The sequence below is a fragment of the Streptomyces galbus genome, assembly GCF_005280195.1.
Lineage (GTDB): Bacteria > Actinomycetota > Actinomycetes > Streptomycetales > Streptomycetaceae > Streptomyces > Streptomyces galbus.
In genome coordinates this window covers 55940-113610 of record NZ_SZPR01000017.1, presented here as the reverse complement: position 1 = coordinate 113610, position 57671 = coordinate 55940, and the positions used below count along the sequence as shown (strand labels likewise).

Below are 57671 nucleotides of genomic sequence, written 5' to 3'. Positions count from 1 at the left end.
AGTCGCCGCTCCAACGGCACCAACGCCCGTACGACACCGGCGAGTACGACCCCGAGGATTAGCAACCAGGGCACCCGCCAGGCCCACCAGGCGCCCGAGCCGAACGCGGGCCGGGGCACCAGGCCGGGGAGGTAGAAGGCGGCCGCGACGATCAGCACCGGCAGCATGTGCCAGAGGTAGAGGGTCATGCTGAGGCCCCCCAGCCGGCCCACGCCCCGCCACACCCGCTCGCGCTCCAGCCACCGGCGCACCACCGGGGCCGCCAGCAGCGCCAGCCCCACCTGACCGACCGACCAGGCCAGCATCGCGGCCGACGGCGGGTCGGTGTTGCTCGGGTCCTGACCGGTGACCAGGATCAGGCTGACGGGGAAGGGCCCGGGCCCGACGAGCGCCGCGAAGGCGGCCCCGCCGCCGATCGCGAGGGCACCCCCGGCCCACGGCCTCCCGCCGAGGAGCCCGTCGCGCCAGCAGAAGCCGAGCTGGTAGACCACGCCCCAGACGAGGACGTAGTCGAGCGACCCGAGCAGATCCCCCGCACGCAACGAGCCCGAGCCCGACCCCAGGCCCACCCCCGTGTCCAAGCCCCAGGCTGTGCTCAGCGACACCCCCACCGCGACCACTCCCATCCCCACCGGCACCCACACCCCCCACCGCCGGTGCGCCGCGTACAACACCGGAGTCAGCGCGCTCACCAGCAGGTAGACCGGCAGGAACCAGAACTGCATCGCCATCGCCCAGCCCACCAGCGCGAGCGTGCCCCGGTCGACCCCGGCGAGCGCGGCGACCCCCAGCCCCGTCAGCACCAGCCCGCAGTAGACGCCGACCGGCAGCAGCAGCCGTACCGCACGCCGCCCCACCCACCCGGCGGCACTCCCGCCGAGCGTCAGCGTCCGCGCCCACGAACCGGCCGCCGCGTGCCCTCCGGCCAGGAAGAAGAGGGGCATGATCTGGAAACCGAGGGTCAGCCACTGCGTCCACGGCACGGTGGTCAGCAACTCCGGCGCACCGATCGTCCCGTCGGGGTGCCGTTCCAGCCCGGTGATCACCCAGTGGCCCACGACGACGAGCACGATCGCCCAGGCCCGCAGGAAGTCGACGTACCGGTCCCTCTCCATGCAGGGGAGCATCCCGTAGCCCCAACGGCTCTACGCGGCAATGCACTTGTTCGCAACCGAGCCGTGCCCGCGACGAGACAGCGGGCACGCCGGCCTGCCCGCCCGTGCCCGTGGGCGGGACGCGAGCGTCAGCGGCCGTACCGACGGTCCCGGTCGGCATACGACCGCAGCGCCCGCAGCAGGTCTATCTGCCGGAACGCCGGCCACAGCACGTCGACGAAGTGGACCTCGGCGTAGGCGGACTGCCACAGCAGGAAGCCGGACAGCCGCTGCTCGCCCGACGTGCGGATGATGAAGTCGGTGTCGTGACCGGCGGGCGAGTACAGGTTGTCGGTGATGTGCTCGAGGTCGAAGTCCGCGGCCAGGTCGCGCGGATCGCCGCCCGCGCTGATGTGCCGGTCGAAGGCGGACCGTACGGCGTCCACGATCTCGCGGCGCCCGCCGTAGCCGACGGCCACGTCCACGGTGAGCCCGCCGCGCCCGGTGGTCCGCGAGGCGGCTTCCTTCAGCACGCGCGCGGTGTCGCCCGGCAGCAGGTCCAGGGCGCCGATGACGGAGACCTCCCACGCCTCCTCGGCGGCGCAGACGCGCTGCACGGTCTCCTCGATTATCTCGAGCAGCGGGCCGAGTTCGTCGGCGGGCCGGTGGAGGTTGTCGTCGGAGAGCATCCACAGCGTGACGTGCTGGATGTCGGCGGCGGCGCACCACTGCAGGAAGTCGGTGACCTTGGCACCGCCGACCCGGTAGCCCTCGCGCACGTCGTCGTGCCCGGCACCGCGCGCCCAACGGCGGTTGCCGTCCAGCATGATGGCCACGTGCCGGGGCCGTGGCCGCCCCTCCAGCTTGCGCGTCAGCCGCCGCACATAGATCGCTTCCAAGGCCGAGCGCACGGCTTTCAAGACCACGCCAACATCCCTTCGCGCAACCGCTTTTGTGGCGGCCCACCTTAGCGCCACTTGAGAAACGCTCGAATGGGAACGGACGCGCAGGCCCATATGACCACGTTCCGGGCGAATGGCCCCCGGTTCACCCGTATGGCAGGTTCCGGTCAAGCCTTGTCCAAATGGCGGACGCGCCGGGCACCGCGTGGTCGGGTCTCCGACGACGGCCGCACCACTGCCCGTCGAAGCAGCAATGTCCGTTCCGGGAGGACCAGGTGTCAGCACCGAACCGTACCCGCAAGAGACGATGGCTCACGATCTGCGCCATCACCGCATCCGCCGCCTGCGTGGCGCTCCCCGCGGGAGCCGCGCCCACCGGCCACCCCGACCCCTTCGGGCCGCGCACCCTCGACCGACTGGCCGCCGCACGCGAACAGTCCATCGGCACCGCGACCCCCGGCCTGGCCGCCGAGGACGACGACGGCAACGAGGCGGACGAGATCGCCGAGGGAGCGGACCAGTACGCCGAGGCCCGCACCTCGCCCGGCATCGTCGCACCGGGCGCGTACGGCGCCGCCTGGCGCGACCTGGCCGCCCTGCCCCGCACCAAGGGCAGTTGGCGGCACGTCACCGGCCTGCCGTACGACTCCGACGACCCGCGCTACCGCGACATCGACTCCAACTCCAGCGGCGGCGCGGGCCGGGTGACCGGCCGCATGGCCGCGATGGCCGCCGACGACGACGGTTACGTGTACGCGGGCAGCGCGGGCGGCGGCGTCTGGCGCTCCCGCACCGGCGGCGGCCACTGGCAGCCGCTCAGCGACCGGCTCCCCTCCCAGTCCACCGGCGCGCTCGAGCTGGACGGAGCCGGCCGGCTGTGGCTGGGCACCGGCGAGGCGACCACCAACGCGGACGCCTACCTCGGCAGCGGCGTCTACGTCCTGTCGCACCCGCACCACGGCACCTTCACCACGCGCGACCGCGTCGGCGGCAAGGAGCTGGAGTCCACCACGATCCACCACCTCCGCTTCGGCGGCGGCCGGGTGTGGGCGGCCACCAGCGCCGGCGTGTGGAGCCACTCGACCACCAAGCTCTCCGGCCCGTGGACCCTGGAGTTCGCGCCCAACCCCGACTACCTGCCGGGCGGCCCGAAGGCGGGCGACGAGTCCGCCGCGTACAAGAACCTCACCAACGACATCGCGATCGACCCGAAGGACCCGCGCAGGGTCGTGCTCGCGGTCGGCTGGCGCAGCGGTGACGACTACAACGGCTTCTACACCAAGGTGCGCGGCACCTGGACCCGGATCACCAGCGGCATGGGCGACCTGCCCACGGACGCGGCGGGCGTCGGCAACGTCACCTTCGCCCGCTCAGCCGACGGCTCGCGCTACTACGCGATCGACCAGTCGCCGGAACAGCTCGACACCAACCCGGACAGCGCCCTGGAGGGCATCTTCGTCTCGGCGTCCGGCTCCCCGACGGGCCCGTGGACGAAGATCGCGGACCACAAGGCCCTGGCGGCCGGCGGCTCAGCACTCACGGAACCGGGTTACATGCCGGGCATCCAGGCCTGGTACAACCAGTTCCTCACCGTCGACCCGAGCGACCCGAAGCACGTGTACGCGGGCCTCGAGGAAGTCTTCGAGACGAAGGACGGCGGCAGCACCTGGTCCGCCGTGGGCCCGTACTGGAACTTCCCCTTCTCCTGCTGGAGCATCGACCCTGGCCGCCAGACGGGCGCCTGCCACCAGACCACCCACCCCGACCAGCACGGCGTGGCGATCGGCCGCTACCACGGCCGCAGTTGGCTGTACGTGGGCAACGACGGCGGCGCCTACCGCCGCCCCGTGAACGGCACCCAGGACGCCGCGGGCCACGCCACCGACTGGACGTCCCTGAACGACGGCACGATCGACACCCTCCAGTACTACTCGGTCGGCATCGGCAAGGACCGCGAGAACGGCGGCCTCGCGATCACCGGCGGCCTCCAGGACAACGGCCAGTCCATCCTGCGCGGCAACGACCGGGTCATGGGCTCGAACTTCGGCGGCGACGGCGCCGACACCCTCACGGACCCGCAGAACGGCTGCAACATAGCCCAGGAGTACGTCTACCTGGCGGTCCAGGTGACCCAGAACTGCGCGCAGAACGACGGTAGCTGGACCACCGACCCCACGAAGGCGACGTCCTACAACGTGGCCCCACCGGACAACGCCACCAGCGAGGCCCGCTTCGTGGCGCCCCTGGCCGCGGACACGGCCGACAGCGCGACGTGGATCGCGGGCGGCCGCCACATCTGGGTCCAGAGCCACGGCTACGCCATCCGCAGCGGCACGGAGTGGAAGAACGTCCACGACCTGGGCGCGGGCCGCGCAGCGACAGCCGTGGCGGCCTCCAACGGCCGTGTCTATGCGGCCTGGTGCGGCCCCTGCAACAACCAGGGCTTCGCCCGGGGCATCGCCGTGGGCAACGAGGACGGCACGGGCTGGCACGACCTCACCCTCCCCACCGACGCGACGATCCCCAACCGCTACCTCAGCGGCTTCGCCGTGGACCCGAGGAACGCCGACCACGTGATCCTGGCGGTCAACGGCTTCTCCCGCCACTGGACGGAGGGCCCGGGAGCAGGGGTGGGCCACGTCTTCGAGTCGAAGGACGGCGGCACAACATGGAAGGACATCTCCGCCGACCTCCCCGACGTCCCCACGAACGCGGCCCTGCTGACCCCGAACGGCGGCCTGGCGGTGGCCACGGACCTGGGAGTGGTCTACCGAGCCCCGCACCACACGAGCTGGCACCGCGTAGGCACGCTCCCGGCCACGGCAGTACTCCAACTGAAACTGAGCCCGAACGGCAGAACCCTGTACGCGGCGACGCACGGCCGGGGGATCTGGTCGGTGGGGGTGGGGGAACTGGGCTGACGCGAGGCGAAGCCTGAGCGAGGGGGGCACCATCGCTCGGCAACGGCCGGCCTTCAGCGGGGGTGCAGATCCCGGCTGAGGGCCGGCCGGCCGAGGCGGGACCGCCCGCACGACGTCACAAGTAAGTCACGTTCTCCACCGTTCCCTCACATGTGGCGCGCGAGCCTAGATAGTTTCCCCCTTCAAGTACTTCAACAGGGGGGGCCTGTGAGCTACTACCAGCCACAACCACCGTTCCAGCCACCACCCGTTCCGCCAACGCCCCGCCCGGCACCCAAGTGGGCCCGCAAACGGTTCGTACTGCCGGCGGTGGGCGTCGCGTTCCTCATCGGAGTGGGCGCCGGCGCAGCCGACAACCAGAAGCCGACCGAGACGAAGACGGTCGCCGACGACAAGGCACAACCGAGGCCGACAGCCACGGCAACGGTCACCGCAACGGCCACGGTGACAGAGACGGCCGAGCCGGCACCGGCACCGACGGTGACGAAGACGGTCAAGGTCAAGGTGACCGTCACGGCCCACGCCCCGACCAGGAGCTCAACGAGCGGCGGCGGCAGTTCATCGACGGGCGGCTCGTCGTCCACCGGCGGCGGCTCCAGCTCGTCGGACGACGGGAACTCCGCAGGCAACGGGGCAACGGCCAAGTGCAACGACGGCACGTACTCCTACGCAGCCCACCACCAGGGAGCCTGCTCGCACCATGGCGGGGTGGCGATCTTCTACCGCTAACCAACCACTGCATGCGGAACGCGCACGACAGCGCTGTCCCGGCATCGGCAGGGGCGGGGCAGACACGAACCGGCCCCGCCCCCACGGTCGCCTCAGGGCAGCCCACCGTGGGCGCATCGACGGCAGCTCCGGCGCGCAGGTCTCCGGCCTGCTGCGAAGAGATCGACGCGTGTGAGGGACTGCCAGCACACTGCAGGGGTGGACCTGTCAGAAGAAGGCGAAGCGCTCAGCTCGGAGTGGGCCGAGTTGGGCAACAACGTGTGTGGCATCCTGCACGGCTGCCGAAACCTCTCACTCGTCGCTGAGCACTTCGTCCGAGCCGGCTGGAGGTCGAGGTCGTCCTCCTGGGACGGCTATGAGGTAGGCACGGACTGGTGCGAAGTAGAACTCGACAGCCTCGACGGTGTCGACGTCCTGCTGAACGGAGTGATCGCCCCTCACCGTCTCGACAACCTCGCCGATCTCCTCCACCGTTTCGGACTGACGTACACACTGGAGCTCAACGACGAACACGGCACCCTGATCCGCGAACTCCACACCTGACTCACACGCGCCCGCACACGGCTCCGGAGGGCCCTTGAGTCTGGGACAATGTGGCTGGTCACGGCCGCGCAGATGCTCATTCGGCCGGGGCCCGACCACAGATAGTCCATGAGGGGGTGACTACCGTCATAGGAGTTCGCGAGCCCTCGGCGGCTACGGTTTTGGTCTGGGGGACAGCCGGACAGAAGCGCTGGTGTACGTCCTCGTCCGGCGTCGTTGGGGCCCCGTGGCTGAACCATGGGACGGTGGCTGCCGTCTCTGGCAAAGTGATCGTCACTGCTAGACGATTCTCGTGAGGAACCTTGTGAGCACGCTCGGTAGCTTCATCTGGTCGATCGCCGACCAGCTTCGGGGCCCCTACCGCCCCAACCAGTACGGGACAGTGATTCTTCCGTTCACGATCCTGAGACGGCTCGACTGCGTACTTGAGCCGGACCGCGCGGTGGTACGGGAGCTGGCTGCGCGGTACGAGAACCCGAAGCGGCTCAAGATCGAGGTAAAGAAGGCCACGGGGCGGACGTTCTACAACACCTCCAACTACGCGTTCGCGAACTTGCTGGCGGATGCCGACGGGCTGGCGGACAACCTCGCCGAGTACATCGACCGGTTCTCCCCCGACGTGGACGTCTTCGAGTACTTCGACTTCAAGAAGGAGATTTTGGCGCTGGAGAAGGCCGGGCTCCTTCGCGAGATCGTCAAGTCCTTCGGTGCCGTAGACCTGCATCCCGAGGTGGTGTCCAACGCGGACATGGGGGATGCGTTCGAATACATCATCCGCAAGTTTAACGAGGCCGCGAACGAGACCTCCGGAGATCACTACACGCCGCGCGACGCGATTCGGTTGCTGGTCGACCTGCTCTTCGCGGAGAAGGACGTCGACCTCACCGAGGACGGCATCATCCGATCGCTGTACGACCCCACTGCCGGCACCGGCGGCATGCTCTCCCTGGCGGAGGAACACCTGCGCGCCGAGAACCCCGAAGCGAAGCTGACCCTATACGGCCAAGAGTACAACCCGCAGTCGTACGCCATCTGCAAGTCCGACCTACTCGCCAAGGGCCACGACGCGACCAACATTGCCTTTGGCAACACGCTCACCGACGACGCTTTTAAGGGCCGCCAGTTCGACTATTGCATGTCCAACCCGCCCTACGGGGTGGATTGGAAGCAGTACGCCAAGGCGGTCAAGGCGGAGCGCGACTCCGCCGGCCCCTACGGCCGATTCGCGCCGGGACTCCCCGCGACCTCGGACGGCCAGATGCTCTTCCTGCTCCACTTGGCCCACAAGATGCGCGCACCCGAGGACGGCGGCGGCCGCGTTGGCATCATCATGAACGGTTCGCCGCTCTTCAACGGCGCTGCCGAATCCGGTCCCTCCAACATCCGCAGGTGGCTGCTGGAGAACGACCTGGTCGAGACGATTGTCGCGCTGCCAACCAACATGTTCTTCAACACCGGCATTGCCACCTACATCTGGATTCTCGACAACACTAAGCACCCCGACCGCCAGGGTAAGGTCCAGCTCATCGACGGCACGTCGTTCTGGACCAAGATGCGCAAGAACCTCGGATCCAAAGGACGCGAGATCAGTGACCGTGACCGCGCCGAGATCGTGCGGCTGTACGCCGACTACCGGGACGCCGATCCTGATTTCTCCAAGGTGCTGCGCAACGACGAGTTCGGCTACTGGACCATCACCGTCGAGCGTCCCCTCCTCGACGAGGACGGGAACCCTGTCATCGACCGCAAGGGCAACCCGAAGCCCGACTCGAAAAAGCGCGACACCGAAAACGTACCCTTCACCTACGGCGGCTCAACCGCCGGTGCGGCAGGGGAGCGCGAAGTCATCCAGACGTACTTCGACGCGGAGGTGAAGCTGCACGTGCCTGACGCCTGGATCGACTGGGCTAAGACCAAGACCGGCTATGAGATCCCCTTCACCCGACACTTCTACAAGTACGTTCCGCCCCGTCCGCTTGCCGAGATCGATGCCGATTTGGAGAAGCAGGTCGCCAAGATCCTCGATCTGCTGCGGGAGGTTGAAGGGTGAGACGGGCATATGTGAAAGCCGCTTCTCCTTGGCTCGGCACGATTCCGGAGGACTGGGTTGAGTCCCGCTTTCGCTACGAGGTAGCCATCAGCAGCGGCCAGGTTGATCCCCGAGTGGAACCGTGGTCAACCATGGTGCTGGTTGCTCCGAATCATATCGAATCGGGTACTGGTCGACTCCTGGGGCGCGAAACCGCAGCCAGCCAAGGTGCTGACAGTGGAAAGTATGTGGTCACTGCCGGCCAGGTCCTCTATTCCAAGATCCGCCCAGCTCTGAACAAGGTGGCAATTGCGGTTGAGGACTGCCTTTGTAGTGCGGACATGTACGCAATCTCGCTGCCAGACAGGATCGACACGCGGTTCGCTCGCTACTTCATGTCTGCGAAGCCGTTTCATGATTTCGCCACCGCGATGTCGATGCGTGTGAAGATGCCAAAGGTTAATCGGGAAGAGCTGGCTGACGGACCTTGGTTGCTGCCTCAGTTGACCGAGCAGCGCGCCATCGCCGCCTACCTAGACCGCGAGACGGCCCACATCGACACGCTTATCGAAGAGCAGCAGCGGCTGATCGAGTTGCTCCGCGAGCGGCGATGGTCGGTCGTAGAGCGAAGCGTGGCGCTCCTTGACTGGAACACGCCGTTGAGGGCAGTTGCAGTCTTGATTCAAACGGGGCCGTTCGGCAGCCAGTTGAAGTCCGATGAGTATGAGGATGGCGGTACGCCGGTCATCAATCCGTCCCACATTGTCGCAGGTGAAGTCGTACCTGACCCCCGGGTCGCGGTCGGTGCTGTCAAGACTGCACAGCTTGCGCGCCATGCTTTTGAGGAAGGTGATTTGGTCGCCGCCCGGCGGGGAGAGCTTGGACGTTGTGCGGTCATTAAGGCTTCTGCGGTGGGCTTCCTATGCGGGACGGGATCAGCGCTTATCCGGTTCAATCAGGCATTCATCGAGCCAGCGTTCGGGGCCATCGTGTTCAGCAGTCGGCGCAATCGAGATGCACTCGCGCTCGCCTCTGTTGGATCGACGATGGACAACTTGAACTCCGACATCATCGGCTCCCTACGTGTTCCGGTCCCAGCGCTTGAGGAGCAGCGTGGGCTCGTGGCCGAGATCAGCGAAGCGACAGCGAAGATCGACACGCTCATCGCCGAGGCCGAGCGGTTCATCGAGCTGTCCAGGGAACGGCGGTCGGCGTTGATTACGGCGGCGGTGACGGGCCAGATCGACGTACGAGAGGCGGCGTGATGGCCGACCACAACGAGGTGGTCTTCGAGACAGAGATTTGCGAGTACCTGCGGGATCACGGCTGGCTGTACTCGAAGAACGACCGTGATGGTGGCGAGTACGACAGGGAGCGGGCGCTCTTCCCTGCAGACCTGTTCGCGTGGCTGGAGGAGACGCAAAGGCCGGCGTACGAGAAGGCATTGAAGGCGGCGGGCTCGCAAGGGAAGTTCCTCGACGTGCTGACCACGGCGCTCGACCGGCCACTCGAGCATGGCGGTGGGACGCTGAACATCCTGCGCAACGGGGTGCAGTACATCGGTGGTGGCCGATTGAAGATGGCACAGTTCCGTCCGGAGACGTCGCTCAACGAGACCACGACGGCGCACTACGAGGCGATGCGGGTGCGGGTGGTGCGTCAGGTGTACTTCTCGACCGCCGACCAGCGCCAAATTGACCTGGTGTTCTTTGTCAACGGGCTCCCGGTGGCCACGGTGGAGCTGAAGACTGACTTCACCGAGTCGCTGGACGAAGCGATCAACCAGTACAAGCAGGATCGCAAGCCGTTGACGAATGGCCGCCCCGAGCCGTTGCTCTCGTCCGGGCGCCGGGCTCTGGTGCACTTCGCTGTCTCGAACAACCTGGCGGCGATGACCACAAGGCTGGAGGGGGAGAAGACCCACTTCTTGCCGTTCAACATGGGCTTCGACAGCGGTGCCGGCAACCCGCCCGGGGCGGACGGACGGTCGGCGACGGCGTACCTGTGGGAACGGGTCTGGGAGAAGCACGCCTGGCTGCACATCATCGGGCGGCTGATGATCGTGCAGACCAAGGAAGAGTGGGACGTCACCACCGGCACCTCGGTGCGGCGTACGAGCCTGCTCTTCCCGCGGTTCCACCAGTGGGAGGCCGTCAAGAGCATCGTGGAAGCGGTGAAGGAGGAGGGTGTCGGGCAGCGGTACCTGATCGAGCACTCGGCCGGGTCGGGGAAGACAAACACCATCGCCTGGACGGCCCACCGGTTGGCCCGGCTGCATGTCGATGATCGGAAGGTCTTCGACTCGGTCATCGTGGTCGTGGACCGTACTGTGCTCGACTCCCAACTGCAGGATGCGATTCGGCAGATCGACGGCACCGGCAAGATCGTCGCGACGATCAGCCCCGAAGACGTCCGCAAGGCCGGTGCAAAGTCGAAGTCGGGTTTGTTGGCACAGGCGTTGAAGAACGGTGAGCTGATCATCGCGGTGACGGTGCAGACTTTCCCGCATGCGCTGGACGAGATACGCACCGACGCTGGCCTGAAGGGCAAGCGGTTCGCCGTCATCGCCGACGAGGCGCACTCCTCTCAGTCAGGCCAGATCTCCTCGAAGCTGAAGCAGGTGCTGACAGCTGAGGAGATCAGGGAGATCGAGGAGGGCGGCGAGGTCGATGTGGAGGCGGTACTGGCCTCGGAGATGACCGAGCGGGCCGAGTCGGAGAACATCTCCTACTTCGCCTTCACCGCGACGCCGAAGAACAAGACCCTTGAGCTGTTCGGTCGCAAGGGGCCCGACGGCAAGCCGCGCGAGTTCCACCTGTACTCGATGAAGCAGGCGATCGAGGAGGGCTACATCCTCGACGTACTCAAGGGCTATCAGTCCTACGACACCGCGTTGAAGATCGCTGGCAAGGCCGAAAGTGGTGACGGAGGAGAGGTCGAGGAGGGAGCCGCGCGCAAGGGTCTGATGCGGTGGGTGCAGCTCCACCCGACGAACATCAGCCAGAAGGTGCAGATCATCGTCGAGCACTTCCACGCCAACGTCGCCTACCTCCTCGAAGGCAAGGCGAAGGCGATGGTCGTGACGGACTCGCGGAAGTCCGCGGTGAAGTACAAGCTGGCCATCGACGCCTACATCGCCAAGCGCCGCGTCGAGGACGCCTCATACAACTACCGCACTTTGGTCGCCTTCTCCGCCGGGGTGATGATGGCCGAGGACGAGACCTGGCACAGCGACTGGGGCCCGCAGCCGTCGAAGGACGACGAGTTCACCGAGGCCAACATGAACCCCGGCTCCGGGGCTGATCTGGCGGCTGCGTTCAAGGGCGATACGTACAAAATCATGCTGGTCGCCAGCAAGTTCCAGACTGGCTTCGATCAGCCCCTGCTCTCGGCGATGTACGTCGACAAGAAGCTGTCAGGGGTCGCCGCGGTGCAGACTCTCTCGCGGCTCAATCGCACTCACCGCACTGCCGGTGGGGAGCAGAAGCGCAAGACGTTCGTCATCGACTTCGCCAACAAGCCCGACGACATCAGGGCGGCCTTCGAGCCGTACTTCAAGAACGCGACTCTCGAGACCGAGACAGATCCGTACGTCGTCGTCCACCTGGCCAACAAGCTTGCTCAGGCCGGAATCTATACCGAGGACGATGTCCGTAAGGTCGCCGAGCTGTGGGTGACCCGGAAGGGCAACAACGCGCTTTCGGCGGCGATCAGCCCGGCGCAGCACGACTTCCGGCGCCGTTACGCGGGAGCCATCGAGGATGAGGACAAGGTCACGCTCCAGGCGCTCGACCTGTTCCGTAAGGATGTCTCCACCTACATACGTCTCTATGACTTCATGTCTCAGATCGTCGACTACGGCGATCCCTACATGGAGATGCTCTCGATCTACCTGCGCCTGCTGGAAAAGGTGATTGCCGAGTCCTCTTGGGCGGCCAACGTGAACCTCTCCGACGTGATGCTGGTCGGGGTCAAGCATAACAAGGCGATCCCGGTCGACATCTCACTCGTGGGCGACGGGCAACTGAAGGGCATCAGCGCCGCCGGCACAGGCACGAAGAAGGATCCGAAATACGTCGCGCTCCAGGTCGTCATAGACAAGATGAACGACCTCTTCGGCGCCGAATCGTTCACCGCATCGCAGATCAGGGAGTTCGTGCAGGGTCTCGTCGAGCGGTTGCTCGCCGACCCCAACCTGGTCAAGCAAACCAAGGCGAACTCCAAGAAGCAGTTCCTGGAGTCGCCAGATTTCCAAGCGGCCGTCACGGAGGCAGTCGCAGACAACCAGGACGCCCACAACACGATGGCCGACTACTTCTTCACCGACGGGCCGGCTATCAACGCGATCATCATCGCCCTCGCGGATGCCTTTTACGAAGCAGCAGTCGATCAGCAGGTGGATTCTTAGATTCCGCGACACCCGCTTTAGGAGTTCGATCGCCCCTCGGCACTGTCGGGGAGGCGCCTGGTCACGACAGCCGTGCAGGATCACCTGGGAGCGCTGATGTTCAGGGCCGTTGATGTCACCTGTGGATGTCAGAACGGTGCAACCGCACGCGCTCGCTGGCACGATGATCCTGTGGTTGACCTGGAGCGCATCGAAGCAGAGCGTGGCGTACTTCCGATCTCTTGATGAGAGGGCCACCCTGCGGCACCACTTTCGCCACGCTGACGAGGAGGGCGGCTTGTGGTACTTCGAGGCCGTACCCGACCGCGGTGAGTTGATCGCCATCAAGCAGGCCGAACTGACTCCGGCCGGCCGGCTTCACCGGTACAGCTGGGAGCACCTGGTAGACGAGCACGGGTTCCTGACGGACCAGGCGCTCGACCTTGAAGAGGACCCGCTGGAGCCATCCCTGTCGAAGACTTCCAGCGGGTGTGGACTCAGTGACACCGTTGGACACCCACTTTAGGAGAGAGGCTGGGTGATCCTGGACCTGAGCTGCGGCTTCGTCGGCCGAGGAAGCGGGCGGCGACTCGACCGCGGAGCACCGGCGTTGACCGTGGATGACCCCTGCATCTGGCATGGTTGTGGCACGAACCTCAGCCGACGATAGTCAACCACGACGGCGGTTGCGTCGACCGACTGGGCGCGCGTGTGCCTCGCTGCACCCCCACCGGCCTCAGCCACGTTGCCGCGTCGTCGGTCAGTCCTTCCGCGGTGAGTGAGCAGCACACGGTTCTGGGGCCTTGATCTCGTAACACAATCTCAGCTCGCTGACGACAAGGTCATGGCAGGATGGCGCACAGAGAAACGGCACCGTGCACAGAGCAGCTGGGGGGATCAGTGCGTGAGGTTGTCTACTTGTCCGAGGGAAAGCTGAACGAGTTCCTCCCAGAGCCTCGCCGCGCCCTCCCAACCGTCAAGCTGCACGCTGGAGTATCCCTCGCCGGGATCAATGTCGAGACGCCCGCCCCGGACAACGCTCGCAACCTACGGCGCCACCTGGAGCGCGTGGAGAAGGAGCTGGATCGTCACACAGCCTGGTATACGGAACCGGATCTCACCCCAGGTCGTTGGGTCCAGTTCGAGGCACCGCTGAACTGGGTCACCCTTCGGGGCCGACACCAAGACCTCGTACTGTTCGTGGACCCGGCCCCAGACTCGGCGTCACCTCGTCAGCCTGACACCAGCCGTCGGTTGCTTCTGCACGGCTCCGCCCGACACCTGCTTGGTCGCCCGCCGATCCAGGTCGATGGGCCAGCGTTGACTGGCCTCGAAGGCAGCGGCCACAGTGCTGGCACGATCTTCGTCACCAACGCCGGCCAAGTCGTCAGTGCGCTGGCTCACGCTCACGACCCACTCGAATCGGGTACCGGGGCAGCCGAGGAAATTTCACCAATGTCCCCGATGTCTGTGCAGCGCAGCGGTATCCGTGACCTGCTTGCGGCCGTGGACGCCGAGACCAGCGAAGCCAGTACCCATGCCTTGATGTTCGGCTACGCCCGAGTCAGCACGCTACTGCCGGAGACCGCCACCGAGATGGGCTGCCTGGTGGCGAGCCCCCTCATCGTGGAATACGGGAATTAGTTCAGCTCGACGCGCGGTATGAGCGTAGGCCGCGTGTCACAGAACCATCCTGAAGGGAGGCCGCCGTGGATGACCAAACTGACGAACTTCAAGGCCTACCGGTGCAAGTCCGACAGGTACGTCGGGCCCTGACTAACGAGTTCGCCGGCCTTCTGGACCTGACCGACGTATCCACCGCCCCCCAGAAACATCAAGAGACGGTTTTCCTCACTCGCGCGTTGGCCGCGAAGGCAGTGCAACTGGTCGCGGGATGCACGACAGCCGAGGCGGCAAATGCCGTCACGGATGGGGTCGACGATAACGGTATTGACGCCGTACTAGTAGCATCTGAAACGGCTGAAATCTGGTTGATCCAGGCACGTTGGAGTGACGTCGGAAGAGCCCGCTTTGACAGTGCGGGAATTTTGCGGCTACTCAACGGCCTAAGGCGGCTTGTCAATCTTCGGTATGATCGCTTCAATGCGAGATTTGACCCACTGGTCGATCAACTCGATGTGGCACTCAAGGCGCCAAACTGTAAAATTCATCTGGTTCTCGCCGCCATAGGCGACACCGAAATTTCCTCCGAGGGCCGAGATCTCTTGGACGAGGCGGCGTCGGACTTCAATCAAGGACAAGAGGTTCTTGATTTCCGGTTCCTTGGCGCCGCTGACTTTCATTCTGCTGTACGGCGTGGCGTGCTTCCTGAGCCAGTATCGGTTACCGCCACGCTGTCCGAGGGTTGGCACATGAACCCCACCCCTTACCAGACCTATCTGGGTACGGTGGGCGCTGACGAACTTGCTAGTTGGTACGAGGAGAACGGCCGCCGGCTCTTCGATCAAAACGTTCGCTATCCACTGGGTTTGACCAATGCCAACCGTGCCATCATCGACAGTCTGCTGAACAACCCTCACGAGTTCTGGTACTTTAACAATGGCGTCACGGTATTGTGCGACTCGATAAGAGTGGGCTACTTCGCCAGACGCGCGGTAGGTCAGCCTGTACGGCTGGAGCTGGTCAATGCCCGAGTCGTCAACGGCGCACAGTCGGTCGCCTCTGTCCATTACGCGTACGGGTTGAATCCCGATGCGGTAATGGAGGCGCGCGTCTCGCTCCGAGTCATCTGTTTGGACGGTGCTCCGGATGATCTGGCGCATCGGATTACCCAAGCCACCAATACGCAGAACCATGTCGAGCCAAGAGACTTCGCCGCGCTCGACCCTCAGCAGGGGATCATCCGCCAGGATTTCGCTCTGTCCCTCCGCAAAACATACGTCCTCAAACGCGGCGAGCTGGAGCCTGCACCCGCCGCAGGATGCACCGTGGCCGAGGCGGCATTTGCTCTCGCCTGCGCCTATCCCGACGCTGCCGTAGTCGCCCGCGTCTGCAAAGACAATAATGTCTTGTGGAGTCAAGGCCCCCGCGGGATCTATACTCAACTCTTTGGCAGCCCTCCGACTGCACTACAGATCTGGCGGTCAGTCGGGCTTATGCGCGGGGTCCGCGATGCGCTGGCGACCTTAGCTGCCCGGCTTGAAGGCCACGACCAGGTGGTCGCCGATCAAGCTGATTTGCTCATCACGCACATCGCCTTCCAACTGACCGGCAACGATGGCATCGATGAATCCGGCGACGAGTGGGATGCCAGGCAGCAAGCAACTCTCAAGCGGACCGAAGGCCTTCTATTTTCGCTTATTGATCAGCTGAACGCCCAGTACGGCCAATATGCCCTACTCACTCGCATCTTCCGCGATGAGGAGAGTTGCCGTCGATTGGCATCGAGTGTGCTGGAGTCCTTGCAGCATGGCGCGGACCGAGGGCTTCCGCATTCAGGACAGCCAACTCGTCGACGACGCCCAAACGCCGTTCCTTTGCTGGTTCAACATGGCCGCATCGAAGACGGGACGCCGCTGGTCTACCGCCCGAACAGTGCCCCGGAACGTGAAGCACTTAACGAGTGGCTCAGCGAGTCCCCAGAGCGGTACCTGGCTTCCTGGGTTAACGACCACCGCAAGCCCTTGGTCTGGGCTGTGGACGAGCAGCGCTACTCACCGAGCGGCTTGGTGTTCCGGATCTGGGAGGAGGCTCACTGGGACGAGCACCCAGTTGCAGTAGCTGGTACGAGAAGCTGGTACGTGCCGGGCGAGGGCACACTAGCCGACCTTGCAAGCGAACTGTTGACTGGCGAAGACATAGCGAGTGATGGTCCTGGTGCGAAGTGACGCCCGCGTCCTAAACGAGCGCTACGAGCTTCGCCAGCGAATCGGCGGCGGTGCGATGGGAGAAGTGTGGTTGGCACACGACTCTGAAGCGCGTCGCGCTGTCGCCGTCAAGTTGATCCACCGCGAGCTACTCGATCCGCGGGCTCCAGAGGACGTGATCCGGCGCTTCGAACGCGAGGCTGAGTTGCTAGCGCGACTGCGACACCATGGCATCCCGACATTGCACGACGCCCGCCTGGACCCCGAGGCGGGCGAGCCCTATCTCGTGATGGAGCTTGTTCTCGGGCAGGATCTGACAGAAATCGTCGAGGAAAGAGGTCGCCTGCCCGAAGACGAGGTCGTATCCATCGCTGTTCAGATATGTCACATTCTTGAGTATACGCACGCAATTCCCGTTATCCATCGCGACCTTAAGCCGGCAAACATCATGTTGACCGACTACCGGCGAGTGATGATTCTTGACTTTGGCGTGGCCAGGATATTCAGGACAGACTATGCACGATTGACCCAGCACAACAGGGTGCTGGGGACGGTTGCATATATGCCTCCCGAACAGTGTGAAGGACGCGATGTCAATCCGCGCAGTGACCTGTACTCCCTTTCATGCTTGCTGTACGAACTTCTAACAGGTGTTCCGCCGTTCATTGGCGACGCTGCCAGGGTCATGTACCACCACCAGTACCACGCACCGATACCGGTCAGTGTGCTCTGCCCCGGGGTCAACCCGGGGCTGGAGTCTGTGATCATGGCTGGACTAGAGAAACGGGCAAGCGACCGGCCGGCGACAGCCCGTGAGTTTCGAGAGCGGATCAGCTCACAGCCTCTGGAGCCTGAAGAGTCTGTTGTCACGTCCTCGCACATGGCTGTCCGGGTCCCGGCGTTACACAGTCCAAGCCGCGCTATGGCCGAAATCCTCCCGGTAGAGGTGCGAGTTACGCAAGCCCAAGCGCTCTTCGACGAGGGCTTGATTGCCCAGTCCATGCCGATGTTCGCTAGCCTTGCGCAAGAGTTGGAAGAACTCGGCTCGGAGTATGTTGACGAGGCCGCGAAGTGCCGCTTCAGACATGCGCGCTGTCAGGCGCACCTTGGACTTCAGGAAGAGGCACTGAAGGGTCTGCGAACGCTCGCGGAACAGTTGAGCGCGCGGAGCTCACCTGACGACCGTCTTCTGCTCGAAGTCCGCTTTCAGGTTGGGCAGTTACTCCTTGACATAGGAGATCAACACGGCATCAGCGAGCTCGCGGACGTCTACAGGGTCTTGACCGCGGTGAGTCGCCCGGAGGACGCACAGATGATCGTGGATGTTCGTAGGGCATTGACTCGAGCATCGCTCGGCTAACCCTTCTTCAGCAGCAGGCCGAGTCTCCGCTCGTGGCTCGCTCCCACCGAGCCGCAGTTTCAAGAGCGCGGTACGGGCGCCGGCCGGGCTGGAGCGGGGCGGAGACAGGAGCGCAGGCCCGGCCGGGGGCCGGGCCGCGCGCGGTGAGCGGAGCGAGCCGCCTTGATGAGGTAGGGAAACCTGTAACAGCTGATCAAGGTGAGGCGTCTGGATCGGATGGTCCTCGCGCCTTGGGGTCCTGGGCTCCTCTGCCTCGTGGTGTAGAACCTGGTCATGGGGAGTGAGCGGCAGGATCGAATGAAGGCGCTCGGGACGCGTCTTCGCGGGCTTCGTACCGAGGCTGGTCTGACTGGTGCCACGCTGGCGCAGCTGGCGGGAGTTGGCCAGCCGACCGTGTCGAAGGTGGAGACGGGCCGGATGGTCCCCAGTGTTGACGTCTTGGGTCGTCTGTCCCGCGCAGCTGATGACAGTCCCGCAGATCCTCGATGAGTTGGGCGGGCGGCGTACGTTCTACCGCTGGCGCGAGCTTGGGATGGGGCCCACAGCCTTCAAGCTGCCGAATGGAGAATTGCGCGTTTGGCGGAGCGACTTCACCACGTGGTTGCGGCAGTTGGAGGCGGCGGCATGAAGTCACTCGACGTTAAGGTGTGGGGCGTCCGCAAGAGGAACACTAAGAAGTCGTCCTATGACGTCCGGTGGACTGTTGCCGGAAACGTCTTCTCCGAACAGTTCCGCACCAAGGGCCTTGCGGATCACTACCGGTCGAAACTTCTCCAGGCCGCGCATGCTGGCGAAGAGTTCGACAGGGGACGGGCCTGCCAGATTCGATGGTCGAGAAGGCGGCCTCCATGACCTGGTACGCCTTCGCCCTCAAGTACTTGGCCATGAAGTGGCCGCATGCGGCGCCGAACACGCGTAACGGGATCAATGAGTCCCTGACCGCCGTGACGATGGCCCTTCTCGATGAACGTCCGGGACAGCCGCCCGAGGACCTGATCAGGAGGGCGCTGCGCAACTGGGCTTTTGTCCTTCCCGGACCGGACGAGCGCGACTTGCCGCCCGACGTCGCCAACGCCTTGCACTGGGTGGCCAAAGCATCGCGTCCGCTCTCGGACCTCGGGGACGCTGCGATCGGCAGGGCGGTCCTGGACTCCCTCAGGCTGAAGCTTGATGGGACGGCGGCCGCTGCGGAAACCGTCCGGCGCAAGCGGCGGACGCTCGTCAACGCGCTGCACTATGCAGTCGACCTCGGGGAGTTTGAAGAGAATCCGATCGCGAGTATTCGTTGGAAGAAGCCGAAGGTGGTCGGGGAGGTTGACCCTCGGGTGGTCGCCAATCCGGCGCAGGCCCGTTCTCTGCTGACGGCGGTCTCCTACGTCGGTGGGTACGGCCGGGCGCGTGGCCGCCGGCTCGTCGGCCTGTTCGCCTGCATGTATTACGGCGCCTTGCGTCCGGCTGAGGCAGTCGGCCTCACGAATGCGGACCTGAAGCTGCCCGAGACTGGCTGGGGAACACTGCTGCTGAACCGAACGCGCCCCAGCGTCGGGAAGCAGTGGACCGATTCCGGCGAGACCCACGACGACCGAGGCCTCAAGAACCGCCCGGCGGAAGAGGTTCGGCTCGTCCCGGTTCCACCCCAGCTCGTCACCCTCCTACGGGAGCACCTCGACACGTTCGGCACTGCGGAGGACGGGCGACTGTTCACCAATGAGCGTGGGGGAGTGGTCGGTTCCTCGACGTATTACCGCGTGTGGCAGGAGGCCCGTGCGCTGGCGCTTCCGCCGGCTGCGGTCGCCTCACCGCTCGCTGCTCGCCCGTATGACCTTCGGCACTCGGCGCTGTCGACCTGGCTCAACTCCGGGGTGGATCCGACGGAGGTCGCCGAACGGGCGGGAAATAGCGTTGAGGTCCTGCTGAGCCGTTACGCCAAGTGCATCGATGGGCGGCAAGAGATCGCCAACCGCAAGATTGAAGATCTGCTGCGCGAGTACGAATGATCTCGCGCGTAGGCCGTTAGCCCTCCAGCCCGCTTGGGCCGGAGGGCTTCGCCGTGTCTCGGCCGTGTGCTGTCGGCCGTTAGTTGCTGGCTGCACCTGACGGGGCGTATTTCGTCCCGCTGGCGGACGGTCGCCCCAGGAATTGCGTCCGGTTCGCGCTCTACGCCAAGACTGCCGGGCTGGCGACCCTCACGGTATGGGCGTCTTACAGGAAAAACCGCGGCGATTAGGCGGCGGGCAAACTCGCTGCCCCCATTGCGGGCTGTTACAGGACCGAGTGGCGACGCTCGAACAGGACTGGGTGCTACTGGAGCCGGACATGCACCCGCTGGCTCACACAGTCCCGGCGGAGCACCGGTGGATCGAGCTGTCCGATGGCCGCGTGACGGTCTACGGGGTGTGTCCGCCGGATCAGTTCCAGCGGTGTCGGATCGAGCACCGCCTAGCCTGCCCGGCGCAGCCGCTGCCCGATCTGTGGCCGTGGCTGACGAGCCTGCGCGGGGAGAACGCGCGGCAGGCTGAGCGACGAGATGACCCTAAGCCCCCTTCACCTCCGGAGGAGTGGCCGGACGCCGGCTGAGCCCTACCTCGGAAATCGCGGGGCTGACTTGGGAAGATGCCTCAAGAACCTGTCCACGAATAGTCCACAGCCCCCGGCATATGGCCGCTCTGGGTGACATACGCCTGCACATACGCGAAGACCCCGGCCTCAGCGTTTCCGCTGGTGACGGGGTCTTTGGGCACCTGAATCAAGGTGCCCCCGGCAGGATTCGAACCTGCGCACACGGCTCCGGAGGCCGTTGCTCTATCCCCTGAGCTACGGGGGCGTGTCGGTGTGGAGCTTGTTGCTCGCGGCGACGGGTAGAACACTACCAGCTCCGCCGGGGTGGTCATGAACCACTTTTCGTGGAGGCGGGTGCGTCTGCGGGCCCTCGGCCTGCCGCTCTTGGCTCCCGGCTCGGAGAACGGCGCCCGCCCCCACGGCCCACGCCCCCGCGCACCCCCTCCCATCCCCCTCACGAGGCAGAAGTCAGGAAAACCCGGACGCGGTGGCCGGTGTCGACCTACTCTCGAGTTGTGCCAGGCGCGTCGGGGCGGGTTCTCGTTGTGGACGACAACAAGGTCATCCGCCAGCTGATCAGGGTCAATCTCGAGCTCGAGGGGCTCGAGGTCGTGACCGCGGCCGATGGTGCCGAATGTCTGGAAGTCGTTCATCAGGTCCGGCCCGACCTCGTCACCCTCGACGTCGTGATGCCCCGGCTCGACGGGCTCAGCACCGCCGCCCGGCTCCGTGCCGACCCCCTCACCCGCGACCTTCCCCTCGCCATCGTCAGCGCCTGCACCCAGTACGAGCTCGACGCCGGCCTCGAAGTCGGCGTCGACGCCTTCCTCGCCAAGCCCTTCGAGCCCGCCGAGCTCGTCTCCCTCGTCCGCCGGTTGTTGGAGCGCACGCCCGTCGAGGGCAGTAGCGCCGTCCGGCCCGGTGATGTCACCCGCGGCAGCGCCGCCGGTGACGATCCCAGTACCGCCTCTGCATCCAGCACCACCCCCAGCCAGGCCGGCAGCTAGGTCCGCCCGTCCCCGCTCCGAGCCGATCGCCAGCCAGCCAGGTCGCCCGGCTCCGCCCCATCACCCCGTCCCACATCCCGGGACCTCCCTCAAACCGGCTCGCCTTGCCACCCCCCTCCTCCCCTACCCTTGTCCCGTGACCCCCGTCGAGCTCTCCCGCACCGTGCTGCACGCCGTCCGGCGTGCCGTCGACGCCGGGGACCTCGCCGTGGATCTGCACGGGCTCCCCGACCTCCCGCGGCGCGTCTCCGTCGCTCCCCCCAGGCCCGGCGGTCACGGCGACTACGCCACCAACGTCGCCCTCCAGCTCGCCCGGCCCGCCGGGCAGCCCCCGCTGCGCGTCGCCGAAGTGCTCCGGCCCCACCTCGTCCACGCCGCCGGCATCCGTGACGTCGAGATCACCGGCCCCGGCTTCCTCAACATCCGACTCGACCGCGGCACCGGCTCCGGCCTCGTGCAGCGCGTGCTGGAGGAAGGGCCGCGATACGGGTACTCCGACCTCCTCGCCGGGCGCGTCTTCGTCGTCCGCGTCTCCTACGACGTACGCGCCGAAGTCCTCGCCGACTGTCTCTCCCGCATCGTCGCCTCGCAGGGCGGCCGGGTCGAAGTCCAGCACGAGGAGTTCCGTACGGCTCCAACGGCGCCCACGTCGGCGCGACCGCTGCCCGTCAGCGACGGGAGCCTGGTCCTCCGTCCCCTCCCCGCCCCGGAGGACCCCACCCCCCTCGGCCCCGACGCCGCTCGCTGGGCCCTGTTGCACCCCGCCCCCCATGACCGGCCCCGCATCAGCGCCGACCACCTCGTGCAGCGCGAGAGCAACCCCCTCTTCCGGGTGCGGTACGCCCACGCCCGCACCCGCGCCGTCCACCGCAACGCCGCCGACCTCGGCTTCACACCCCAGCCCCCCGCCGACGCGGACCTCGGCCTCGCACCCAAGCCGACGGCCGCTGACCTCGACCTCGCACCCCAGCCCCCCGCCAGCGCCGCCGACCTCGGCTCCCCACCCCACCCCACCCCCGCCCCCGACCTCGACACTCCGCCAGGCCCGGCCGAGGCCGCCCTCCTCCGCCTCCTCGCCGACCACCCCCGCCTCCTCTCCTCCGTGGTCCCCGCGGATGCGACCCGTCCCGACCCCGGCACCCCCTCCCGCCTCACCCGGCACCTCGTCACCCTCGCCGACGCCGTGATCCCCTTCCTGCCCACCGTGCTGCCCCGCGGTGCGGAGAAACCCTCGGCCGCCCACCGTGCCCGGCTCGCGCTCGCCGACGCCGCCGGGACGGTGCTGGCCGGCGGCCTGTCCCTGCTCGGCATCGACGCCCCCGACCACCTCTGAGCCATGCGAACGGGAACAGCCACCCCGGCCGGTCACCGACGCCACCAGGACCAGCCCGGCCGACCCGGCCGACACAGTCCCCCGGCCGACGCGACCGACCCGGTCACCCAAGCCGACGCGACCACCCCGGTCACCCGGACCGACGCGACCGACCAGGTCACCCAATCCAGCGCCACCGACCCGGTCACCCCGGCCCCCAAGACCACCCCGGCCACCCCGGTCACCCCCGCCGAAACGACCGACGACCCGGCCCCCACCCCCGCCGCCACCCGCCAGAGCACACAGAGAGCCCCACAGCCGTCATGAGCCGTTCCGCACACCCCGCCGGGCCCCGTCACGCCGACGTCCTCCCCGAGGGGCACTACGCCGCGCCGCCCGCCGACCTCAATGCCCTCGACCCCAAGGTGTGGTCGCAGACCGTCCGCCGGGACGACGACGGTGTCCTCACCGTCGGCGGGATTCCCGCCACCCGGCTCGCGGAGGAGTTCGGCACGCCGGCGTACGTCCTCGACGAGGACGACTTCCGGGCCCGCGCCCGCGCCTGGCGCACCGCCTTCGGGTCCGGTGCCGACGTCTTCTACGCCGGCAAGGCGTTCCTGTCCCGGGCCGTCGTGCGGTGGCTGGACGAGGAGGGGCTGAACCTCGACGTCTGCTCCGGCGGCGAGCTGGCCACCGCGCTGTCCGCCGGGATGCCCGCCGAGCGGATCGCCTTCCACGGCAACAACAAGTCGCCCGAGGAGATCCGCCGGGCCGTCGCCGCCGGTGTCGGGCGGATCGTCCTCGACTCCTTCCAGGAGATCGTGCGGGTCGCCCACATCGCGCAGGAGCTGGGCACCCGGCAGCGGGTGCAGATCCGGGTCACCGTCGGCGTCGAGGCGCACACGCACGAGTTCATCGCCACCGCGCACGAGGACCAGAAGTTCGGCATCCCGCTGGCCGGCGGGCAGGCCGCCGAGGCCGTCCGGCGGGCCCTGAAGCTCGACGGGCTGGAGCTGATCGGGCTGCACTCGCACATCGGGTCGCAGATCTTCGACATGTCCGGCTTCGAGGTCGCCGCGCACCGCGTGGTCGGGCTGCTGAAGGACATCCGCGACGAACACGGCGTCGAGCTGCCGGAGATCGACCTGGGCGGCGGGCTCGGCATCGCCTACACCAGCGACGACGACCCGCGCGAGCCGCACGAGATCGCCAAGGCGCTCACCGAGATCGTCGGCCGCGAGTGCGAGGCCGCCCGGCTGACCACCCCGCGGATCTCCGTCGAGCCGGGGCGGGCCATCGTCGGGCCGACCGCCTTCACGCTGTACGAGGTCGGCACGGTCAAGCCGCTCCAGGGGCTGCGCACCTACGTCTCCGTCGACGGCGGCATGTCCGACAACATCCGCACCGCGCTCTACGACGCCGAGTACACCGTCGCCCTGGTGTCGCGGACCAGTGACGCCGAGCCGATGCTCAGCCGGGTCGTCGGCAAGCACTGCGAGAGCGGCGACATCGTCGTGCGGGACGCGTTCCTGCCCGCGGACCTGGCACCGGGTGACCTCATCGCCGTACCGGCGACGGGGGCGTACTGCCGGTCCATGGCGAGCAACTACAACCACGTGCTGCGGCCGCCCGTCGTCGCCGTGCGCGACGGCGAGGCCCGCGTCATCGTCCGCCGGGAGACCGAGGAGGACCTGCTGCGTCTCGACGTCGGCTGACCCCGAGCGCCCCGGAACGGAGGGGCGCGGGAACCGCGGGGCGCGGCTGGAAGATCTCCTGTGCGCCGCCCTGCGAAAATGAAATAGATGTCTCACGATCCGGACCAGGGGCAGGAACTCCGGTCCGGTGAGTGAGACTGGACCCACCGTAGACGGTAAGAGGAAACGAGGTCGGATGATGCGTACGCGTCCGCTGAAGGTGGCGCTGCTGGGCTGTGGAGTGGTCGGCTCAGAGGTGGCGCGCATCATGACGACGCACGCCGACGACCTCGCCGCGCGCATCGGGGCCCCCGTGGAGCTGGCCGGCGTCGCCGTCCGGCGGCCCGACCGGGTGCGTGCGGGCATCGACCCCGCCCTGGTCACCACCGACGCGACCGCGCTCGTCAAACGCGGCGACATCGACGTGGTCGTCGAGGTCATCGGCGGCATCGAGCCGGCCCGCTCCCTGATCACCGCCGCCTTCGCGCACGGCGCCTCCGTCGTGTCCGCCAACAAGGCGCTGCTCGCCCAGGACGGCGCCGCCCTGCACGCCGCCGCCGAGGAGCACGGCCGGGACCTCTACTACGAGGCCGCCGTCGCCGGCGCCATCCCGCTGATCCGCCCGCTGCGCGAGTCCCTCGCCGGCGACAAGATCAACCGGGTGATGGGCATCGTCAACGGCACGACCAACTTCATCCTCGACAAGATGGACTCCACCGGCGCCGGCTACCAGGAGGCGCTCGACGAGGCCACCGCGCTCGGGTACGCCGAGGCCGACCCGACCGCCGACGTCGAGGGCTTCGACGCCGCGGCCAAGGCCGCCATCCTCGCCGGGATCGCCTTCCACACGCGCGTGCGCCTCGACGACGTGCACCGCGAGGGCATGACCGAGGTCACCGCCGCCGACTTCGCCTCCGCCAAGGCGATGGGCTGCACCATCAAGCTGCTCGCGATCTGCGAGCGGGCCGAGGACGGCGCCTCCGTCACCGCACGGGTGCACCCCGCGATGATCCCGCTGACCCACCCGCTCGCCTCCGTGCGCGGCGCCTACAACGCGGTGTTCGTCGAGTCGGACGCCGCCGGTCAGCTCATGTTCTACGGCCCCGGCGCCGGCGGTGCGCCGACCGCCTCGGCCGTGCTCGGCGACCTGGTCGCCGTCTGCCGCAACCGGCTCGACGGGTCCACCGGGCCCGGCGAGTCGGCGTACGCCGCGCTGCCCGTCTCGCCGATGGGCGAGGTCGTCACGCGGTACCACATCAGCCTCGACGTGGCGGACAAGCCGGGCGTCCTCGCCCAGGTCGCGACCGTCTTCGCCGAGCACGGAGTGTCCATCGACACGGTGCGGCAGCAAGGTCGGCCGGACTCCGACGGCGAGGCCTCCCTCGTCGTCGTCACCCACCGGGCCTCCGACGCCGCCCTCGGTGGGACCGTCGAGGCGCTGCGCAAGCTCGACACCGTGCGGGGCGTCGCCAGCATCATGCGGGTTGAAGGAGAGTAACCAGCAATGACCCACCAGTGGCGCGGAATCATCGAGGAGTACCGGGACCGGCTGCCGGTATCGGACACCACGCCGGTCGTGACGCTCCGCGAGGGCGGTACGCCGCTCGTGCCCGCGCAGGTGCTCTCCGAGCGCACCGGCTGCGAGGTGCACCTCAAGGTCGAGGGCGCGAACCCGACCGGGTCCTTCAAGGACCGGGGCATGACCATGGCCATCTCGCGGGCCAAGGAGGAGGGCGCGAAGGCGGTGATCTGCGCGTCCACCGGCAACACCTCCGCGAGCGCCGCCGCCTACGCCGTACGCGCGGGCATGGTGTCCGCCGTGCTGGTGCCGCAGGGCAAGATCGCGCTCGGCAAGATGGGCCAGGCCCTCGTGCACGGCGCCAAGATCCTCCAGGTCGACGGCAACTTCGACGACTGCCTGACGCTCGCCCGCTCGCTGAGCGACAACTACCCCGTGGCGCTGGTCAATTCGGTCAACCCGGTGCGCATCGAGGGGCAGAAGACCGCCGCGTTCGAGATCGTGGACATGCTCGGGGACGCCCCCGACATCCACGTCCTGCCGGTCGGCAACGCGGGCAACATCACCGCGTACTGGAAGGGCTACCAGGAGTACGCCGCCGACGGCGTCGCCGCCCGCAAGCCCCGGATGTGGGGCTTCCAGGCGTCCGGCAGCGCCCCGATCGTGCGCGGCGAGGTCGTGAAGGACCCGTCGACCATCGCCACCGCGATCCGCATCGGCAACCCGGCGTCGTGGAAGTTCGCGCTCGCCGCGCGCGACGAGTCCGGCGGCCTCATCGACGAGGTGACGGACCGTGAGATCCTGCGCGCCTACCGGCTGTTGGCCGCGCAGGAGGGCGTTTTCGTCGAGCCCGCCTCGGCGGCCTCGGTGGCCGGTCTGCTCAAGGCGGCCGAGCAGGGCAAGGTCGACCCGGGCCAGCGGATCGTGTGCACCGTCACCGGCAACGGCCTGAAGGACCCCGACTGGGCCGTCGCCGGCGCGCCGCAGCCGGTCACCGTCCCGGTCGACGCGGCCACCGCGGCGGAGCGCCTCGGACTCGCGTAGCACCCGCGCAGGTCCCGCCCGCCCGGGCCACACCCGGGCGGGCGGCACCGGACGCGTCAACCGCGCCCGACGGGGAACGTTCCCCTGCACAGGGGCACGGGGGGCTTGCGACACGCATCGTGCGCCTCCTGTGCGCCCTATGTCGCCGCAGAACCTTCCTTCGATAGGCTGTAGCGAACCCGCCCGCCGCATATGCCCCGCTCGCATGTGCCGCAGCGCAGCTGTTCCCGGACAGCGCCGCTCCGGCGGCCCAGGGTCTTCGTACGTCATCGAATGTCCAGCGAAGTCATTCGACTGTCATTCGACAGTTCCGCAGCTCAAGGAGAGTCAACGAGCGATGGCCGGTCCAGCGTTCCGCGCCGCCGCCGTCCGGGTGCGCGTCCCCGCCACCAGCGCCAACCTCGGCCCGGGCTTCGACGCCCTCGGCCTCGCGCTGGGGCTGTACGACGACGTGGTCGTCCGGGTGGCCGACTCCGGGCTGCACATCGACATCGCGGGGGAGGGCAGCGCCACGCTGCCGCGCGACGAGAGCCACCTGCTCGTCCGCTCCCTGCGCACCGCCTTCGAGATCCTGGGCGGCCAGCCGCGCGGCCTGGAGATCGTCTGCGCCAACCGCATCCCGCACGGCCGCGGCCTCGGCTCGTCCTCCGCCGCCATCTGCGCGGGCATCGTCGCCGCGCGCGCGGTGACGATAGGCGGCGAGTCCCGGCTCGACGACACGGCGCTGCTCGAACTCGCCACCGAGATCGAGGGCCACCCCGACAACGTCGCGGCGTGTCTCCTGGGCGGCTTCGCCCTGTCCTGGATGGAGGCCGGCGCCGCGCGGGCGATCAGGATGGAGCCCTCCGATTCCATCGTTCCGGTGGTTTTCGTGCCCGGGAAGCCGGTCCTGACCGAGACCGCGCGCGGACTGCTCCCGCGCACCGTCCCGCATGTGGACGCCGCCACCAACGCGGGCCGTGCCGCCCTGCTCGTCGAGGCCCTGACCCGGCGCCCCGAGCTGCTGCTGCCCGCCACCGAGGACCGTCTGCACCAGGAGTACCGCGCACCGGCCATGCCGGAGAGCGCGGCGCTGGTGGAGCGGCTGCGCGCCGACGGGGTCCCCGCGGTGATCTCCGGCGCCGGACCCACCGTGATGGCGCTGGCCGACGCGGACTCGGCCGACAAGGTCGAGGCGCTGGCCGGTGCGGACTGGGCCGCCAACCGGCTGAGTCTGGATCTGCACGGGGCGAGCGTGCTGCCGCTCGCGCCCTCCGGCGACATGTGACGCACGGTTGCCGGATTTCGAGAGGGGGAATGTTTGTTGGATCCGGTAGTGTTAATCTCAAGTCTGCACCCGACCTCACCATGGCGAGGTGCCTCGTGTCCCCGTCCGGGACAGACATTCTTCCGGGAGCTCCCCAAGCCGCGCTGCGTTCCGTACGTCGTACCTGGGCAGTACGCCGTACACCGGCGCTGAGCGGCCTTCAGGTGGGGCTACCCCCGCTGGGGGAGTTCCGGAATCGGTGCGACCACGCCACGTGACCCCGGCACCGGGTGCCACGGCTCGAGGAAGCGCCATCACCAGATATCTCTTCCGCCGCTTTGGCGGACCACCGCCCCGGCTCCGTCCGCACAGCAAGGACCGGAACCGGACAGCACAACCGGTCGCCGAGCCAGACAGGCCGACGTCCGCTCCAGGGAAGGACCCTTCGTGAGCGACACCACCGATCTGATGGGCGCACGTGTCGAGGAGACCGCTGCCGCGCCCGCCACGGACGCCTCCGCGCCTGCCGCCGGTGCCGGCTCCCGGCGGCGCCGCGGTACCGGCCTCGAGGGCATGGTGCTGGCCGAGCTCCAGCAGGTCGCATCCGGCCTCGGCATCAGGGGCACCGCGCGGATGCGCAAGAGCCAGCTGATCGAGGTCATCAAGGAGGCGCAGGCCCAGTCGGGCGCCGCCGCGCCCAAGGCCGACGCCGCCGGTGAGACCAAGCCCAAGCGCCGCGCCACCTCCCGCACCCGTACGGGCGACGAGGCCGACAAGAAGGCGGACGCGAAGGCCGAGCAGGCCCCCGCCGACCAGGCCGCGGCCCAGCAGCAGATCGAGATCCCCGGCCAGCCCGCCGGGGGCAACGAGGCCCCGGCCGAGCGCCGGCGCCGCCGCGCCACCGCCGAGGCGGGCGCCCCGGGCGGCGCGCCCGAGACCGTCGCCGCCGAGGCCAAGAGCGAGCCGAAGGCGGAGACGCCCGCCCAGCCGCAGTCCCCGCAGGGTCAGCAGGGCCAGTCGCAGCAGGCGCAGGGCGACGCCGGTGACGGCGAGGGCCGCCGCCGCGACCGCCGTGAACGCGGCCGTGACCGTGACCGCCGTGGCAAGGGCGACGACCAGCAGAACCAGGGCGGCGGTGGCCAGCAGCGCCAGCAGCAGGGACAGGGCGGCCAGCAGCAGGGCGGCGGCCGCCAGGACAGCCGGCAGGACAACCGCCAGGACGACGGCTACGACGACGAGGCGGGCGGCCGGCGCGGCCGGCGCGGGCGCTACCGCGACCGCCGGGGCCGCCGGGGCCGTGACGACATCGCCCCGGAGCCGCAGATCACCGAGGACGACGTCCTGATCCCGGTCGCGGGCATCCTGGACATCCTCGACAACTACGCGTTCATCCGGACCTCCGGCTACCTGCCCGGCCCGAACGACGTGTACGTCTCCCTCGCCCAGGTCCGCAAGAACGGCCTGCGCAAGGGCGACCACATCACCGGCGCGGTCCGCCAGCCCAAGGAGGGCGAGCGCCGGGAGAAGTTCAACGCGCTGGTCCGCCTGGACTCCGTCAACGGCATGGCGCCCGAACACGGCCGCGGCCGCCCGGAGTTCAACAAGCTCACCCCGCTGTATCCGCAGGACCGCCTCCGCCTGGAGACGGACCCGGGCGTGCTGACGACCCGGATCATCGACCTCGTGTCGCCGATCGGCAAGGGCCAGCGCGGTCTGATCGTGGCCCCGCCGAAGACCGGCAAGACCATGATCATGCAGGCGATCGCCAACGCGATCACGCACAACAACCCCGAGTGCCACCTGATGGTCGTCCTGGTCGACGAGCGTCCGGAAGAGGTCACCGACATGCAGCGGTCGGTCAAGGGCGAGGTCATCTCCTCGACCTTCGACCGCCCGGCCGAGGACCACACCACGGTCGCCGAGCTGGCCATCGAGCGCGCCAAGCGCCTGGTGGAGCTGGGCCACGACGTGGTCGTGCTGCTCGACTCGATCACCCGCCTGGGCCGCGCCTACAACCTGGCCGCCCCGGCCTCCGGCCGCATCCTGTCCGGTGGTGTCGACTCCACGGCCCTGTACCCGCCGAAGCGCTTCTTCGGTGCGGCCCGCAACATCGAGGACGGCGGCTCGCTGACCATCCTCGCCACCGCGCTGGTGGACACCGGGTCCCGCATGGACGAGGTGATCTTCGAGGAGTTCAAGGGCACCGGCAACGCGGAGCTCAAGCTCGACCGGAAGCTCGCCGACAAGCGCATCTTCCCGGCGGTGGACGTCGACGCGTCCGGTACCCGCAAGGAAGAGATCCTGCTCGCCCCCGACGAGCTCGCCATCGTCTGGAAGCTGCGCCGGGTGCTGCACGCCCTCGACCAGCAGCAGGCGGTCGAGCTGCTCCTCGACAAGATGAAGCAGACCAAGTCGAACGCCGAGTTCCTGATGCAGATCCAGAAGACGACGCCCACCCCGGGCAACGGCGACTAGTCCCCGCCGACGTCGTACGGGCCGTCCCCCTTTCGAGGGGGGCGGCCCTTCTGCATGTGCACGACCACGGTACGATCGCGCTCTTCGGTCGCACGTTCGATCGCTGAACCCAGAACATCACATCCCGAGGGGGGACTTGTGGGCACACCCACGTCCGGGGGGCGGCGTCACAGACGCCGTACGCGGATCGCCCTGCCCGTGGTCGCGGTCGGCTTCGCCGCCGCCGTCGCCGGGGCCCTGCTGACGTCGTCCGCGCAGGCGGCGCAGCCGCTGCCGAAGCCGACGGTCGGCGCACCGCCCCAGGCCGAGCTGCAGAAGCGGCTGGCGATCGCCGTCGCCGGTGACGACGTCGCCGGGCGGACGACGAAGCAGACCCAGAGCGCCGGCAGCCGTACGGCCACCGTGGACCCCAAGATCATCGGCGGCACCACCACGACCGTGACCTCGGCGCCCTGGATGGCCCAGCTCTGGTACGGCGACGACCGCGGCACCGCCACCACGAGCGACGACATCGGCTTCTTCTGCGGCGGGGCCGTCGTGTCGCCGACGAAGATCCTCACCGCGGCCCACTGCGTCAAGGGCTACGACTGGCGGGCCCACGGCCTCGTCATCACCGGCACCGCGCAACTGCCGGACGTCGACGCCGACGGCCGGATCACCGACGCCCACGGCGGCACCCTCAGCGGTGCCTGGCGCCAGTGGAACCACCCCTCGTACAACCCGGTGACCGTCAACAACGACATCGCCGTGCTCACGCTGCCGAACCCGGTGCGGGCCACGCCCATCCGGATGACGACCGCGGGCGACACCACGTCCTACAAGGCCGGCACCAGCGCCCGGCTCTACGGCTGGGGCCGCACATCCTCGGCCACGCAGGACATCTCCGAGACGCTGAAGACGGCCACGCTGCCCATCCAGGCCGACTCCACCTGCGCCTCGTACTACGGCGCCGACTTCATCAAGACCCACATGGTGTGCGCGGGCAAGCCCGCCACGGGCAGCGACACGGGGACCACCTCCGCCTGCAACGGCGACTCCGGCGGCCCGCTCGTGGTCGGCGGACGCATCGTCGGCGTCGTCTCCTGGGGCGTGAAGGACTGCGTGGAGGCCGGCGCGTACAGCGTCTTCTCGAAGGTCACCAGCTACGTCGGCGCGGTCTACCCGCGCCTGGACGACACCAACGTCAGCGGTGACTCCTACGCCGACCTCTTCGCCCGCAACGCCTCCACGAAGACCCTCTACGAGATCCCCTCCAAGGGCACCGCGCTCCTGCCGCGCCGCTCCTGGGGGAGCTGGAGCGGCTACAACGTCCTCCTGCAGACCGACCTCGACCGCGACGGCTACCAGGACCTGATCGTGCGCCGCGCCTCGGACGGGGACGTCTACTGGAAGCACTACGTGCCCGCCAGCGGCACCTGGGCGAACAAGCTGGTCGGCGACAACTGGAAGACCCGCCTCGGCATCGTCGCCCCCGGTGACGTCACCGGCGACTACCTGCCCGACCTGCTGTCCGTCGACTCCGCGGGTGCCCTGTGGATCTACCCGGGCAAGGGCAACGGCAGCTTCGGGACCCGGGTGAAGGCCGGGACCGGCTGGAACCGGTACAACGTCGTGCGCGGCCACGGCGACTTCAACGGGGACGGCCGGGCCGACCTGATCGCCCGCGACCGGTCGACGGGCGCCGTCTACCTCTTCCGGGGCCGGGGCGTGCTCGGCTCCAGCGCCTTCGCGTCCGGACTGAAGGTCGCGACCTGGAGCAACACGACGTACAACGCCCTCGCGACGATCGGCGACGTGAACGCGGACGGCAAGGCCGACCTGCTGGCCCGCACGCCCGGCGGCACGCTGTACCTGTACCGGGGCACCGGCGCCAACACGAGTGCGAGCTTCGCCACAAGGATCTCCCTCGGCACCAGCTTCAAGCAGTACGACCTCCTCGGCTGACCCCGCAGGTGAGCCGGGCGCGCCCCGCCCCACCGGTCACCCGCCGTGCCCGTCCTGTCACCAGGGCGGGCACGGTCCGTTGTGCAACCCTTTCCCCGGTTTCCCCGTCTGACGGACGGGGTGACGATGGAGCGGTACGGGCCCGTACGACGGACGGCACCAGGCCTGATCCCGACCGCAGGGGGTATCCGACCGCGCACCGAAGAACCGAGGAGCACATGTCCGCCGAGAGCACGCCGGAGCCCGGCATACCGGGTGGAACCGGCCCCACCGGTCCCCGCAACCGCGGCCAGGGCCGCCGCCGCAAGGCCCGCGCCCGACGCCGGGGGCTGATGATCGCGGCGTGGACCGCCGCGGGCGTCGTCGTCCTCGGCGGCACGGGCCTCGGCTACGTGTACTTCAAGCTCAACGGCAACCTCAAGAGCGTCGACATCGACCAGGCCCTCGGCACCGACCGGCCCATCAAGGCCGACAACGGCAGCGAGAACATCCTGGTCCTCGGCTCCGACACCCGCTCCGGCAGCAACAAGAAGCTCGGCGGCGGCGCGGACGACGGCAGCGCCCGCTCCGACACGGCGATGATCGTCCACGTGTACAAGGGCCACAAGAGGGCGAGCGTGGTGTCCGTCCCGCGCGACACGCTGATCAACCGTCCCGCCTGCACCGACCCCAAGGGCGTCACCCACGACGCCGCCCGCGACGTCATGTTCAACTCGGCGTACTCCACGGGCGGCGCCGCCTGCGCGGTGAAGACCGTCGAGTCCCTCACCGGCGTGCGCATGGACCACTACCTCGAGGTCGACTTCTCCGGCTTCCAGAAGCTCGTCGACCAGCTCGGCGGGGTCCGGATCACCACCACCAAGAACATCGACGACCCCGACAGCCACCTGCGCCTGAAGGCCGGCACCCACACCCTCGACGGCCGGCAGGCCCTCGGCCTGGTCCGCACCCGGCACGGCGTGGGCGACGGCTCCGACCTCGGCCGCATCCAGCTCCAGCAGGCGTTCGTGAAGGCGCTGATCGACCAGGTCGAGCACGTCGGCCTGCTCGGCAACCCGAAGAAGCTGCTGGACCTCGCCGACACCGCGACGAAGACCGTGACGACCGACTCCCACCTCGGCTCGGTCAACTCCCTGATGTCCTTCGCGGACGGCCTGAAGGGCATCGGCGCGTCCGGCATGACCATGGTCACCATGCCGGTCCAGTACGACCCCGCGAACCCCAACCGCGTCCTGATCGAGCAATCCAAGGCCCGCCTGGTCTGGAACGCGCTCAAGACGGACACGGCGATCCCGAAGGCGGCGACGACGGGGACGGCGACGGGTGAGGCGGCGGGTGTGGTGGCGGCCTCGTAGCCGTCCGCGGGCGCGTCGTGGCCGTTCGCGCAGTTCCCCGCGCCCCTGGGGCAAGCTGCGGCTGACCCACCTCGAGGGGCGCGGGGAACTGCGCGACGAGCCACAGCGCACCCGCACCCGCCCGCGGCGACAGGGCGCCACCCCCGTGGGCGGCACCCGGGAATAGAACACCCGCACCCCCGGTTTGGGAGGATGGCGCCAGTCCTGGCAGACTGGTACGTCGGTTCCGGTTCACGCCCCCGCACCCCGCGGCGGCGACCCGGCGCCCTCCCGATACCTAGGAGACACCTTGAAGCGCGACATCCACCCCGAGTACGTCGAGACGCAGGTCAGCTGCACCTGTGGCGCGTCGTTCACGACCCGCAGCACCATCGAGTCCGGCACCATCCGGGCCGAGGTCTGCTCCGAGTGCCACCCGTTCTACACGGGCAAGCAGAAGATCCTCGACACCGGTGGCCGTGTGGCCCGCTTCGAGGCCCGCTTCGGCAAGGCTGCCGCCGGCTCCAAGAAGTAGCGAGCCCCTCTTCGCCGGTCCACGGTCGCGCCCCCGCCCGGGGCGTGCCCGGGACCGGCGTTTTTGGTCGCCCGCACTTCCCCCACGTACGCAACAGGAGCCCAAGATGTTCGAGGCCGTCGAGGAACTGGTCACCGAGCACGCCGACCTGGAGAAGAAGCTCGCCGACCCGTCGGTCCACTCCGACCAGGCCAACGCGCGCAAGCTGAACAAGCGCTACGCCGAGCTCACCCCGATCGTCGCCACGTACCGCTCCTGGAAGCAGACCGGCGACGACATCGACACCGCGCGCGAACTGGGCGCCGACGACCCCGACTTCGCCGCCGAGGTCAAGGACCTGGAACAGCAGCGCGAGGAGCTGACGGAGAAGCTGCGTCTGCTGCTGGTCCCGCGCGACCCCAGCGACGACAAGGACGTCATCCTGGAGATCAAGGCGGGCGCCGGCGGTGACGAGTCCGCGCTGTTCGCCGGTGACCTGCTGCGCATGTACCTGCGCTACGCCGAGCGCGTCGGCTGGAAGACCGAGATCATCGACGCCACCGAGTCCGAGCTGGGCGGCTACAAGGACGTCCAGGTCGCCGTGAAGACCCGCGGCACGACCGAGCCCGGCCAGGGCGTGTGGGCCCGGCTGAAGTACGAGGGCGGGGTGCACCGCGTGCAGCGCGTGCCCGCCACCGAGTCGCAGGGCCGCATCCACACCTCCGCCGCCGGCGTGCTCGTCACGCCCGAGGCGGAGGAGGTCGACGTCGAGATCAACCCCAACGACCTGCGCATCGACGTCTACCGCTCGTCCGGCCCCGGCGGGCAGTCGGTGAACACCACCGACTCCGCCGTGCGCATCACGCACCTGCCGACCGGCGTCGTCGCCTCCTGCCAGAACGAGAAGAGCCAGCTCCAGAACAAGGAGCAGGCCCTGCGCATCCTGCGCTCCAGGCTGCTCGCCATGGCGCAGGAGGAGGCGGAGCGGGAGGCCGCCGACGCCCGCCGCAGCCAGGTCCGCACCGTCGACCGCTCCGAGAAGATCCGCACCTACAACTTCCCGGAGAACCGCATCTCGGACCACCGGGTCGGCTTCAAGGCGTACAACCTGGACCAGGTCCTGGACGGCGACCTCGACGCGGTGATCCAGGCGTGCGTCGACGCGGACTCGGCGGCGAAGCTGGCGGCCGCGTAGCCGCGCACCGGCGCAAACGACGTACCGAGGACGACACGGAGGACGCGCGTGCAGCAACCTTTTGGGGGGCGACCCCCGAGCCCCCGGAGCCTGCTGCTCGCTGAGGTGGCCCAGGCCACCCAGCGGCTGGCCGACGCCGGCGTGCCCTCGCCGCGCACCGACGCCGAGGAGCTCGCCGCGTTCGTGCACGGCGTCAAGCGCGGCGAGCTGCACCTGGTGAAGGACTCCGACTTCGACGCCCGCTACTGGGAGGTCATCGCCCGGCGCGAGCAGCGCGAGCCGCTGCAGCACATCACCGGACGGGCCTACTTCCGCTACCTGGAGCTCCAGGTCGGCCCCGGCGTCTTCGTGCCCCGCCCGGAGACCGAGTCCGTGGTCGGCTGGGCCATAGACGCGGTGCGCGCCATGGACGTCGTCGAGCCGTGCATCGTCGACCTGTGCACCGGCTCCGGCGCCATCGCGCTCGCCCTCGCCCAGGAGGTGCCCCGCTCGCGCGTGCACGCCGTGGAGCTGTCCGAGGACGCCCTGGTGTGGACCCGCAAGAACGTCGCCGGGTCGCGGGTCGACCTGCGCCAGGGCGACGCGCTGACCGCGTTCCCCGACCTCGACGGTCAGGTCGACCTGGTCATCTCCAACCCGCCGTACATCCCGCTCACCGAGTGGGAGTACGTGGCCATCGAGGCCCGCGACTACGACCCCGAGCTGGCGCTGTTCTCCGGCGAGGACGGCCTGGACCTGATCCGGGGCATCGAGCGCACCGCGCACCGGCTGCTGCGCCCCGGCGGTGTCGTCGTCATCGAGCACGCCGACACCCAGGGCGGCCAGGTGCCGTGGATCTTCACCGAGGAGCGGGGCTGGGCCGATGCGGCCGACCACCCCGACCTCAACAACCGGCCACGCTTCGCCACCGCCCGTAAGGCCCTGCCGTGACCACCCCCACCCCCTACCCGCAGTACGTGTACGAGGAGGCCCGCTAGATGGCTCGGCGATACGACACCAACGACGCGACCGACCGAGTGACCGGTCTGCGCGAGGCCGCGTCCGCCGTCCGCCGTGGCGAGCTCGTGGTCCTGCCGACCGACACGGTGTACGGCATCGGCGCGGACGCCTTCTCCAAGGAGGCCGTCGGCGACCTGCTGGAGGCCAAGGGCCGCGGCCGCAACATGCCCTCGCCCGTCCTCATCGGCTCCCCGAACACCCTGCACGGCCTGGTGACCGACTTCTCCGAGCTGGCCTGGGAGCTGGTGGACGCCTTCTGGCCGGGCGCCCTCACCCTGGTCGCCAGGCACCAGCCGTCCCTGCAGTGGGACCTCGGCGACACCCGGGGCACGGTGGCCGTGCGGATGCCGCTGCACCCGGTCGCCATCGAACTGCTCACCGAGGTCGGCCCGATGGCGGTCTCCTCCGCCAACCTGACCGGCTTCCCGGCGCCGGAGACCTGCGACGCCGCCCAGGAGATGCTCGGCGACTCCGTCTCCGTCTACCTCGACGGCGGGCCGACCCCGGGCAACGTGCCCTCGTCGATCGTCGACGTCACCCGCGAGGTGCCGCTGCTGCTGCGCGTGGGCGCGATCTCCGCCGAGGAGCTGCGGAAGGTGGTACCCGACCTCGAGGTGGCGAATTGACGGCCCCTGACGCGGGGCGTGGCATAGGCGACGGGGAGAGCGCGGCGGAGATCACGACGACCTTCGTGGGACTGCCGCGCGACAGTTTCCGCATCCTCCACGTCAGCACCGGCAACGTGTGCCGCTCACCCATCACCGAGCGGCTGACCCGGCATTACGTGAAGCAGCGGCTCGGCATCCTGGGCAGCGCGCTGGTCGTGGAGAGCGCCGGCACCTGGGGGCACGAGGGCGCGCCGATGGAGTCCCACGCCGAGCAGGTGCTGGCCGACTTCGGCGCGGACGCCTCCGGCTTCGTCGGGCGGGAACTGCTCGACGAGCACGTCATCCACGCCGACCTGGTGCTGACGGCCACCCGCGACCACCGCGCCCAGGTCATCTCGATGGGGCACTCGGCGGGGCTGCGCACCTTCACGCTGAAGGAGTTCACCCGGCTGGTGAAGGCCATCGACCCGGCCACCCTGCCGCCGCTGGAGGAGGGCGTGGTCCAGCGCGCCCGCGCCCTGGTCCGGGCCGCCGCCGCGCTGCGCGGCTGGCTGCTGGCGCCCACCGCCGAGGCGGACGAGGTGTACGACCCGTACGGGGCGCCCCTGACGTTCTTCCGTTCGATCGGCGACGAGATACACCAGGCGCTGGACCCGGTGGTGACGGCCCTGACCGGCGTCCCCGCCCGCACCGGCTGACGCCCGCGCGACTGACGCCCTCGTCCTGTGCGGGCTCCCCGGTCGCCGCAGCACCGGGGGCGGGTCCGGGGGCCCGGGCCTACATTGGACGTACGTCAGCGTCGACGCGTCCGGAGCCCGTCATGACCGTCAGCCATGCCCTCGAGGCCGGCCTCCTGCGACGGCAGGATCCCGAGCTCGCCGACATCCTGCTCGCGGAGCGGATGCGCCAGGCCACGACGCTCCAGCTCAGCGCCGCCGAGAACTTCAGCTCACCGGCCGTGCTGGCCGCGCTCGGCTCCCCGCTCGCCAACAAGTACGCCGAGGGCTACCCCGGCGCCCGCCACCACGGCGGCTGCGAGATCGTCGACATGGCCGAACGGGTCGCCGTGGACCGCGCCAAGGCGCTGTTCGGCGCCGAGCACGCCAACGTCCAGTCCCACTCCGGCTCCTCGGCCGTGCTCGCCGCGTACGCCGCCCTGCTGCGGCCCGGGGACACCGTGCTCGCCCTCGGGCTGCCCCACGGCGGTCACCTCACCCACGGCTCGCCCGCGAACTTCTCCGGCCGCTGGTTCGACTTCGTCCCCTACGGGGTGGACGCGGAGACCGGGCTCGTCGACCACGAGCAGGTGCGCACCCTGGCCCGCACCCACCGGCCCAGGGCGATCGTGTGCGGCTCCATCGCCTACCCCCGCCACCTGCCCTACGCCTTCTTCCGCGAGGTCGCCGACGAGGTGGGCGCCTTCCTCGTCGCGGACGCGGCCCACCCCATCGGGCTGGTCGCGGGCGGCGCGGCGCCCAGTCCGGTGCCGTACGCCGACATCGTGTGCGCGACCACGCACAAGGTGCTGCGCGGGCCGCGCGGCGGGATGCTGCTGTGCGGCGCGGACCTCGCCGAGCGCGTCGACCGGGCGGTGTTCCCGTTCACCCAGGGCGGCGCGCAGATGCACACCATCGCCGCGAAGGCGGTCGCGTTCGGGGAGGCGGCCACGCCGGCGTTCTCCGCGTACGCCCACCAGGTGGTCGCCAACGCGCGCGTGCTCGCGGCCGGGCTGGCGGCACAGGGCCTGGCGGTCACCACCGGCGGCACCGACACGCACCTCGTCACGGCCGACCCGGCGCCGCTCGGCGTCGACGGGCGCACCGCGCGCCGACTGCTGGCGGGGGCCGGGATCGTGCTGGACTGCTGCGCCCTGCCGCACGCCGACCTGCGGGGTCTCAGGCTGGGCACGGCCGCGGTGACCACCCAGGGCATGGGGGAGGAGCAGATGGCCGCCGTCGCGACGCTGACGGCCCGGGTGCTGCGCCGGGAGACGGACGCCCAGCGGGCCCGCGAGGACGTCCGCGACCTGGTCGCGGCCTTCCCGCCGTACCCCGGCTGACGGGGTGGTGATGCTCCCGTACACCCCCCGGTGGACCCCGTACGACGGACTCCACAGCGTTACGTGCAACCATCGTGGCTACCCGGAAGTCCTCACTCACATGCGGCCATCGCTAGGGTGTGGGGCTGAGATGGCCAGCGAGACCTGTGGGGAAGCCCGTGCGTGAATACCTGCTGACGCTCTGCATCACGGCCGCGGTGACGTATCTGCTGACAGGGCCGGTACGGAAGTTCGCGATCGTGGCCGGGGCGATGCCGGAGATCCGGGCACGTGACGTGCACCGGGAGCCCACTCCGCGCCTCGGCGGGATCGCCATGTTCTTCGGGCTGTGCGCGGGCCTGCTGGTCGCGGACCACCTGACCAACCTCAACGAGGTCTTCGAGAAGTCGAACGAGCCGCGCGCCCTGCTCAGCGGCGCCGCGCTGATCTGGCTGATCGGCGTCCTCGACGACAAGTTCGAGATCGACGCGCTGATCAAGCTGGGCGCGCAGATGATCGCGGCCGGCGTGATGGTCATGCAGGGTCTGACGATCCTGTGGCTGCCCATCCCGGGCGTCGGCACGGTCGCGCTGACCCAGTGGCAGGGCACCCTGCTCACGGTGGCGCTGGTGGTCATCACCATCAACGCGGTGAACTTCGTGGACGGCCTGGACGGTCTCGCGGCCGGCATGGTGTGCATCGCGTCGGCGGCGTTCTTCATGTACGCCTACCGCATCTGGTACTCGTACGGCATCGAGGCCGCGGCCCCGGCGACGCTGTTCGCGGCCGTGCTGATGGGCATGTGCGTGGGCTTCCTGCCGCACAACATGCACCCGGCGCGCATCTTCATGGGCGACTCCGGCTCCATGCTGATCGGCCTGGTGCTGGCGGCGGGCGCGATCTCGGTGACCGGCCAGGTCGACCCCGACGTGATGAAGCTGTTCTCCGGGTCCGAGCGCAACGCGGTGCACCAGATGGTGCCGGTCTACATCCCGCTGCTGATGCCGCTGACCATCATCGCGATCCCGGCGGCCGACCTGATCCTGGCGATCGTGCGGCGCACCTGGCGCGGCCAGTCGCCGTTCGCGGCGGACCGCGGGCACCTGCACCACCGGCTGCTGGAGATCGGGCACTCGCACAGCCGCGCGGTGCTGATCATGTACTTCTGGTCGGCGCTGATCGCGTTCGGGGCGCTGGCCTACTCGGTGAACTCGGCGTCCATGTGGATCGTCCTCGGCGTGGTGTTCCTCAGCGCGGTGGGCCTGGTGCTGCTCCTGCTGCCGCGGTTCACGCCGCGCGCCCCGCGCTGGGCCGAGGCGTTCGTGCCGCCGCGCTACCGGCGGCGCCGGGCGGCGTCGGCCCTCGCAGCGGCGGAGGCGGACGGTGCCGGAAGCCCAGAGGACGCCGAGGACGCCGAGGACGCCGGGGACACCGGGAGCGAGGGCGTGGCGGCGGCCGACGACGAGCCGCGCAGGCCCGTCCCGGTCGGCGTCTCGGGCGGCCCGGGGGTGCCCGGCGTCAACGGAGCGACCGCGCTCGGCGCCCGTTCGCGTGTTCCCCGCGGATGAGGGCGCCGGGTAAGAATCTGACTAGAACATTGCCAACTCGTGGGGGAGCGAACCCCCCTAATACCAGACAAGTCGGCGCTGTTTTCGCTCAGACGCGCACGATCACCCTCACGTGTGACAGTCAGCACACCATCCAGGTAAAGACCTCATCAAATAGTTTGTGATACGGTTCACGAGAACCCCCGGTAGAGCCGGCAGGCCGCAGTGCGACGGCCCGACGGTGCGAGGTCTCGACCGCCTCCGCCGGGACTACGCTCGTCCATGACGACACCCCAGCCCCCTTTTTGAACGCGGAGTTGCCGCCATGCCGTCCAACGACGTCCGGATCCTGGCCCAGGCCGCTGTGCCCACGGCTGCCGTCGGCGCGATCGCCGCCGTCGTCAGTGGTGTGGTCGCCGGCGGGAAGGGTGCGGTCGGGGCGATCGTGGCGGCCGTGCTGGCGATCCTCTTCATGGGTATCGGTCTCTACGTCCTGCAGCGGACGGCCAGATCGCTTCCGCACCTCTTCCAGGCCATGGGTCTGATGCTGTACGCCGCGCAGATCCTGCTGCTCTTCGTCTTCCTCGCCGTGTTCAAGGACACGACGCTGTTCAACCCCCGGGCGTTCGCGCTCACCCTTGTCGCCGCCACCCTCACGTGGATCGCCGCCCAGACGCGCGCCCACATGAAGGCCAAGATCCTCTACGTCGAACCCGAAAAATCGGGGCACTCGTCGTGAGGGGTAGGGCCGGGATAAGGACGCCTGAGAGATCCTGCTATCGTCCGGTGCCAACTGCGGCATCGCGGGCGCGGGCATTCGAGCTGACGCCTGCTCAAGCGCGAGGCGAGATGCCCCTCAGCCGCCCCCACATCCGTAACACCAGTCCCGTGCCGAACCGCGGCTCGCTGCCGCGCCGACACAACGAGGTTGCCGTACCTATGCGCCACGCTGAAGGAGCCCGCGGTGAGTGCTGATCCGACGCAGGTGCTCGCCTTCGAGACCGACTGCCACATCTTCGACGGCTGTGGCTTCCCGGCTCCCGGCCTGCACTCGTTCCTGTTCGAGCCCCTGTGGGGCGACGGCGACAGCAACGTGTACTTCAACAAGACGATGCTGCTGGCGCTGCTCGGTTCCATCGTCATCGTCGGTTTCTTCTGGGCCGCCTTCCGCAAGCCGAAGGTCGTTCCCGGCAAGCTGCAGATGGTCGCCGAGGCGGGCTACGACTTCATCCGCCGCGGAGTCGTGTACGAGACCATCGGCAAGCGGGAGGGCGAGAAGTACGTCCCGCTGATCGTCTCGCTGTTCTTCTTCGTGTGGATGATGAACCTCTGGTCGGTCATCCCGCTCGCCCAGTTCCCGGTCACCGCGATCATCGCGTACCCGGCCGTGCTCGCCCTCGTGGTCTACGTCCTGTGGGTGTCGCTGACCTTCAAGCGCCACGGCTTCGTGGGCTTCTTCAAGAACGTCACGGGCTACGACAAGTCGCTGGGAGCGGTCCTGCCGCTCGCGATGCTCATCGAGTTCTTCTCGAACCTGCTCGTGCGCCCCTTCACGCACGCCGTCCGGCTCTTCGCGAACATGTTCGCCGGTCACACCCTGCTGCTGCTCTTCACGATCGCCAGCTGGTACCTGCTGAACGGCATCGGGATCGCCTACGCCGGTGTCTCGTTCATCATGACCATCGTGATGACGGCCTTCGAACTCTTCATCCAGGCCCTTCAGGCGTACGTCTTCGTCCTCCTGACGTGCACCTACATCCAGGGCGCGCTCGCCGAGCACCACTGAGCCCCGCCCCGCACCACCCCCCAGCCGTCCGGTGGCCAACCCCCACCGGTCCGTAAAGAAAAGGAAGAACTGGCATGTCCCAGACCCTTGCCGCTGTTTCCGGCTCGCTCGGCTCCATCGGTTACGGCCTCGCTGCCATCGGCCCCGGCGTCGGCGTCGGCATCATCTTCGGTAACGGCACCCAGGCCCTCGCCCGTCAGCCCGAGGCCGCCGGCCTGATCCGTGCCAACCAGATCCTCGGCTTCGCCTTCTGTGAGGCGCTCGCCCTGATCGGTCTGGTCATGCCGTTCGTCTACGGCAAGTGATCTGACGATTCACGATCAGCCGACTAGACGAAAGGCACTGACATGAGCCAGCTGCTCATTCTGGCGGCCGAGGAGACCGAGAATCCCCTCGTCCCGCCGATCCCCGAGCTCGTCATCGGCCTCATCGCCTTCGTCATCGTCTTCGGCTTCCTCGCCTGGAAGCTCCTCCCGAACATCAACAAGGTTCTGGAAGAGCGTCGCGAGGCCATCGAGGGCGGTATCGAAAAGGCCGAGGCCGCGCAGACCGAGGCTCAGAGCGTCCTCGAGCAGTACAAGGCCCAGCTCGCCGAGGCCCGTCACGAGGCCGCGCGCCTGCGCCAGGAGGCGCAGGAGCAGGGCGCCGCACTCATCGCCGAGATGCGTGCGGAGGGCCAGCGCCAGCGCGAGGAGATCGTCACCGCCGGCCACGCCCAGATCGAGGCCGACCGCAAGGCCGCGTCCTCCGCGCTGCGTCAGGACGTCGGCAAGCTGGCCACCGAGCTGGCCGGCAAGCTCGTCGGTGAGTCCCTCGAGGACCACGCCCGGCAGAGCCGCGTGATCGACCGCTTCCTCGACGAGCTCGAGGAGAAGGCCGAGGCGGCGCGATGAACGGAGCGAGCCGCGAGGCCCTGGCAGCCGCACGTGAGCGTCTCGACGCGCTGACGGACTCCACGTCCGTGGACGCCGCGCGGCTCGCCGACGAGCTGGCGGCCGTCACCGCGCTGCTCGACCGCGAGGTGTCGCTGCGTCGGGTCCTGACCGACCCGGCGCAGGCCGGAGAGGCCAAGGCCGAACTGGCGCAGCGCCTGCTCGGCGCCCAGATCAGCGGCCCCGCCGCCGACCTGGTGGCCGGTCTGGTGCGGTCCCGCTGGTCGCAGCCGCGCGACCTGGTGGACGCGCTGGAGGAGCTGGCGAACACCGCCGACCTCACGTCCGCCCAGCGGGCCGGCACGCTCGACGACGTCGAGGACGAACTGTTCCGCTTCGGCCGGATCGTCACCTCGAACACCGAGCTGCGCGCCGCACTGACGGACCGGAAGGCCACCGGAACGGCCAAGAGCGTGCTGCTGGGCAGCCTGCTCGGCGGCCGGGCCGACGCGGCCACCGAGCGTCTGGTCACGCGCCTGGTGAGCGCGCCGCGGGGTCGTAGCCTGGAAGCGGGACTGGACTCGCTGTCCAAGCTCGCCGCCGAGCGCCGCAACCGCGTCGTGGCCGTGGTCACCTCGGCGGTGCCGCTGAGCGACGTGCAGAAGCAGCGCCTGGGCGCCGCCCTGGCGAAGCTCTACGGCCGCAGCATGCACCTGAACCTCGACGTGGACCCCGACGTCCTCGGCGGGATCCGGGTGCAGGTCGGCGACGAGATCATCAACGGCTCGATCGCGGACCGCATCGACGACGCCGCCCGCCGCATGGCGAGCTAGCAGCCAACTCAACACGAACGTACCTACGGCCCTGGTTGGGCCGTGCAGAGGATTCACCTCTTTTGGGGGGGATCCCCATACCCCCCAAGTGAAACTTCGGGCCCAACAAGGAGAGCAGGGAACCCAGATGGCGGAGCTCACGATCCGGCCGGAGGAGATCCGGGACGCACTGGAGACCTTCGTCCAGTCGTACAAGCCGGACGCGGCCTCGCGCGAGGAGGTCGGTACGGTCACCGTTGCCGGCGACGGCATCGCCAAGATCGAGGGTCTGCCCTCGGCCATGGCGAACGAACTGCTGAAGTTCGAGGACGGATCCCTCGGTCTCGCGCTGAACCTGGAAGAGCGCGAGATCGGTGCGGTCGTCCTGGGTGAGTTCAGCGGCATCGAGGAAGGTCAGCCGGTCACCCGCACCGGTGAGGTCCTCTCCGTCGCGGTCGGCGAGGGCTACCTCGGCCGAGTCGTCGACCCGCTCGGCAACCCGATCGACGGCCTCGGCGAGATCGAGACGTCCGGCCGCCGCGCCCTCGAGCTGCAGGCCCCCACGGTCATGCAGCGCAAGTCGGTGCACGAGCCCATGGAGACGGGCTACAAGGCCGTCGACGCGATGACCCCGATCGGCCGTGGCCAGCGTCAGCTGATCATTGGCGACCGGCAGACCGGCAAGACCGCGCTGGCCGTCGACACGATCATCAACCAGCGCGACAACTGGCGCTCGGGCGACCCGAAGAAGCAGGTCCGCTGCATCTACGTCGCCATCGGCCAGAAGGGCTCCACCATCGCCGGCGTGCGCCGCGCGCTGGAGGAGAACGGCGCCCTGGAGTACACGACCATCGTCGCCGCCCCGGCGTCCGACCCGGCCGGCTTCAAGTACCTGGCGCCGTACACCGGTTCGGCCATCGGTCAGCAGTGGATGTACGAGGGCAAGCACGTCCTCATCATCTTCGACGACCTCTCGAAGCAGGCCGACGCCTACCGCGCCGTGTCGCTGCTGCTGCGCCGCCCGCCGGGCCGTGAGGCCTACCCGGGTGACGTCTTCTACCTGCACTCCCGGCTGCTGGAGCGCTGCGCCAAGCTCTCCGACGAGATGGGTGCCGGTTCGATGACCGGTCTGCCGATCGTCGAGACCAAGGCCAACGACGTCTCGGCGTTCATCCCGACCAACGTCATCTCCATCACCGACGGCCAGTGCTTCCTGGAGTCGGACCTGTTCAACGCCGGTCAGCGCCCCGCGCTGAACGTGGGTATCTCCGTCTCCCGCGTCGGTGGTTCCGCCCAGCACAAGGCGATGAAGCAGGTCTCCGGCCGACTGCGCGTCGACCTCGCCCAGTTCCGTGAGCTGGAGGCGTTCGCCGCCTTCGGTTCCGACCTGGACGCGGCCTCGAAGTCGCAGCTGGAGCGCGGCCAGCGCATGGTCGAGCTGCTGAAGCAGGAGCAGTACCAGCCGATGTCCACCGAGGACCAGGTCGTCTCCGTCTGGGCCGGCACCACCGGCAAGATGGACGACGTGCCGGTCGCCGACATCCGCCGCTTCGAGCGCGAGCTGCTGGAGTACCTGCACCGCAAGGAGCAGGGCCTCATGACCTCCATCCGCGAGGGCGGCAAGATGTCCGACGACACCCTCACGGCCGTCGCCGACGCGATCACCGAGTTCAAGAAGCAGTTCGAGACCTCGGACGGCAAGCTGCTCGGCGAGGACACTCCGGCCGCTGCCGCCAAGTGACGTAAGGAAGGACCTGACTCATGGGAGCCCAGCTCCGGGTCTACAAGCGTCGCATCCGATCCGTCACCGCGACCAAGAAGATCACCAAGGCGATGGAGATGATCGCCGCCTCGCGCGTCGTCAAGGCGCAGCGCAAGGTGGCGGCCTCCACGCCGTACGCGCAGGAACTGACCCGCGCGGTCACGGCGGTCGGTACGGGTTCGAACACCAAGCACCCGCTCACCACGGAGGCGGAGAACCCGGCCCGTGCCGCGGTCCTGCTCCTCACGAGCGACCGCGGTCTGGCCGGTGCCTTCAACTCCAACGCCATCAAGGCGGCGGAGCAGCTCACCGAGCGCCTGGAGCGCGAGGGCAAGCAGGTCGACACGTACATCGTCGGCCGGCGCGGTGTCGCCCACTACAACTTCCGTGAGCGCAAGGTCTCGGAGTCGTGGACGGGCTTCACCGACGAGCCGACGTACGCGGACGCCAAGAAGGTCGCGGCACCTCTCATCGAGGCCATCGAGAAGGACACGGCCGAGGGCGGGGTGGACGAGCTCCACATCGTCTTCACCGAGTTCGTCTCGATGATGACGCAGACGGCGCTCGACGCCCGGCTGCTGCCGCTGCGGCTGGACGAGGTCGCGCAGGAGGCGAAGCCGCAGGGCGAGATCCTCCCGCTCTACGACTTCGAGCCCTCGGCGGAGGACGTCCTCGACGCCCTGCTGCCGCGCTACGTGGAGAGCCGGATCTACAACGCGCTGCTCCAGTCGGCCGCTTCGAAGCACGCCGCCACGCGGCGCGCGATGAAGTCGGCCACCGACAACGCGGGCGAGCTGATCAACACGCTCTCCCGTCTTGCCAACGCGGCCCGCCAGGCCGAAATCACCCAGGAAATCAGCGAGATCGTCGGTGGCGCCAGTGCCCTGGCCGACGCGACCGCGGGGAGTGACCGATAATGACCACCACTGTTGAGACCGCGACGGCTACGGGCCGCGTCGCCCGGGTCATCGGCCCGGTCGTCGACGTGGAGTTCCCCGTCGACGCGATGCCGGACATCTACAACGCCCTTCACGTCGAGGTGGCCGACCCGGCCAACGCCGGCGAGAAGAAGACGCTGACCCTGGAGGTCGCCCAGCACCTGGGTGACGGCCTGGTCCGCACCATCTCCATGCAGCCCACCGACGGTCTGGTCCGCCAGGCCGCGGTCACCGACACCGGCAATTCCATCACGGTGCCGGTCGGCGACTTCACCAAGGGCAAGGTGTTCAACACCCTCGGTGAGGTGCTGAACGTCGACGAGCAGTACACCGGTGAGCGCTGGGGCATCCACCGCAAGGCCCCGAACTTCGACGAGCTCGAGTCGAAGACCGAGATGTTCGAGACCGGCGTCAAGGTCATCGACCTGCTGACCCCGTACGTCAAGGGCGGCAAGATCGGTCTGTTCGGCGGTGCCGGCGTCGGCAAGACGGTGCTCATCCAGGAGATGATCTACCGCGTCGCCAACAACCACGACGGTGTCTCCGTGTTCGCCGGTGTCGGTGAGCGCACCCGTGAGGGCAACGACCTCATCGAGGAGATGTCGGACTCGGGCGTCATCGACAAGACCGCCCTGGTCTTCGGTCAGATGGACGAGCCCCCGGGCACCCGTCTGCGCGTCGCGCTGGCCGGCCTCACCATGGCCGAGTACTTCCGCGACGTCCAGAAGCAGGACGTGCTGTTCTTCATCGACAACATCTTCCGCTTCACGCAGGCCGGTTCCGAGGTCTCCACGCTGCTCGGCCGCATGCCGTCCGCGGTGGGCTACCAGCCGAACCTGGCCGACGAGATGGGTCTGCTCCAGGAGCGCATCACGTCGACCCGCGGTCACTCGATCACCTCGATGCAGGCGATCTACGTCCCCGCGGACGACCTGACCGACCCGGCCCCGGCCACCACCTTCGCCCACCTCGACGCGACGACGGTGCTCTCCCGTCCGATCTCGGAGAAGGGCATCTACCCGGCCGTGGACCCGCTGGACTCCACGTCCCGCATCCTGGACCCGCGCTACATCACGGCGGACCACTACAACGCGGCCATGCGCGTGAAGACGATCCTGCAGAAGTACAAGGACCTGCAGGACATCATCGCGATCCTCGGTATCGACGAGCTCGGCGAGGAGGACAAGCTCGTCGTCCACCGTGCCCGTCGCGTGGAGCGCTTCCTGTCCCAGAACACCCACGTCGCCAAGCAGTTCACCGGCGTGGACGGTTCGGACGTGCCGCTGGACGAGTCGATCGCCGCGTTCAACGCGATCTGCGACGGCGAGTACGACCACTTCCCGGAGCAGGCGTTCTTCATGTGCGGTGGTCTCGAGGACCTCAAGAAGAACGCGAAGGAGCTGGGCGTCTCCTGACCCCCGGCTGCCCGTGTGACGCGTGAGGGGGCGGGGTCGTCCCGCCCCCTCTGTCACGCCCCTTAGACTTGTACCCAACACCCGGCGAGCAAGAGCCGGGTGGTGACCCGAGGAGCCTCTCTTGGCTGCTGAGCTGCACGTCGAGCTGGTCGCCGCCGACCGCCAGGTCTGGTCCGGCGAGGCCACCCTGGTCGTCGCGCGCACCACGTCCGGCGACATCGGCGTCATGCCCGGTCACCAGCCGCTGCTCGGTGTGCTGGAGTCGGGCCCGGTGACCATCCGTACGAGTGACGGTGGAACGGTCGTCGCCGCGGTGCACGGCGGTTTCATCTCGTTCGCGGACGACAAGCTGTCGCTGCTGGCGGAGATCGCCGAACTGTCGGACGAGATCGACGTCCAGCGCGCCGAGCGGGAGCTGGAGCGCGCCAAGGCCGAGGGCGACGCCTTCGCCGAGCGGCGCGCGGAGGTCCGCCTGCGGGCGGCGACCACGCACTGAGCACAGCGCGTATGCGATGACGTCACTCAGCCGCGGTCGGCACCGGAGCAATCCGGCGCCGGCCGCGGCTGAGGTGAATCTGGATGTTTTTTCCGTTCCGTTATCTAGGAGTCGAGGAGGTCGGTAGTCGATGGTCCTCGCTCTGACTGTGTGCGGAATCGTCGTCGCCCTCGTGGTGCTGGGTCTGTTCGTCTTCGGTCTGCGCCGCAGGCTGATCCAGCGCTCCGGGGGCACCTTCGACTGCAGCCTGCGCTGGGACGTGCCGGAGCGGCCCGACACCAGCGGCAAGGGCTGGTCCTACGGGGTCGCCCGGTACAGCGGCGACCGCCTGACCTGGTTCCGGGTCTTCTCCTACGCCCCCCGCCCGCGCCGGGTCCTGGAGCGCGCCTCGATCGAGGTGGCCGGGCGCCGGCTGCCGGAGGGCGAGGAAGAGCTGGCGCTGCTGTCGGACGCGGTGATCCTGGTCTGTCTCCACCAGGGGACGCGGCTCGAGCTCGCCATGAGCGAAGACGCGCTGACCGGATTTCTCGCGTGGCTGGAGGCAGCCCCGCCCGGTCAGCGCGTCAACGTCGCCTAGAGCATGTACTCACGGGTCGAGCACGGTCCTACAGGTTGCTGCTGATCGCGTTCACCAGCTCGCCGTTCGCGGTGTCACCGCTGAACTCCCAGAAGAACGCGCCGCCCAGGCCCTGGTTCTTGGCCCAGGCCATCTTGGTGGCGATGGTGGCCGGGGTGTCGTAGGACCACCAGTTGGTGCCGCAGTGGGCGTACGCGGTGCCGGCGACGGTGCCGGTGGCCGGGCAGGACGTCTTGAGGACCTTGTAGTCCTCGATGCCCTGCTCGTAGGTGCCGGCCGCGGGGCCGGTGGCCGTGCCGCCCGGGGCGTCCTGGGTGACGCCGGTCCAGCCGCGGCCGTAGAAGCCGATGCCGATGAGCAGCTTGTTGGCGGGGACCCCGATCGCCTTGAACTTGGCCATCGCGTCGGCGGTGGTGAAGCCCGCCTTGGGGATGCCGGTGTACGAGGTGAGCGGGGAGTGCGGGGCGGTCGGGCCCTTGGCGTCCCACGCGCCGAAGAAGTCGTACGTCATCACGTTGTACCAGTCGACGTACTGCGCGGCGCCCGCGTAGTCGGCGGACTCGATCTTGCCGCCGGCCGAGCCGTCGGCCGTGGTGGCGGCGGTGACCAGGTTGTTGGCGCCGAACTTGGCGCGCAGCGCGGCCATCAGGTTCTTGTACGCCGCCGCGCCCGAGGTGTCACAGCTCAGACCGCAGGCGTTCGGGTACTCCCAGTCGATGTCGATGCCGTCGAAGACGTCGGCCCAGCGCGGGTCCTCGACCAGGTTGTAGCAGGACTGGGCGAACGCGGCCGGGTTGGCCGCCGCCTGGCCGAAGCCGCCGGACCAGGTCCAGCCGCCGAAGGACCACAGGATCTTGATGTTCGGGTACTTGGCCTTCAGCTTGCGGAGCTGGTTGAAGTTGCCGCGCAGCGGCTGGTCCCAGGTGTCGGCGACGCCGTCGACGGACTGGTCGGCGGTGAAGGCCTTGTCGTAGTCGGCGTAGGAGTCACCGATGGCGCACTGGCCGTTGGTGACGTTGCCGAAGGCGTAGTTGATGTGGGTGATCTTGGCCGCGGAGCCGGACGTCACGAGGTTCTTGACGTTGTAGTTGCGGCCGTAGATGCCCCACTCGGTGAAGTAGCCGAGCTTGACCTTGCCGCCGGGGGGCGGGGGAGTGGTGGTCCCGCCGGTGGTGTGGACGGCGACCGAGCCGCTGACCGGGCCGGTCTGGTCGGCGGTGTCGCGGGCCTGCACCGTGTAGGTGTAGTCGGTGCCGGCGGTCAGCCCGCTGTCGGTGTACGACGTGGTGGTCACGGTGGCGACCTTCGCGCCGTCGCGCAGCACGTCGTAGTTCTTGATGCCCTTGTCGTCGGTGGCCGCGCTCCAGCTCAGCTTCACCGAGGTGTCGGTGACGGAGGAGGCGGTGGGGGTGCCGGGCGCGGAGGGGGCCGCGTCACCGGGGACCGTGGGGCCGCCGTCGCAGGAGCCGCCGTTCAGCTTGCAGTTGGCGGGTGAGCCGGGGCCGCTGCCGTTGAAGCCGAAGGAGACGGAGGCGCCGGGGGCGATGGTGCCGTTCCAGCCGACGTTCTTGGCGGTCCAGTGGTCACCGGAGTTGGTGACCGTGGCGTCCCAGGCCGAGGTGACCTTGGTGCCGGAGGGGAAGTCCCACTCCACGGTCCAGGAGCTGATGCTGCTGGTGCCGGTGTTCTTGACGGTCCACTGACCGCCGAAGCCGGTGCCCCAGTCGCTGGTCTTGGTGAAGGTGGCGGTGGCGTTCGAAGCGGCCTCCGCCTGGCTCGCGAGGCCGACCAGTCCGGCCAGCGGGAGCACCAGGGTGGCCACTGCGGCCGCCGCTTTGTGTCTGAAGCGCATCCTGCGTCCTCTGTTTGGGGGAGCGGGGGTGTGGAGATGTGTGGGGGTGTCGTGGGCATGACTGAGCCTTCAGCCCACGGTGCCGCGAGAATAGAAAGGTCTGGACCACAGGTCAATAGGTCTGGACCACTTCGGGGTCGGGTGGCTGGATCCCCAACTCCTGCGCGAGCACCGCCGCTTGGGTCCGGCTGCGCAGCCCGAGCTTGCCCAGCAGACGGCTGACGTGCGTCTTCGCCGTCGCCTCGGCCATGTCCAGCCGCTCGGCGATCATCGCGTTGGACAGCCCCTCACCGAGACAGGACAGCACCTCGCGCTCCCGCCGGGTGAGCCCGTCGAGCACCGCCGGATCGGCTCTCGACTCCCGTGCGGACCCGGCCGCGAACTCCGCGATCAGCCGGCGTGTGACCGCCGGGGCCACGACCCCCTCGCCCCGGGCCACCGTCCGCACCGCCTCGACCAGTTCCCGCGCCTCCGCGCTCTTCAGCAGGAACCCCGCGGCCCCCGCGCGCAACGCCCCGAACACGTACGCGTCCAGGTCGAAGGTGGTCAGCACCAGGACGTCGGCCAGGCGCTCCCCGACCACGCGGCGGGTCGCCGACACCCCGTCCAGGCGCGGCATCTGAACGTCCATCAGCACCACGTCCGGCGCCAGCTCCCGGGCCAGCGCCACCGCCCGCTCGCCGTCCGCCGCCTCGCCGACCACCTCGATCCCGGGCGCGCTGCGCAGGATCAGCACCAGCCCGGCGCGCACGGCCGACTGGTCCTCGGCCACCAGCACCCGCACGGGACGGCTCACCGCACACCTCCTGACGTCATGTCGGCCGCCAGCGGCAGCCCCGCGCGCACCGTCCAGTTCCCGCCGTCCGGCCCCGCCGAGAAGGTGCCGCCGAGCAGCGCGGCCCGCTCCCGCATGCCGACCAGACCGGCTCCCGATCCCGGCGCGAGCGGCCCGCCGCGCCGGACGTACGGGCTGCTCACCCGCACCTCCAGCACTCCGTCCCGTTCGCCCAGCGACACCGTGACCGGGCCCGGCCCACCGTGCTTGAGGGCGTTGGTCAGGGACTCCTGGACGATGCGGTAGGCGGCCAGGCCGACGGGCGCCGGCACCTCCGCGTGCCGCGCGGTCAGGCACACGTCCAGACCATTGGCGCGGGCCGCCTCGACCAGCGCGCCCAGTCCGTCCAGGGTCGGCGCCGCCGCGGGCGCCGTCTCCGCGCCCGCGTCCCGCAGGAGGCCGATCAGCCGCCGCATCTGGGCCAGCCCCTCCACGCTGTTCTCCCGGACGACCGCCAGGGCCTCCTTCGTGGTGGCCGGCTCGTCGATCGACAGGGCCGCCGTGGAGTGGATGGCGATGGCCGACAGGTGACCCGCCACCAGGTCGTGCAGCTCACGGGCCACCCGGGCCCGCTCGGCGGTCACCGCCTGGACCCGGTCCCGCTCCGCGAGCAGCGCCGTCTGCGCGGCGCGCAGCCGGGCCGCCTCGGCGGCGTCGCGGTGGTCACGCACCAGCGCGCCGGTGGCCGCAGGACCGAACGACACGAGCGCCGCGCCCAGCCCGACGAACAGCGCCTGCGGGTCGCGCCACCACACCAGGAAGCCCAGCGTCACCGCGAGGCTCGCCAGCCCGGTGGCCACCGGCACCCGGCGCGCGGCCGACGGGGGCCCGTACAGCACGGCCGCGTAGGCGAGGTCGGTGTACATCAGGATCGTCGCCGCGTTGCCCGGCGCGAGCACGTCCAGCACCAGCGCCCCGGTGCCCGCGAGCAGCGCGGCCCGCGGCGCCGACCGGCGCAGCAGCTCCAGGCCGGCCATCACAGCCAGCGCCAGGAGCCCCCAGGCGGGCGGCAGCAGCGCGCTGCCCGAGGTGGACAGCCCCAGCGCGGACATCGCCAGCCCGCCGAGCAGACCGGCGAGGGCGACGGCCACGTCGAAGCGGTGCGGGCGGGACAGGCGCGGCCGGCCCGGTCGTACGGCCATGTCCCCATCCAACACGCTCACCGGGCCCGGCGCCTGATGCCCGGGGAGGGTCCGCACTGCATCCTTCGATGTACCGACGGGTCGTCATCGGCGACGACGCGCCCGGCCGTCCCCGCCGCGAGCCTGGAAGGGCGCCCGGAAGGGCGTACGGAGGGAGCGAAGCGTGATCGTCGGGTTGGTCGTCGCCTGCGAGGTGGCGTTCTGGGTGCTGCTGGCCGCCGGACTGGCCGTGAGGTACCTGCTGCGGATGCCGCGCACCGGCCTCGCGCTGCTGCTGTGCGAGCCGCTGCTGGAGGTGGTGCTGTTCGCCGTCACCGCGGTCGACCTGCGCCATGGCGCCGAACCGGACTGGCGCCACGGGCTGGCCGCGGTCTACATCGGCTTCACCGTCGGGCTGGGCCACTCCACCATCGCCTGGGCCGACGCCCGCTTCGCCCACCGCTTCGCGGGCGGCCCGCCGCCCGTACGGCCGCCCCGGTACGGCAGGGCCCGCGCCGTCCACGAGTGGAAGGTCGCGGGCCGCTGGATCCTCGCCTGCGCCGTCGCCCTCGCCCTGCTCCAGGCCGCCGCCTGGTACGTCGGCGGCGACGGCGACACCGGCTCCCTGCGCGCCTGGCAGCACCGGATGCTGGTCGTCATCGGCATCAACCTGGTCGTGGCGGCGGGCTACACGCTGTTCCCCGAGCGCGAACGTCCGCGCTAGCGCTCGCCGCCCGGCACCCACAGCACGTCACCGGTCTCCTTGTTCGCCGTACGGGCCAGGATGAACAGCAGGTCCGACAGCCGGTTGAGGTAGGTCGCGGTCAGCGGGTTCATCGCCTCGCCGTGCGCTTCCAGGGCCGCCCACGTCGAGCGCTCGGCCCGGCGCACCACCGTGCACGCCTGGTGCAGCAGGGCCGCGCCGGGCGTGCCGCCGGGCAGGATGAACGAGCGCAGCTTCTCCAGCTCGGCGTTGAAGCGGTCGCAGTCCGCCTCCAGCCGGTCGACGTAGAACTGCTCCACCCGCAGCGGCGGGTACTCGGGGTTCTCCACCACCGGCGTCGACAGGTCCGCGCCCACGTCGAACAGGTCGTTCTGCACCCGGGTGAGGACCGCCACGACCTCCTCGCCGAGCCCGCCGAGGGCGATCGCCGTGCCGATGACCGCGTTCGCCTCGTTCGCGTCGGCGTACGCGGCGATGCGCAGATCGGTCTTCGGTACCCGGCTCATGTCCCCCAGGGCGGTGGTGCCCCGGTCGCCGGTCCGGGTGTAGATACGCGTCAGATTGACCATGGGGCCAGAGTAGTTCGGGTCAAAGCCGCCCAACTACGCCGTACGTGGCGACCTCTGACACGCCCGCGGTGTGATGTCCGTCAGATGAGACGTGACGCGCGTTACTAACCCGTCACACAGCGCCTCCGGCCCGCTAGGGTCCCGCCGAGGGGACGTACGGGCCGGACCGGTCCGCTGCGCCGGACGGCTGACTCCGGTGACAGCGGGCGCGTGAGGGGGCAGGGCTTCTCCCGGCACGGGAAACACTTGCGTCCCCATGGCCTCACCCCTGCGAGTGAATTCGGTATCGGTTCGCTCACAGACGGCAACCTCCGGCCGTTTGCCGCAGTCAGAGGTTGCAACACCGGACCACCACACCGCGGAGCACGAGACGCACGCTTAGGGGAGCGCATATGCACATCAGGGGCGACCACGTCGAGCTGGTCGTCGGGGGCCGCCTCGACGTCCGCAGCGCGGCGGACGCCCGTACGGCCTTGCACACGGCGGTCGACGACGGCGTCGGCGACCTGGTGCTCGACCTGTCCGAGCTGGACTCCTGGGACGCCACCGGCCTCGGTGTGATCATGGGCGCCCACCGGCGGGCCGGCCGCTGCGGCCGGCGCCTGGTGCTGCGCGGGGTGCCGCCGCAGATGCAGCGCCTGCTGGTGGCCACCCGGCTGCACCGCATCCTCGCCATCGAGGGCGGCCTCGCGGCGGAGTCGCTGCCCCACGTCTGAGCCGAGCGGCGGACCCGTTCCCGGACGCCCTGACCGCCCGGCGCACCCGCGCCGCACGCCGGAACCGCCCGGTCCGCGGCGAACCGCGACGTCACACACGCAATCCTCACCGGACCGTGACGTCCCGGACCGCGCGGCACCCCGGACTGTCGGAGATACTGGGCCAAGGTTTACGGTTCGTCTGCCCGCCGCCCGCAACCCTCGAGCGGGCACCGGACCAGAAGCGACAGCGCAGTGTGCAGCAAGGCCGGGAGGGGCTACCGCCACACGACGCTTTTGGGGGGCTTGAGCCTATGGACCCGACCCGCCGGGGACCCGAGGAGTACGGCCGGGACGCCGAGGACCGCGCGCCGCGCCCACGCCCGTCCAGGGACCCCCTGACCCCCGACTTCGGCCAGCACGCGGCCTCGCCGGCCCGCGTGGTGCGCCTCGTGGCCGGCGAGCACCTCGTCACCGTCAACCCCGTCGACGGCAGCGAGATCGAGCTCCGCCCGCCCACCGAACTCCCCGGGCGGCCCGCGCGCCGCACCCCCGCGGCCCGCGCCGAGGCCGACCGCGCCGCCCGGCCGCCCGCGCCCGCCGGACCCGACCGGCCCGCGCCGCCCCTGCTGGGCCGCCAGGACGAACGCGAACAGCTCGTCCGGCTGCTCGCCCGCGGCCGCTCCGTGCGGCTCGTCGGCCCGGCCGGCTCCGGCCGCACCCGGATGCTCGACCTCCTCGCCGAGGACTGCGCCGACCTCGCCCCCGACGGCGTGGTCCGCCTCAGCGGGTTCCGCCGCACCGCGGCCGACCTGCTCCACGACCTCTTCCACGCGGTGTACGACGCACCCGAGTACCGCCCCGACCCGGACGAACTGCTCGCCTCGGTGCGGGACGTCGGGGCCGTCGTGGTCGTCGACGACCTCGACTTCGGCGGCGCGGCGCTCGACGACCTCCTCGACGCCACCCCCGAGTGCGCCTTCCTCTTCGGCGCGTCCCCGGACACGCCCGCGCCCACCGCCGACTCCGACGTGGAGGAGGTCGTCCTGCCCGGCCTCGACCGGTCCGGCGGCGTCGACCTCATCGAGCGGTCCGTCGGCCGCGCCCTCACCGAGGAGGAGGCCAACTGGGCCGGCGACCTCTGGTTCGAGTCCGAGGGCCTGCCGCTGCGCTTCGTCCAGGCCGGTGCCCTGCTGCGCCAGCGCGACCTGCTGCGCGCCAGCGCCGAGGCGGTCGACGAGTACGGCGTCTTCGAGGACGCCCGGCCGCTCGCCGCGGAGGCCGGCGAGAGCGCCGGCCCGGGACTGCCGGACCTGTCCGGCGACGGGGCCGGCGAGGAGATACCGCTGCCCTCCCTCGGCGAGGCCGCCGCGCCCGCCCCGCTGCTCGCCTCCCGGCTCAGCGCCTCCGCCCGCGCCACCCTCCGCTTCGCCGTCGCCCTCGGTGGGGAGGTCCCGCACCAGGCGCACCTGCCCGCGCTCGTCGGCGACACCCACGCCGACGCCGCCCTCGGCGAACTCGCCGCCTGCGGGCTCGTCTCCCCGGTCGGCACCCGCTACCGGCTCGCCGCCGGCGTCCTGACCCAGCTCGAGGCCGCCGGGTACGCCGACGACGGCACCGAGACCGCGCACAGCGCCGCCCGGCACTACGCCTGGTGGGCCGGGCACCCCTCGGTCACGCCCGACCGGGTGTGCGCGGAGGCCGACGCCGTGCTCGCCGCGCTGGCCGCCACCGCACCGGCCGCGACCGGGCCCGCCGAGGACGAGACGTGCGTGCCCGTGGAGCTGGCCCGCACCGCGGCACCGGCGTTCGCCGCCGGACTCAACTGGAGCGCCTGGGAGAAGGCGCTGCGCTCCGGCGCCGAGGCCGCCCGCCTGTCCGGTGCGGTCGCCGACCAGGCCTACTTCCACCACGAACTCGGTGTCCTCGCCCTGTGCGAGGGGCAACTGGACCGGGCGCGCGCCGAGTTGGAGTCCTCCATCGGGCTGCGCGGCGCCCTCGCCGACAAGCGCGGCACCGTCGCCGGGCGCCGTGCCCTCGCCCTGGTCGCCGACCGCTCGGGCGACGTGCCCGGCGTCGCGTCGCTGCTGGCGCCGGACGCCTCCGACACCCTTCCCGAGCAGCCGGTCACCCCGCCCCGAGGCGTGCCCGCCGCGTTCCCCGCCCTGGCCGCGCCCACCCTGGTCACCCACCGTCAGTCCGGCACCGCCCCGACGCCCGCCGCGCACCGCCGCGGGGGCCTGCGGGGCCTCGCCAAGCGCAACCTCGTCGCGGCGGGCGCGGGCGCGCTGCTCGTCGCCGTCCTCGGTACGGTCGTCACGCTCGGCGCGACCTCCGACAACGACGCCCACCACCCCTCCGACCGCGTCGGCGTCAACCCGTCGGCCACG

Annotated in this window: 49 protein-coding genes, 1 tRNA gene and 1 pseudogene (2 of these 51 running past the window's edge); 44 read left to right on the top strand and 7 right to left on the bottom strand. The window is 69.4% G+C overall.

All coding sequences use genetic code 11. The features are described from left to right. Positions 1-1115: the 5' portion of an acyltransferase family protein gene (locus E4U92_RS19995; protein ID WP_137301806.1), read on the bottom strand. The gene continues 319 nt to the left of window position 1, outside the view; 1115 of the gene's 1434 nt are visible here — the first part of the coding sequence; its start codon is at positions 1113-1115; its stop codon lies beyond the left edge, outside the window. Between the two features lie 128 nt (positions 1116-1243). After that, positions 1244-2014 carry an isoprenyl transferase gene (locus E4U92_RS19990; RefSeq protein WP_373311577.1) on the bottom strand — a complete coding sequence of 257 codons (771 nt, stop codon included), beginning with the start codon at positions 2012-2014 and terminating at the stop codon, positions 1244-1246. A gap of 257 nt (positions 2015-2271) precedes the next feature. Here E4U92_RS19990 and E4U92_RS19985 point away from each other — a divergent pair, with 257 nt between their 5' ends. The 14 genes and pseudogenes from E4U92_RS19985 (at position 2272) to E4U92_RS36690 (ending at position 20369) form a co-directional block, all read left to right on the top strand. Beyond that, complete coding sequence (locus E4U92_RS19985; RefSeq protein ID WP_137301804.1) at positions 2272-4917, top strand: ligand-binding sensor domain-containing protein; 2646 nt, start codon at positions 2272-2274, stop codon at positions 4915-4917. A gap of 207 nt (positions 4918-5124) precedes the next feature. After that, positions 5125-5646, top strand: a complete 522-nt coding sequence (locus E4U92_RS19980) for a DUF3761 domain-containing protein (RefSeq protein WP_229862835.1) — start codon at positions 5125-5127, stop codon at positions 5644-5646. A 198-nt stretch (positions 5647-5844) separates the two neighbouring features. After that, positions 5845-6189 (top strand): hypothetical protein, encoded by a 345-nt coding sequence (locus tag E4U92_RS19975; protein ID WP_137301802.1) that lies wholly within the window; start codon positions 5845-5847, stop codon positions 6187-6189. Positions 6190-6493: 304 nt separating this feature from the next. Then, positions 6494-8239 carry a type I restriction-modification system subunit M gene (locus tag E4U92_RS19970; protein ID WP_137301801.1) on the top strand — a complete coding sequence of 582 codons (1746 nt, stop codon included), beginning with the start codon at positions 6494-6496 and terminating at the stop codon, positions 8237-8239. After that, positions 8236-9483 carry a restriction endonuclease subunit S gene (locus E4U92_RS19965; protein ID WP_206666478.1) on the top strand — a complete coding sequence of 416 codons (1248 nt, stop codon included), beginning with the start codon at positions 8236-8238 and terminating at the stop codon, positions 9481-9483. Before E4U92_RS19970 ends, E4U92_RS19965 begins: the two co-directional genes overlap by 4 nt. Beyond that, positions 9483-12626 (top strand): type I restriction endonuclease subunit R, encoded by a 3144-nt coding sequence (locus E4U92_RS19960; protein WP_137301800.1) that lies wholly within the window; start codon positions 9483-9485, stop codon positions 12624-12626. Before E4U92_RS19965 ends, E4U92_RS19960 begins: the two co-directional genes overlap by 1 nt. Before the next feature lie 163 nt (positions 12627-12789). Then, a complete protein-coding gene (locus E4U92_RS19955) occupies positions 12790-13131 on the top strand; it encodes a hypothetical protein (RefSeq protein WP_229862837.1) in 342 nt (113 codons plus the stop codon). A 326-nt stretch (positions 13132-13457) separates the two neighbouring features. Next, positions 13458-14249, top strand: a complete 792-nt coding sequence (locus tag E4U92_RS19950) for an SAVMC3_10250 family protein (RefSeq protein ID WP_268253531.1) — start codon at positions 13458-13460, stop codon at positions 14247-14249. Between the two features lie 65 nt (positions 14250-14314). Then, positions 14315-16453 carry an AIPR family protein gene (locus E4U92_RS19945; protein ID WP_137301798.1) on the top strand — a complete coding sequence of 713 codons (2139 nt, stop codon included), beginning with the start codon at positions 14315-14317 and terminating at the stop codon, positions 16451-16453. Then, the gene (locus E4U92_RS19940; protein ID WP_229862864.1) at positions 16434-17792 is read left to right on the top strand and encodes a serine/threonine-protein kinase; all 1359 of its coding nucleotides are present in this window, start codon (positions 16434-16436) and stop codon (positions 17790-17792) included. The genes E4U92_RS19945 and E4U92_RS19940 overlap by 20 nt, the downstream gene beginning before the upstream one ends. Positions 17793-18065: 273 nt before the next feature. Beyond that, a complete protein-coding gene (locus tag E4U92_RS19935; protein WP_338326447.1) occupies positions 18066-18281 on the top strand; it encodes a helix-turn-helix domain-containing protein in 216 nt (71 codons plus the stop codon). Beyond that, positions 18256-18420, top strand: coding sequence for a helix-turn-helix transcriptional regulator (locus E4U92_RS36695; RefSeq protein ID WP_137301796.1), 165 nt, complete (start codon positions 18256-18258; stop codon positions 18418-18420). The genes E4U92_RS19935 and E4U92_RS36695 overlap by 26 nt, the downstream gene beginning before the upstream one ends. Then, positions 18417-19789, top strand: a pseudogene (locus tag E4U92_RS19925) (tyrosine-type recombinase/integrase). The gene E4U92_RS36695 and the pseudogene E4U92_RS19925 overlap by 4 nt, the downstream one beginning before the upstream one ends. Positions 19790-19985: 196 nt before the next feature. Beyond that, positions 19986-20369 carry a DUF6083 domain-containing protein gene (locus tag E4U92_RS36690; RefSeq protein ID WP_137301795.1) on the top strand — a complete coding sequence of 128 codons (384 nt, stop codon included), beginning with the start codon at positions 19986-19988 and terminating at the stop codon, positions 20367-20369. Between the two features lie 175 nt (positions 20370-20544). Here E4U92_RS36690 and E4U92_RS19915 read toward each other — a convergent pair. Then, positions 20545-20616, bottom strand: a tRNA-Arg gene (locus tag E4U92_RS19915). A gap of 229 nt (positions 20617-20845) precedes the next feature. Here E4U92_RS19915 and E4U92_RS19910 point away from each other — a divergent pair. The 27 genes from E4U92_RS19910 (at position 20846) to E4U92_RS19780 (ending at position 49485) form a co-directional block, all read left to right on the top strand. Beyond that, positions 20846-21358, top strand: a complete 513-nt coding sequence (locus E4U92_RS19910) for a response regulator (protein ID WP_373311569.1) — start codon at positions 20846-20848, stop codon at positions 21356-21358. Positions 21359-21494: 136 nt separating this feature from the next. Next, positions 21495-22691: an ArgS-related anticodon-binding protein NrtL gene (gene nrtL / locus E4U92_RS19905; protein WP_137301794.1), complete on the top strand. Its 1197-nt coding sequence runs from the start codon at positions 21495-21497 to the stop codon at positions 22689-22691. Between the two features lie 3 nt (positions 22692-22694). Continuing rightward, the gene (locus tag E4U92_RS19900; RefSeq protein ID WP_137301793.1) at positions 22695-22997 is read left to right on the top strand and encodes a hypothetical protein; all 303 of its coding nucleotides are present in this window, start codon (positions 22695-22697) and stop codon (positions 22995-22997) included. Continuing rightward, a complete protein-coding gene (lysA, locus tag E4U92_RS19895; RefSeq protein ID WP_137301792.1) occupies positions 22994-24385 on the top strand; it encodes a diaminopimelate decarboxylase in 1392 nt (463 codons plus the stop codon). Before E4U92_RS19900 ends, lysA begins: the two co-directional genes overlap by 4 nt. Before the next feature lie 178 nt (positions 24386-24563). Beyond that, complete coding sequence (locus E4U92_RS19890; protein WP_137302004.1) at positions 24564-25862, top strand: homoserine dehydrogenase; 1299 nt, start codon at positions 24564-24566, stop codon at positions 25860-25862. Positions 25863-25868: 6 nt separating this feature from the next. Beyond that, positions 25869-26927 (top strand): threonine synthase, encoded by a 1059-nt coding sequence (gene thrC, locus E4U92_RS19885; protein WP_067237117.1) that lies wholly within the window; start codon positions 25869-25871, stop codon positions 26925-26927. Positions 26928-27264: 337 nt separating this feature from the next. After that, a complete protein-coding gene (gene thrB / locus E4U92_RS19880; protein ID WP_137301791.1) occupies positions 27265-28194 on the top strand; it encodes a homoserine kinase in 930 nt (309 codons plus the stop codon). Between the two features lie 426 nt (positions 28195-28620). Continuing rightward, positions 28621-30648 carry a transcription termination factor Rho gene (gene rho, locus E4U92_RS19875; RefSeq protein WP_137301790.1) on the top strand — a complete coding sequence of 676 codons (2028 nt, stop codon included), beginning with the start codon at positions 28621-28623 and terminating at the stop codon, positions 30646-30648. A 138-nt stretch (positions 30649-30786) separates the two neighbouring features. Beyond that, positions 30787-32592, top strand: coding sequence for a trypsin-like serine protease (locus tag E4U92_RS19870; protein WP_229862844.1), 1806 nt, complete (start codon positions 30787-30789; stop codon positions 32590-32592). A 218-nt stretch (positions 32593-32810) separates the two neighbouring features. After that, the gene (locus tag E4U92_RS19865) at positions 32811-33947 is read left to right on the top strand and encodes an LCP family protein (protein WP_137301788.1); all 1137 of its coding nucleotides are present in this window, start codon (positions 32811-32813) and stop codon (positions 33945-33947) included. 289 nt (positions 33948-34236) lie between these two features. Then, positions 34237-34461 carry a 50S ribosomal protein L31 gene (rpmE, locus tag E4U92_RS19860; RefSeq protein WP_019326867.1) on the top strand — a complete coding sequence of 75 codons (225 nt, stop codon included), beginning with the start codon at positions 34237-34239 and terminating at the stop codon, positions 34459-34461. Between the two features lie 106 nt (positions 34462-34567). Next, positions 34568-35635: a peptide chain release factor 1 gene (gene prfA, locus E4U92_RS19855; protein ID WP_137301787.1), complete on the top strand. Its 1068-nt coding sequence runs from the start codon at positions 34568-34570 to the stop codon at positions 35633-35635. 90 nt (positions 35636-35725) lie between these two features. Further along, positions 35726-36565: a peptide chain release factor N(5)-glutamine methyltransferase gene (gene prmC / locus E4U92_RS19850; protein ID WP_137302003.1), complete on the top strand. Its 840-nt coding sequence runs from the start codon at positions 35726-35728 to the stop codon at positions 36563-36565. Positions 36566-36612: 47 nt separating this feature from the next. Then, entirely contained in the window at positions 36613-37260 is a 648-nt protein-coding gene (locus tag E4U92_RS19845) for an L-threonylcarbamoyladenylate synthase (RefSeq protein ID WP_137301786.1), read from the top strand. Further along, positions 37257-37940 (top strand): arsenate reductase/protein-tyrosine-phosphatase family protein, encoded by a 684-nt coding sequence (locus E4U92_RS19840; protein ID WP_137301785.1) that lies wholly within the window; start codon positions 37257-37259, stop codon positions 37938-37940. The genes E4U92_RS19845 and E4U92_RS19840 overlap by 4 nt, the downstream gene beginning before the upstream one ends. Positions 37941-38062: 122 nt before the next feature. Further along, a complete protein-coding gene (locus E4U92_RS19835) occupies positions 38063-39301 on the top strand; it encodes a serine hydroxymethyltransferase (RefSeq protein ID WP_137301784.1) in 1239 nt (412 codons plus the stop codon). Positions 39302-39459: 158 nt separating this feature from the next. Further along, positions 39460-40848, top strand: a complete 1389-nt coding sequence (locus tag E4U92_RS19830; protein WP_137301783.1) for an MraY family glycosyltransferase — start codon at positions 39460-39462, stop codon at positions 40846-40848. A gap of 304 nt (positions 40849-41152) precedes the next feature. Further along, entirely contained in the window at positions 41153-41566 is a 414-nt protein-coding gene (locus E4U92_RS19825) for a Cg1360 family ATP-synthase-associated protein (protein WP_137301782.1), read from the top strand. 225 nt (positions 41567-41791) lie between these two features. Further along, positions 41792-42613, top strand: coding sequence for a F0F1 ATP synthase subunit A (gene atpB / locus E4U92_RS19820; protein ID WP_137301781.1), 822 nt, complete (start codon positions 41792-41794; stop codon positions 42611-42613). A gap of 74 nt (positions 42614-42687) precedes the next feature. After that, the gene (gene atpE / locus E4U92_RS19815) at positions 42688-42918 is read left to right on the top strand and encodes an ATP synthase F0 subunit C (RefSeq protein WP_024884520.1); all 231 of its coding nucleotides are present in this window, start codon (positions 42688-42690) and stop codon (positions 42916-42918) included. Between the two features lie 42 nt (positions 42919-42960). Next, positions 42961-43506, top strand: coding sequence for a F0F1 ATP synthase subunit B (locus E4U92_RS19810; RefSeq protein ID WP_067237143.1), 546 nt, complete (start codon positions 42961-42963; stop codon positions 43504-43506). After that, on the top strand, positions 43503-44318 hold the full coding sequence (locus E4U92_RS19805; RefSeq protein WP_137301780.1) for a F0F1 ATP synthase subunit delta: 816 nt from the start codon (positions 43503-43505) through the stop codon (positions 44316-44318). The genes E4U92_RS19810 and E4U92_RS19805 overlap by 4 nt, the downstream gene beginning before the upstream one ends. Before the next feature lie 127 nt (positions 44319-44445). Then, positions 44446-46038 (top strand): F0F1 ATP synthase subunit alpha, encoded by a 1593-nt coding sequence (atpA, locus tag E4U92_RS19800; protein ID WP_137301779.1) that lies wholly within the window; start codon positions 44446-44448, stop codon positions 46036-46038. Positions 46039-46058: 20 nt separating this feature from the next. Beyond that, positions 46059-46976 (top strand): F0F1 ATP synthase subunit gamma, encoded by a 918-nt coding sequence (locus tag E4U92_RS19795; protein ID WP_137301778.1) that lies wholly within the window; start codon positions 46059-46061, stop codon positions 46974-46976. Further along, complete coding sequence (gene atpD, locus E4U92_RS19790) at positions 46976-48412, top strand: F0F1 ATP synthase subunit beta (RefSeq protein WP_067237153.1); 1437 nt, start codon at positions 46976-46978, stop codon at positions 48410-48412. Before E4U92_RS19795 ends, atpD begins: the two co-directional genes overlap by 1 nt. Positions 48413-48533: 121 nt before the next feature. Further along, positions 48534-48908 carry a F0F1 ATP synthase subunit epsilon gene (locus tag E4U92_RS19785; RefSeq protein WP_067237156.1) on the top strand — a complete coding sequence of 125 codons (375 nt, stop codon included), beginning with the start codon at positions 48534-48536 and terminating at the stop codon, positions 48906-48908. A gap of 130 nt (positions 48909-49038) precedes the next feature. Next, entirely contained in the window at positions 49039-49485 is a 447-nt protein-coding gene (locus E4U92_RS19780) for a DUF2550 domain-containing protein (RefSeq protein WP_137301777.1), read from the top strand. Between the two features lie 28 nt (positions 49486-49513). Here E4U92_RS19780 and E4U92_RS19775 read toward each other — a convergent pair whose 3' ends face one another. The 3 genes from E4U92_RS19775 to E4U92_RS19765 form a co-directional block, all read right to left on the bottom strand. After that, positions 49514-51337, bottom strand: a complete 1824-nt coding sequence (locus E4U92_RS19775) for a glycoside hydrolase family 18 chitinase (protein WP_137301776.1) — start codon at positions 51335-51337, stop codon at positions 49514-49516. Positions 51338-51449: 112 nt separating this feature from the next. After that, a complete protein-coding gene (locus E4U92_RS19770) occupies positions 51450-52133 on the bottom strand; it encodes a response regulator (RefSeq protein ID WP_137301775.1) in 684 nt (227 codons plus the stop codon). Continuing rightward, positions 52130-53314 (bottom strand): sensor histidine kinase, encoded by a 1185-nt coding sequence (locus E4U92_RS19765; protein WP_137301774.1) that lies wholly within the window; start codon positions 53312-53314, stop codon positions 52130-52132. Before E4U92_RS19765 ends, E4U92_RS19770 begins: the two co-directional genes overlap by 4 nt. A gap of 163 nt (positions 53315-53477) precedes the next feature. On the opposite strand from E4U92_RS19765, the gene E4U92_RS19760 reads away from it, so the two are divergent. Continuing rightward, positions 53478-54017, top strand: coding sequence for a hypothetical protein (locus E4U92_RS19760; protein WP_137301773.1), 540 nt, complete (start codon positions 53478-53480; stop codon positions 54015-54017). Here E4U92_RS19760 and E4U92_RS19755 read toward each other — a convergent pair. Then, entirely contained in the window at positions 54014-54586 is a 573-nt protein-coding gene (locus tag E4U92_RS19755; protein ID WP_137301772.1) for a cob(I)yrinic acid a,c-diamide adenosyltransferase, read from the bottom strand. The genes E4U92_RS19760 and E4U92_RS19755 overlap by 4 nt on opposite strands. A 392-nt stretch (positions 54587-54978) precedes the next feature. Here E4U92_RS19755 and E4U92_RS19750 point away from each other — a divergent pair, with 392 nt between their 5' ends. Both E4U92_RS19750 and E4U92_RS19745 read left to right on the top strand, forming a co-directional pair. Then, a complete protein-coding gene (locus E4U92_RS19750; RefSeq protein WP_137301771.1) occupies positions 54979-55302 on the top strand; it encodes an STAS domain-containing protein in 324 nt (107 codons plus the stop codon). Between the two features lie 293 nt (positions 55303-55595). Beyond that, positions 55596-57671, top strand: partial view of a tetratricopeptide repeat protein gene (locus E4U92_RS19745; protein ID WP_137301770.1) — the 5' portion only. 489 nt of this gene lie beyond the right edge of the window; the window shows 2076 of its 2565 coding nt (coding positions 1-2076); its start codon is at positions 55596-55598; its stop codon lies beyond the right edge, outside the window.

What these genes read in the sequence shown, in the direction of transcription:
- E4U92_RS19960 (WP_137301800.1), top strand. Translation starts at nt 9,483, where the DNA reads ATGGCCGACCACAACGAGGTGGTCTTCGAGACAGAGATTTGCGAGTAC.
- E4U92_RS19955 (WP_229862837.1), top strand. Translation starts at nt 12,790, where the DNA reads ATGATCCTGTGGTTGACCTGGAGCGCATCGAAGCAGAGCGTGGCGTAC.
- E4U92_RS19950 (WP_268253531.1), top strand. Translation starts at nt 13,458, where the DNA reads ATGGCGCACAGAGAAACGGCACCGTGCACAGAGCAGCTGGGGGGATCA.
- E4U92_RS19940 (WP_229862864.1), top strand. Translation starts at nt 16,434, where the DNA reads ATGGTCCTGGTGCGAAGTGACGCCCGCGTCCTAAACGAGCGCTACGAG.
- E4U92_RS19935 (WP_338326447.1), top strand. Translation starts at nt 18,066, where the DNA reads ATGGGGAGTGAGCGGCAGGATCGAATGAAGGCGCTCGGGACGCGTCTT.
- E4U92_RS36695 (WP_137301796.1), top strand. Translation starts at nt 18,256, where the DNA reads ATGACAGTCCCGCAGATCCTCGATGAGTTGGGCGGGCGGCGTACGTTC.
- E4U92_RS36690 (WP_137301795.1), top strand. Translation starts at nt 19,986, where the DNA reads ATGGGCGTCTTACAGGAAAAACCGCGGCGATTAGGCGGCGGGCAAACT.
- E4U92_RS19900 (WP_137301793.1), top strand. Translation starts at nt 22,695, where the DNA reads ATGCGAACGGGAACAGCCACCCCGGCCGGTCACCGACGCCACCAGGAC.
- lysA (WP_137301792.1), top strand. Translation starts at nt 22,994, where the DNA reads ATGAGCCGTTCCGCACACCCCGCCGGGCCCCGTCACGCCGACGTCCTC.
- E4U92_RS19890 (WP_137302004.1), top strand. Translation starts at nt 24,564, where the DNA reads ATGCGTACGCGTCCGCTGAAGGTGGCGCTGCTGGGCTGTGGAGTGGTC.
- thrC (WP_067237117.1), top strand. Translation starts at nt 25,869, where the DNA reads ATGACCCACCAGTGGCGCGGAATCATCGAGGAGTACCGGGACCGGCTG.
- thrB (WP_137301791.1), top strand. Translation starts at nt 27,265, where the DNA reads ATGGCCGGTCCAGCGTTCCGCGCCGCCGCCGTCCGGGTGCGCGTCCCC.
- E4U92_RS19865 (WP_137301788.1), top strand. Translation starts at nt 32,811, where the DNA reads ATGTCCGCCGAGAGCACGCCGGAGCCCGGCATACCGGGTGGAACCGGC.
- prfA (WP_137301787.1), top strand. Translation starts at nt 34,568, where the DNA reads ATGTTCGAGGCCGTCGAGGAACTGGTCACCGAGCACGCCGACCTGGAG.
- E4U92_RS19845 (WP_137301786.1), top strand. Translation starts at nt 36,613, where the DNA reads ATGGCTCGGCGATACGACACCAACGACGCGACCGACCGAGTGACCGGT.
- E4U92_RS19835 (WP_137301784.1), top strand. Translation starts at nt 38,063, where the DNA reads ATGACCGTCAGCCATGCCCTCGAGGCCGGCCTCCTGCGACGGCAGGAT.
- E4U92_RS19825 (WP_137301782.1), top strand. Translation starts at nt 41,153, where the DNA reads ATGCCGTCCAACGACGTCCGGATCCTGGCCCAGGCCGCTGTGCCCACG.
- atpE (WP_024884520.1), top strand. Translation starts at nt 42,688, where the DNA reads ATGTCCCAGACCCTTGCCGCTGTTTCCGGCTCGCTCGGCTCCATCGGT.
- E4U92_RS19810 (WP_067237143.1), top strand. Translation starts at nt 42,961, where the DNA reads ATGAGCCAGCTGCTCATTCTGGCGGCCGAGGAGACCGAGAATCCCCTC.
- E4U92_RS19805 (WP_137301780.1), top strand. Translation starts at nt 43,503, where the DNA reads ATGAACGGAGCGAGCCGCGAGGCCCTGGCAGCCGCACGTGAGCGTCTC.
- atpA (WP_137301779.1), top strand. Translation starts at nt 44,446, where the DNA reads ATGGCGGAGCTCACGATCCGGCCGGAGGAGATCCGGGACGCACTGGAG.
- E4U92_RS19795 (WP_137301778.1), top strand. Translation starts at nt 46,059, where the DNA reads ATGGGAGCCCAGCTCCGGGTCTACAAGCGTCGCATCCGATCCGTCACC.
- atpD (WP_067237153.1), top strand. Translation starts at nt 46,976, where the DNA reads ATGACCACCACTGTTGAGACCGCGACGGCTACGGGCCGCGTCGCCCGG.
- E4U92_RS19780 (WP_137301777.1), top strand. Translation starts at nt 49,039, where the DNA reads ATGGTCCTCGCTCTGACTGTGTGCGGAATCGTCGTCGCCCTCGTGGTG.
- E4U92_RS19775 (WP_137301776.1), bottom strand. Translation starts at nt 51,337, where the DNA reads ATGCGCTTCAGACACAAAGCGGCGGCCGCAGTGGCCACCCTGGTGCTC.
- E4U92_RS19765 (WP_137301774.1), bottom strand. Translation starts at nt 53,314, where the DNA reads ATGGCCGTACGACCGGGCCGGCCGCGCCTGTCCCGCCCGCACCGCTTC.
- E4U92_RS19755 (WP_137301772.1), bottom strand. Translation starts at nt 54,586, where the DNA reads ATGGTCAATCTGACGCGTATCTACACCCGGACCGGCGACCGGGGCACC.
- E4U92_RS19750 (WP_137301771.1), top strand. Translation starts at nt 54,979, where the DNA reads ATGCACATCAGGGGCGACCACGTCGAGCTGGTCGTCGGGGGCCGCCTC.